General features: G+C 67.3%; 58 protein-coding genes (2 of these 58 only partly in view). 34 read left to right on the forward strand and 24 right to left on the reverse strand.

The window, feature by feature from the left end; translation table 11 throughout:
* Together mreC and CDO46_RS12480 are read right to left on the reverse strand one after the other, a co-directional pair.
* A protein-coding gene (mreC, locus tag CDO46_RS12475; protein ID WP_087838796.1) for a rod shape-determining protein MreC crosses the window boundary here: on the reverse strand, positions 1-754 show its 5' portion. The gene continues 182 nt to the left of window position 1, outside the view; 754 of the gene's 936 nt are visible here — the first part of the coding sequence; its start codon is at positions 752-754; the stop codon falls past the left edge of the window.
* A 111-nt stretch (positions 755-865) separates the two neighbouring features.
* Positions 866-1,909 carry a rod shape-determining protein gene (locus tag CDO46_RS12480; RefSeq protein ID WP_087778192.1) on the reverse strand — a complete coding sequence of 348 codons (1,044 nt, stop codon included), beginning with the start codon at positions 1,907-1,909 and terminating at the stop codon, positions 866-868.
* 213 nt (positions 1,910-2,122) lie between these two features.
* Here CDO46_RS12480 and gatC point away from each other — a divergent pair, with 213 nt between their 5' ends.
* The 3 genes from gatC to gatB are packed head-to-tail and all read left to right on the forward strand — an operon-like array spanning position 2,123 to position 5,441.
* Entirely contained in the window at positions 2,123-2,431 is a 309-nt protein-coding gene (gene gatC / locus CDO46_RS12485) for an Asp-tRNA(Asn)/Glu-tRNA(Gln) amidotransferase subunit GatC (protein ID WP_087838797.1), read from the forward strand.
* 4 nt (positions 2,432-2,435) lie between these two features.
* Positions 2,436-3,965: an Asp-tRNA(Asn)/Glu-tRNA(Gln) amidotransferase subunit GatA gene (gatA, locus tag CDO46_RS12490; RefSeq protein WP_087838798.1), complete on the forward strand. Its 1,530-nt coding sequence runs from the start codon at positions 2,436-2,438 to the stop codon at positions 3,963-3,965.
* Between the two features lie 21 nt (positions 3,966-3,986).
* On the forward strand, positions 3,987-5,441 hold the full coding sequence (gatB, locus tag CDO46_RS12495) for an Asp-tRNA(Asn)/Glu-tRNA(Gln) amidotransferase subunit GatB (RefSeq protein WP_087838799.1): 1,455 nt from the start codon (positions 3,987-3,989) through the stop codon (positions 5,439-5,441).
* 22 nt (positions 5,442-5,463) lie between these two features.
* Here the strand turns inward: gatB and CDO46_RS12500 are convergent, their stop codons facing one another.
* Positions 5,464-5,859, reverse strand: coding sequence for a 4-oxalocrotonate tautomerase family protein (locus tag CDO46_RS12500; protein ID WP_087838800.1), 396 nt, complete (start codon positions 5,857-5,859; stop codon positions 5,464-5,466).
* A gap of 103 nt (positions 5,860-5,962) precedes the next feature.
* Here CDO46_RS12500 and CDO46_RS12505 point away from each other — a divergent pair, with 103 nt between their 5' ends.
* From CDO46_RS12505 to CDO46_RS12540, 8 genes are all read left to right on the forward strand, one after another.
* Positions 5,963-6,883 (forward strand): LysR family transcriptional regulator, encoded by a 921-nt coding sequence (locus CDO46_RS12505; protein ID WP_087838801.1) that lies wholly within the window; start codon positions 5,963-5,965, stop codon positions 6,881-6,883.
* Positions 6,880-7,482, forward strand: a complete 603-nt coding sequence (locus tag CDO46_RS12510) for a histidine phosphatase family protein (protein WP_087838802.1) — start codon at positions 6,880-6,882, stop codon at positions 7,480-7,482. The genes CDO46_RS12505 and CDO46_RS12510 overlap by 4 nt, the downstream gene beginning before the upstream one ends.
* Before the next feature lie 38 nt (positions 7,483-7,520).
* Complete coding sequence (locus CDO46_RS12515) at positions 7,521-7,910, forward strand: PIN domain-containing protein (protein WP_132979727.1); 390 nt, start codon at positions 7,521-7,523, stop codon at positions 7,908-7,910.
* Between the two features lie 137 nt (positions 7,911-8,047).
* Positions 8,048-8,821, forward strand: a complete 774-nt coding sequence (locus tag CDO46_RS12520) for an SDR family oxidoreductase (RefSeq protein WP_087838804.1) — start codon at positions 8,048-8,050, stop codon at positions 8,819-8,821.
* A gap of 25 nt (positions 8,822-8,846) precedes the next feature.
* Complete coding sequence (locus CDO46_RS12525) at positions 8,847-9,755, forward strand: LysR family transcriptional regulator (protein WP_087838805.1); 909 nt, start codon at positions 8,847-8,849, stop codon at positions 9,753-9,755.
* 104 nt (positions 9,756-9,859) lie between these two features.
* Positions 9,860-10,213: a RidA family protein gene (locus tag CDO46_RS12530; protein ID WP_087838806.1), complete on the forward strand. Its 354-nt coding sequence runs from the start codon at positions 9,860-9,862 to the stop codon at positions 10,211-10,213.
* Positions 10,214-10,315: 102 nt separating this feature from the next.
* Positions 10,316-10,969, forward strand: coding sequence for a tripartite tricarboxylate transporter substrate-binding protein (locus CDO46_RS12535; protein ID WP_087838807.1), 654 nt, complete (start codon positions 10,316-10,318; stop codon positions 10,967-10,969).
* A gap of 142 nt (positions 10,970-11,111) precedes the next feature.
* Positions 11,112-12,023: a fumarylacetoacetate hydrolase family protein gene (locus tag CDO46_RS12540; protein WP_087838808.1), complete on the forward strand. Its 912-nt coding sequence runs from the start codon at positions 11,112-11,114 to the stop codon at positions 12,021-12,023.
* Here CDO46_RS12540 and CDO46_RS12545 read toward each other — a convergent pair.
* Together CDO46_RS12545 and CDO46_RS12550 are read right to left on the reverse strand one after the other, a co-directional pair.
* Positions 11,962-13,038 (reverse strand): LysR family transcriptional regulator, encoded by a 1,077-nt coding sequence (locus CDO46_RS12545; RefSeq protein ID WP_176400729.1) that lies wholly within the window; start codon positions 13,036-13,038, stop codon positions 11,962-11,964. The genes CDO46_RS12540 and CDO46_RS12545 overlap by 62 nt on opposite strands.
* Positions 13,035-13,745, reverse strand: a complete 711-nt coding sequence (locus tag CDO46_RS12550; protein WP_087838810.1) for an IclR family transcriptional regulator — start codon at positions 13,743-13,745, stop codon at positions 13,035-13,037. The genes CDO46_RS12545 and CDO46_RS12550 overlap by 4 nt, the downstream gene beginning before the upstream one ends.
* Positions 13,746-13,871: 126 nt before the next feature.
* Between CDO46_RS12550 and CDO46_RS12555 the strand changes: the two genes are divergently transcribed.
* From CDO46_RS12555 to CDO46_RS12600, 10 genes are all read left to right on the forward strand, one after another.
* Positions 13,872-14,504 carry an RraA family protein gene (locus tag CDO46_RS12555; RefSeq protein ID WP_087838811.1) on the forward strand — a complete coding sequence of 211 codons (633 nt, stop codon included), beginning with the start codon at positions 13,872-13,874 and terminating at the stop codon, positions 14,502-14,504.
* A 44-nt stretch (positions 14,505-14,548) separates the two neighbouring features.
* A complete protein-coding gene (locus CDO46_RS12560; protein ID WP_087838812.1) occupies positions 14,549-15,517 on the forward strand; it encodes a tripartite tricarboxylate transporter substrate binding protein in 969 nt (322 codons plus the stop codon).
* A 174-nt stretch (positions 15,518-15,691) separates the two neighbouring features.
* Positions 15,692-17,743, forward strand: coding sequence for a TonB-dependent siderophore receptor (locus CDO46_RS12565; protein ID WP_254914596.1), 2,052 nt, complete (start codon positions 15,692-15,694; stop codon positions 17,741-17,743).
* A gap of 23 nt (positions 17,744-17,766) precedes the next feature.
* The gene (locus tag CDO46_RS12570) at positions 17,767-19,089 is read left to right on the forward strand and encodes an HmuY family protein (RefSeq protein WP_087838813.1); all 1,323 of its coding nucleotides are present in this window, start codon (positions 17,767-17,769) and stop codon (positions 19,087-19,089) included.
* Between the two features lie 248 nt (positions 19,090-19,337).
* Positions 19,338-19,634: a type II toxin-antitoxin system MqsR family toxin gene (locus CDO46_RS12575; protein WP_087838814.1), complete on the forward strand. Its 297-nt coding sequence runs from the start codon at positions 19,338-19,340 to the stop codon at positions 19,632-19,634.
* Positions 19,635-19,636: 2 nt separating this feature from the next.
* Positions 19,637-20,038 carry a type II toxin-antitoxin system MqsA family antitoxin gene (locus CDO46_RS12580; protein WP_087838815.1) on the forward strand — a complete coding sequence of 134 codons (402 nt, stop codon included), beginning with the start codon at positions 19,637-19,639 and terminating at the stop codon, positions 20,036-20,038.
* Between the two features lie 96 nt (positions 20,039-20,134).
* The gene (locus CDO46_RS12585; protein ID WP_087838816.1) at positions 20,135-20,875 is read left to right on the forward strand and encodes a transporter substrate-binding domain-containing protein; all 741 of its coding nucleotides are present in this window, start codon (positions 20,135-20,137) and stop codon (positions 20,873-20,875) included.
* 144 nt (positions 20,876-21,019) lie between these two features.
* Entirely contained in the window at positions 21,020-21,673 is a 654-nt protein-coding gene (locus CDO46_RS12590) for an amino acid ABC transporter permease (protein ID WP_087838817.1), read from the forward strand.
* Positions 21,674-21,682: 9 nt separating this feature from the next.
* A complete protein-coding gene (locus tag CDO46_RS12595; protein ID WP_087838818.1) occupies positions 21,683-22,402 on the forward strand; it encodes an amino acid ABC transporter ATP-binding protein in 720 nt (239 codons plus the stop codon).
* Positions 22,403-23,077, forward strand: a complete 675-nt coding sequence (locus CDO46_RS12600) for an amino acid ABC transporter permease (RefSeq protein ID WP_087838819.1) — start codon at positions 22,403-22,405, stop codon at positions 23,075-23,077. It abuts the gene before it with no gap.
* A gap of 12 nt (positions 23,078-23,089) precedes the next feature.
* On the opposite strand, the gene CDO46_RS12605 is transcribed toward CDO46_RS12600, so the two are convergent.
* Positions 23,090-24,016: a LysR family transcriptional regulator gene (locus CDO46_RS12605; protein ID WP_165404462.1), complete on the reverse strand. Its 927-nt coding sequence runs from the start codon at positions 24,014-24,016 to the stop codon at positions 23,090-23,092.
* A 106-nt stretch (positions 24,017-24,122) separates the two neighbouring features.
* Between CDO46_RS12605 and CDO46_RS12610 the strand changes: the two genes are divergently transcribed.
* The 4 genes from CDO46_RS12610 to CDO46_RS12625 all read left to right on the forward strand — a co-directional run bounded on the left by CDO46_RS12610 (position 24,123) and on the right by CDO46_RS12625 (position 27,717).
* Positions 24,123-25,316: an NAD(P)/FAD-dependent oxidoreductase gene (locus CDO46_RS12610; RefSeq protein ID WP_087838821.1), complete on the forward strand. Its 1,194-nt coding sequence runs from the start codon at positions 24,123-24,125 to the stop codon at positions 25,314-25,316.
* 17 nt (positions 25,317-25,333) lie between these two features.
* Complete coding sequence (locus CDO46_RS12615) at positions 25,334-26,074, forward strand: arylmalonate decarboxylase (protein WP_087838822.1); 741 nt, start codon at positions 25,334-25,336, stop codon at positions 26,072-26,074.
* A 65-nt stretch (positions 26,075-26,139) separates the two neighbouring features.
* Entirely contained in the window at positions 26,140-27,078 is a 939-nt protein-coding gene (locus tag CDO46_RS12620; RefSeq protein WP_176400730.1) for a tripartite tricarboxylate transporter substrate binding protein, read from the forward strand.
* Positions 27,079-27,084: 6 nt separating this feature from the next.
* The gene (locus tag CDO46_RS12625; RefSeq protein WP_087838824.1) at positions 27,085-27,717 is read left to right on the forward strand and encodes an isochorismatase family protein; all 633 of its coding nucleotides are present in this window, start codon (positions 27,085-27,087) and stop codon (positions 27,715-27,717) included.
* Here the strand turns inward: CDO46_RS12625 and pyrE are convergent.
* The 6 genes from pyrE to CDO46_RS12655 all read right to left on the reverse strand — a co-directional run bounded on the left by pyrE (position 27,702) and on the right by CDO46_RS12655 (position 34,012).
* A complete protein-coding gene (gene pyrE, locus CDO46_RS12630; protein ID WP_087839095.1) occupies positions 27,702-28,373 on the reverse strand; it encodes an orotate phosphoribosyltransferase in 672 nt (223 codons plus the stop codon). The genes CDO46_RS12625 and pyrE overlap by 16 nt on opposite strands.
* Before the next feature lie 150 nt (positions 28,374-28,523).
* Positions 28,524-29,342, reverse strand: coding sequence for a CoxG family protein (locus tag CDO46_RS12635; protein WP_087838825.1), 819 nt, complete (start codon positions 29,340-29,342; stop codon positions 28,524-28,526).
* Positions 29,332-29,808: a (2Fe-2S)-binding protein gene (locus CDO46_RS12640; protein ID WP_087838826.1), complete on the reverse strand. Its 477-nt coding sequence runs from the start codon at positions 29,806-29,808 to the stop codon at positions 29,332-29,334. The genes CDO46_RS12635 and CDO46_RS12640 overlap by 11 nt, the downstream gene beginning before the upstream one ends.
* A gap of 9 nt (positions 29,809-29,817) precedes the next feature.
* Positions 29,818-30,684, reverse strand: a complete 867-nt coding sequence (locus CDO46_RS12645) for a xanthine dehydrogenase family protein subunit M (protein ID WP_087838827.1) — start codon at positions 30,682-30,684, stop codon at positions 29,818-29,820.
* Entirely contained in the window at positions 30,677-32,989 is a 2,313-nt protein-coding gene (locus CDO46_RS12650) for a xanthine dehydrogenase family protein molybdopterin-binding subunit (RefSeq protein ID WP_087838828.1), read from the reverse strand. The genes CDO46_RS12645 and CDO46_RS12650 overlap by 8 nt, the downstream gene beginning before the upstream one ends.
* Before the next feature lie 36 nt (positions 32,990-33,025).
* Positions 33,026-34,012: a tripartite tricarboxylate transporter substrate binding protein gene (locus CDO46_RS12655; protein ID WP_087838829.1), complete on the reverse strand. Its 987-nt coding sequence runs from the start codon at positions 34,010-34,012 to the stop codon at positions 33,026-33,028.
* A gap of 250 nt (positions 34,013-34,262) precedes the next feature.
* On the opposite strand from CDO46_RS12655, the gene CDO46_RS12660 reads away from it, so the two are divergent.
* Positions 34,263-34,799 (forward strand): MarR family winged helix-turn-helix transcriptional regulator, encoded by a 537-nt coding sequence (locus tag CDO46_RS12660; protein WP_087838830.1) that lies wholly within the window; start codon positions 34,263-34,265, stop codon positions 34,797-34,799.
* A 66-nt stretch (positions 34,800-34,865) separates the two neighbouring features.
* On the forward strand, positions 34,866-35,663 hold the full coding sequence (locus tag CDO46_RS12665) for an exodeoxyribonuclease III (protein WP_087838831.1): 798 nt from the start codon (positions 34,866-34,868) through the stop codon (positions 35,661-35,663).
* A 3-nt stretch (positions 35,664-35,666) separates the two neighbouring features.
* On the opposite strand, the gene CDO46_RS12670 is transcribed toward CDO46_RS12665, so the two are convergent.
* Together CDO46_RS12670 and CDO46_RS12675 are read right to left on the reverse strand one after the other, a co-directional pair.
* Positions 35,667-36,635 carry a tripartite tricarboxylate transporter substrate binding protein gene (locus CDO46_RS12670; protein ID WP_165963141.1) on the reverse strand — a complete coding sequence of 323 codons (969 nt, stop codon included), beginning with the start codon at positions 36,633-36,635 and terminating at the stop codon, positions 35,667-35,669.
* 44 nt (positions 36,636-36,679) lie between these two features.
* A complete protein-coding gene (locus CDO46_RS12675; protein WP_176400731.1) occupies positions 36,680-38,701 on the reverse strand; it encodes a metallophosphoesterase in 2,022 nt (673 codons plus the stop codon).
* 93 nt (positions 38,702-38,794) lie between these two features.
* Between CDO46_RS12675 and CDO46_RS12680 the strand changes: the two genes are divergently transcribed.
* The gene (locus tag CDO46_RS12680) at positions 38,795-39,700 is read left to right on the forward strand and encodes a LysR family transcriptional regulator (RefSeq protein WP_087838834.1); all 906 of its coding nucleotides are present in this window, start codon (positions 38,795-38,797) and stop codon (positions 39,698-39,700) included.
* 5 nt (positions 39,701-39,705) lie between these two features.
* Here CDO46_RS12680 and CDO46_RS12685 read toward each other — a convergent pair whose 3' ends face one another.
* The 4 genes from CDO46_RS12685 to CDO46_RS12700 all read right to left on the reverse strand — a co-directional run bounded on the left by CDO46_RS12685 (position 39,706) and on the right by CDO46_RS12700 (position 44,144).
* A complete protein-coding gene (locus CDO46_RS12685) occupies positions 39,706-40,968 on the reverse strand; it encodes a hydantoinase/carbamoylase family amidase (protein WP_087838835.1) in 1,263 nt (420 codons plus the stop codon).
* Positions 40,969-40,993: 25 nt separating this feature from the next.
* Complete coding sequence (locus CDO46_RS12690; protein WP_087838836.1) at positions 40,994-41,929, reverse strand: dihydroorotate dehydrogenase; 936 nt, start codon at positions 41,927-41,929, stop codon at positions 40,994-40,996.
* Positions 41,929-42,696 (reverse strand): dihydroorotate dehydrogenase electron transfer subunit, encoded by a 768-nt coding sequence (locus CDO46_RS12695; RefSeq protein ID WP_207958626.1) that lies wholly within the window; start codon positions 42,694-42,696, stop codon positions 41,929-41,931. Before CDO46_RS12695 ends, CDO46_RS12690 begins: the two co-directional genes overlap by 1 nt.
* Positions 42,697-42,893: 197 nt before the next feature.
* Positions 42,894-44,144, reverse strand: coding sequence for an MFS transporter (locus CDO46_RS12700; RefSeq protein ID WP_087838838.1), 1,251 nt, complete (start codon positions 44,142-44,144; stop codon positions 42,894-42,896).
* A 357-nt stretch (positions 44,145-44,501) separates the two neighbouring features.
* Between CDO46_RS12700 and CDO46_RS12705 the strand changes: the two genes are divergently transcribed.
* Genes CDO46_RS12705 through CDO46_RS12720 form a run of 4 tightly spaced genes read left to right on the forward strand, consistent with a single transcriptional unit; the run spans position 44,502 to position 47,704 of the window.
* A complete protein-coding gene (locus CDO46_RS12705; RefSeq protein WP_087838839.1) occupies positions 44,502-45,383 on the forward strand; it encodes a helix-turn-helix domain-containing protein in 882 nt (293 codons plus the stop codon).
* Positions 45,384-45,421: 38 nt separating this feature from the next.
* Positions 45,422-46,096, forward strand: coding sequence for an orotate phosphoribosyltransferase (locus tag CDO46_RS12710; RefSeq protein ID WP_087838840.1), 675 nt, complete (start codon positions 45,422-45,424; stop codon positions 46,094-46,096).
* Between the two features lie 22 nt (positions 46,097-46,118).
* Positions 46,119-46,448, forward strand: coding sequence for a hypothetical protein (locus CDO46_RS12715; protein WP_087838841.1), 330 nt, complete (start codon positions 46,119-46,121; stop codon positions 46,446-46,448).
* Entirely contained in the window at positions 46,445-47,704 is a 1,260-nt protein-coding gene (locus CDO46_RS12720) for a muropeptide transporter (RefSeq protein ID WP_243724507.1), read from the forward strand. The genes CDO46_RS12715 and CDO46_RS12720 overlap by 4 nt, the downstream gene beginning before the upstream one ends.
* 19 nt (positions 47,705-47,723) lie before the next feature.
* Here CDO46_RS12720 and CDO46_RS12725 read toward each other — a convergent pair whose 3' ends face one another.
* Positions 47,724-48,467, reverse strand: a complete 744-nt coding sequence (locus CDO46_RS12725) for a DUF2076 domain-containing protein (protein WP_087839097.1) — start codon at positions 48,465-48,467, stop codon at positions 47,724-47,726.
* Between the two features lie 75 nt (positions 48,468-48,542).
* Positions 48,543-48,983: a multidrug/biocide efflux PACE transporter gene (locus tag CDO46_RS12730; RefSeq protein ID WP_087838842.1), complete on the reverse strand. Its 441-nt coding sequence runs from the start codon at positions 48,981-48,983 to the stop codon at positions 48,543-48,545.
* 99 nt (positions 48,984-49,082) lie between these two features.
* Between CDO46_RS12730 and CDO46_RS12735 the strand changes: the two genes are divergently transcribed.
* Positions 49,083-49,943: a LysR family transcriptional regulator gene (locus CDO46_RS12735; RefSeq protein WP_087838843.1), complete on the forward strand. Its 861-nt coding sequence runs from the start codon at positions 49,083-49,085 to the stop codon at positions 49,941-49,943.
* Here the strand turns inward: CDO46_RS12735 and CDO46_RS12740 are convergent.
* Positions 49,933-51,621, reverse strand: coding sequence for a SulP family inorganic anion transporter (locus CDO46_RS12740; protein WP_087838844.1), 1,689 nt, complete (start codon positions 51,619-51,621; stop codon positions 49,933-49,935). The two genes, CDO46_RS12735 and CDO46_RS12740, sit on opposite strands and share 11 nt — an antisense overlap.
* 28 nt (positions 51,622-51,649) lie before the next feature.
* A complete protein-coding gene (locus CDO46_RS12745) occupies positions 51,650-52,402 on the reverse strand; it encodes an SDR family oxidoreductase (RefSeq protein ID WP_087838845.1) in 753 nt (250 codons plus the stop codon).
* A 172-nt stretch (positions 52,403-52,574) separates the two neighbouring features.
* Here CDO46_RS12745 and CDO46_RS12750 point away from each other — a divergent pair, with 172 nt between their 5' ends.
* Positions 52,575-54,014: an FAD-binding oxidoreductase gene (locus CDO46_RS12750; protein ID WP_087838846.1), complete on the forward strand. Its 1,440-nt coding sequence runs from the start codon at positions 52,575-52,577 to the stop codon at positions 54,012-54,014.
* A gap of 131 nt (positions 54,015-54,145) precedes the next feature.
* Here CDO46_RS12750 and CDO46_RS12755 read toward each other — a convergent pair whose 3' ends face one another.
* Both CDO46_RS12755 and CDO46_RS12760 read right to left on the reverse strand, forming a co-directional pair.
* The gene (locus CDO46_RS12755) at positions 54,146-54,805 is read right to left on the reverse strand and encodes a thiol:disulfide interchange protein DsbA/DsbL (RefSeq protein ID WP_254914597.1); all 660 of its coding nucleotides are present in this window, start codon (positions 54,803-54,805) and stop codon (positions 54,146-54,148) included.
* Between the two features lie 91 nt (positions 54,806-54,896).
* Positions 54,897-55,015 carry the 3' end of an SPOR domain-containing protein gene (locus tag CDO46_RS12760; RefSeq protein ID WP_243724519.1) on the reverse strand. It continues 487 nt past the right edge of the window, so only the last 119 of its 606 coding nucleotides appear in the window; its start codon lies beyond the right edge, outside the window — the gene reads right to left on this strand; it ends in the stop codon at positions 54,897-54,899.

Genomic DNA, 55,015 nt, shown 5'->3' on the forward strand with positions numbered 1-55,015 from the left:
CGGAACTGGCGTCGCGCTCGACCGATTCGACCGTGGCCACCGGCAGGCCCTCGGGATAGATGCCATCCAGCCCGCTCGTGACCAGGGTGTCGCCCACCTGGATGTCGGCGTCGGACGCCATGAACCGCAGGCCCAGCCGGCCCGGGATCTCGCCGCCGGAGGTGATGCCGCGCAGGCCGTTGCGCAGCACCTGGATGGGAATGGACTGCACCCGGTCGGTCAGCAGCGCGACCTCGGAGGTCATGGGCGAGGTGCGCACCACCTGCCCCACCACGCCGCCGTCGTCGATGACCGGCATGCCGGCGATGATGCCGTAGTGGCTGCCCTTGTCGATGATGAGGCGGCGCGAGAAGGCGTCGCGCGACTCGTACAGCACCTGCACCAGGACGGCGGGCGCCGGAACGCGCTCGCTGGCGCCCAGCAACCGGCGCAGCTGGGCGTTCTCGGAAGCCAGTTGCGCGGCCTGGGCGGTGGACTGCGCCATCTCGATGCGCTGGCGGCGCATCAGCTCGATTTCCTGCTGGACGCTGCTGTTGACCTCGAAGAAATCGGCCACGTAGCGCACGCCGTCGCGAGGCAGCAGCATCACGCGCTGGAACGGATACAGGACGACGCTGACCGCTTCACGCAAGGCATCGAGCGCCCGCATGCGGGTATCGACCACCAGCATGACCAGGGACAGGAACACGAAGAACGCCAGCCGGACCAAGGCCGGCGGCCCTTGCTTGAAAAACGACGGTGGACTGTATTGCATGGAAGTATGTCCAGCGTCCGGCGATGCCGGGACAGGTCCCGAGGAAAAAAGACCGGGGCGAACCGCTTGTCAGCCGCTTCGCCCCGTCGCGATGACAACCACGAGAAAAGATTACTCGTTCGTGAAGATGGCGCCCAGTTTGTCCATGCGCTCGAGCGCCTGGCCGCAGCCGCGCACCACGCAGGTCAGCGGATCCTCGGCCACGATGACGGGTAGGCCGGTTTCTTCCTGCAGCAGGCGGTCCAGGTCGCGCAGCAGCGCGCCGCCGCCAGTCAGCATGATGCCCTTCTCGGTGATGTCGGCGCCCAGCTCGGGCGGGGTCTGCTCCAGCGCGATCTTCACGGCCGAGACGATCTGGTTCAGCGGATCGGTCAGCGCCTCGAGGATTTCGTTGGAGGAAACGGTGAAGCTGCGGGGGATGCCTTCGGACAGGTTGCGGCCCTTGACTTCCATTTCCTTGACCTCGGAGCCGGGGAACGCCGATCCGATGGCCTTCTTGATGAGTTCGGCCGTGGGTTCGCCGATCAGCATGCCGTAGTTGCGGCGGATGTAGTTGACGATGGCCTCGTCGAACTTGTCGCCGCCCACGCGCACCGAGCCCTTGTAGACCATGCCGCCCAGCGAGATCACGGCGACCTCGGTGGTGCCGCCGCCGATGTCCACCACCATCGAGCCGCTGGCGTCGGAAACCGACAGGCCGGCGCCGATGGCCGCGGCCATGGGTTCCTCGATCAGGAACACCTGGCTGGCGCCGGCGCCCAGCGCCGATTCCCGGATCGCCCGGCGCTCGACCTGCGTGGAGCCGCAGGGAACGCAGATGATGATGCGGGGGCTGGGGGCGAACAGGCCCTTGGGGTGGACCATGCGGATGAACTGCTTGAGCATCTGCTCGGTCACGGTGAAGTCGGCGATCACGCCGTCCTTCATGGGGCGGATGGCTTCGATGTTGCCGGGCACGCGGCCCAGCATCTGCTTGGCTTCCTTGCCCACCGCCTGGATCGTTTTCTTGCCGCTGGGCCCGCCTTCCTGGCGGATGGCCACCACCGAGGGTTCGTTCAGCACGATGCCCTTGCTGCGGACGTAGATCAGCGTGTTGGCGGTGCCAAGGTCGATCGCCAGATCATTGGAAAAATAACTGCGCAGGAAACTGAACATCGGGAATCTTTTATGAAGAACGGATGCGGGGTGGGCGGGTCCGGTAAACGCGAAATGATAACTTATAATCCTGCTTCAATACCCTGAAACTGCATCAAAGTTCTGCATTATTCTCGATTCTGCGGTCTTCGAAGCAGTGCTACGACCCACCCGGCCCCGAAGCGCGCCAAAGCCCCGTCCGACGCCGTTTCGCAGCCTTTCCATCACACTGCCATGGCGCTTACCGAAACCGACGTCACGCGCATCGCGCGGCTGGCCCGTCTCGAACTTGCGGGCGACACCCAGGCCCGCGTCCTGAAGGACCTGAACGGCATCTTCGGCCTGATCGAGCAACTGCAGGCGGTCGACACCCAGGGCGTGGAACCGCTCACCCATCCCATCTCGGCCATCGAGGACGTGGCGCTGCGCCTGCGCGAGGACGCCGCCACCGAGCCGGCCACCGCCGAATCGCGCGACGCCCTGCTGGCCAACGCCCCGGCCGTCCAGGACGGCCTGTTCCTGGTGCCCAAGGTCATCGAGTAAGCCCATGCCCCAACCCCTGCACACCGAATTCTCCGGCATCACCGAGCTGCGCAAGGCCCTGGACGAGCGCCGCGTCTCGGCCGTCGAGCTGGCGCAAAGCGCGCTCGAGGCCATCGCCGCCCGCCACGAACTCAATGCCTTCCTGCACGTCGACCCCGAACTGACGCTGGCCCAGGCCCGCGCCGCCGACGCCGCGCTGGCGAACGGCCAGGCCGGTCCGCTGGCCGGCATCCCCATCGCCCACAAGGACGTCTTCGTCACCCGCGGCTGGCGCACCACGGCGGCCAGCGCCATGCTGAAGGACTACGTCAGCCCGTTCGACGCCACCGTGGTCGAACGACTGGCCGCGGCGGGCGCGGTCACCCTGGGCAAGCTCAATTGCGACGAGTTCGCGATGGGTTCGTCCAACGAGAACTCGGCCTACGGCCCGGTCCTCAACCCCTGGGACACCGCGGCCGTGCCCGGCGGTTCGTCCGGCGGCTCGGCCGCCGTGGTCGCCGCGGGCCTGGCCGTGGGCGCCACGGCCACCGACACCGGCGGGTCGATCCGGCAGCCGGCCTCGCTGTGCGGCGTCAGCGGCATCAAGCCCACCTACGGCACCGTGTCCCGCTACGGCATGATCGCCTACGGCTCCAGCCTGGACCAGGGCGGCCCAATCGCCCGCCACGCGCGCGACCTGCTGGAACTGCTGGACCCCATCACCGGCTTCGACGAACGGGACTCCACCAGCCTGGAACGCTGCGGCGCCGAGCCCAACGCCCCCGGCCGCGTGCGCGCGGCGTTCGACGCGTTCGCGGCGCGGGCCCAGGGCGACAAGCCGCTGGCCGGCCTGCGCATCGGCATCCCGCGCGAATTCTTCGGCGCCGGGCTGGCCGACGACGTGCGCATGGCCATCGAGACCGCGCTGCAGCAATTCGAGGCGCTGGGCGCCCGGCGGGTGGACATCTCGCTGCCGCGCACGGAACTGTCCATCCCGGCCTACTACGTCATCGCCCCGGCCGAGGCCTCGAGCAACCTCTCGCGCTACGACGGCGTGCGCTACGGCCACCGCGCGGCCCAATACCGCGACCTGGCCGACATGACCAGCCGCTCGCGCGCCGAGGGCTTCGGCCTGGAAGTGCAGCGCCGTATCCTGACGGGTACCTACGTGCTGTCGCACGGCTACTACGACGCCTACTACCTGCAGGCGCAGAAGGTGCGCCGGCTGGTGGCCGACGATTTCCAGAAGGCGCTGCGGGACCAGTGCGACGTGATCGTCGGCCCCGTGTCCCCCACCGTGGCCTGGAACCTGGGCGAGAAGACCGACGATCCGGTGGCCATGTACCTGGCCGACATCTACACGCTCAGCCTGAACCTGGCGGGCCTGCCCGGGGTGTCCATCCCCTGCGGCTTCGGCCTGGGTCCGGTGCACGGCCAGCGCCCCGTCGGCCTGCAGATCATCGGCAATTATTTCGACGAGGGCCGGTTGCTCGGCATCGCCGACATCTTCCAACAAGCCACCGATTGGCATGATCGCCGCCCGGGCAGCCTGTGATCCTTCAAGCGGAATGAACGTATGAACTGGGAAGTCGTCATCGGTCTCGAAACGCACGTGCAACTGTCCACGGCGTCCAAGATCTTCTCGGGCAGCAGCACCCGCTTCGGGGCCCCGGCCAACATGCAAGCCAATGCCGTGGACCTGGCGCTGCCGGGCACGCTGCCGGTCATGAACCGGGGCGCGGTCGAACGCGCCATCAAGCTGGGCCTGGCGCTGGGCTCGCACATCGCGCCGCGCTCGATCTTCGCGCGCAAGAACTACTTCTATCCCGACCTGCCCAAGAACTACCAGATCAGCCAGTACGAGATCCCGGTCGTGCAGGGCGGCTCGCTCACCTTCTTCGTGGGCGAGCGGGAAATGACCATCAACCTGACCCGGGCCCACCTGGAAGAAGACGCGGGCAAGTCGCTGCACGACGACTTCGCCGGCCCCCACGGCGAAAAGTCCACCGGCATCGACCTGAACCGCGCCGGCACCCCGCTGTTGGAAGTCGTGTCCGAGCCCGAGATGCGTTCTGCCGAGGAAGCCGTGGCCTACGCCAAGGCGCTGCACGCGCTGGTGGTCTGGCTGGGCATCTGCGACGGCAACATGCAGGAAGGCTCGTTCCGCATCGACGCCAACGTGTCCGTGCGCCCCGTGGGCCAGAAGGAATTCGGCACCCGCACCGAGACCAAGAACGTCAACTCGTTCCGCTTCCTCGAACGCGCCATCCAATACGAAGTGCGGCGCCAGATCGAACTGATCGAGGACGGTGGCAAGGTGGTGCAGGAAACCCGCCTGTACGACCCCGACCGCGACGAGACCCGCAGCATGCGGTCCAAGGAAGACGCGCACGACTACCGCTATTTCCCGGATCCCGACCTGCCGCCGCTGGTCATCGCGCCGGACTGGATCGAGCGCGTGCGCGCCGACATGCCCGAGCTGCCCGCCGCCAAGCGCGCCCGCTTCGAAGCCGACTACGGCCTGCCCGCCTACGACGCCGCCCAGCTCACCGGCAGCCGCGATACCGCCGACTTCTTCGAGGCCACCGCCAAGGCGCTGCCCGCCGGCCAGGCCAAGCTGGCCGCCAACTGGATCATGGGCGAGCTGGCCGCCGCCCTGAACCGCGAGGAAATGGACATCGCCCGGAGCCCCGTCTCCAGCGCCCAGCTGGGCAAGCTGCTGGCGCGCATCGCCGACGGCACGATCTCGAACAAGATCGCCCGCGACGTGTTCGCCGCCATCTGGCAGGGCGAGAACGGCGGCGACGCCGATGCCATCATCGAAGCGCGCGGCCTCAAGCAGATCAGCGATACCGGCGCCATCGGCAAGATGATCGACGACGTGCTGGCCGCCAACCCCGCGATCGTGGCCGAATACCGCGCCGGCAAGGAAAAGGCCTTCAACTCGCTGGTCGGCCAGGTGATGAAGGCCGCCAAGGGCAAGGCCAACCCGCAGCAGGTCAACGAACTGCTGAAACAGAAGCTGGCCTAGGACCCGTCCTCCGCCCGGCGCGTCACCCGGCGCGCTGGTGCCGGTACTCCTGCGTCGCGCCGCCGTAGCCGTAGGCGGCGGCGCGCGCATCGATCACGTGTACGTACGAGCATTCGTGCACGCCTCCCAACAGCTCCTTGAATGCCGCGTAGACCTCGCGGATGAAGCGCGCCTTCTCGGCCTTGGTATTGGTCTCGTCGGTCACGCTGATGTCCAGGTGAAAGGCATTGGCCCCTTGCTCCTCCAGCGATCGGCCGCCGATGAACCACTGGTCCTTCGGGACGTACTGGACCGCGACGGCGATGACCCGCTCTTCCTTGCCCAGGATGGATTGGGTCAGCCGGGTGGCCGCCTGGACGGCTTCCCGGGTCAGGGCCGCCTCGGGCTGGCCGGAAAGATGGATGACGATGTGTGGCATGACAGACTCCTCGTGCAATGGACGAGGCCAGTCTAGGGCGGCCTTTGACATTTGAAAAACGGGATTTTAGGATCTTATCCATCAAACTTTCCGATGGATAGGCATGGACGGCTTCGAGTTCGACCAATTGCGCACCCTGGCCGCCGTGGCCGACGCCGGCAGCCTGACGGCAGCCGCGCCGCGCCTCTTCCTGTCGCAATCGGCCGTCAGCGAACAGATTCGCAAGCTCGAGGACAAGGCCGGCCAGCGCCTGCTGGTGCGCGCCAAGCGCGGCGTCACCCTGACCCCCGCCGGCGACCGCCTGTTGGCCCATGCCCGGCGCCTGCTGGCCTTGAACGAAGAAGCCTACCGCGACCTGCGCGGCGTACCCCTGCTGGGCGAACTGCGCCTGGCCGTCACCGATTACTTCCGCCCGGGAGACATCGCGCCCCTGCTGCGCCGGCTGGGCCAGAACCATCCCGGGGTGCGCCTGCACGTGGCCATCCTGAAAAGCGGCGTCATCGAACAGGCCTATGCGCGCGGCGAGTTCGACGTGGCGATCTCGATGCGCATCGAATCCCGGGGCGCAGGTGGCCGCCGCCCGCCCGCCGGGCTGCGCCTGCGGCGCGAACCGCTGTGCTGGACGGCGGCCGACGGCGCACCGCCGGCGTTCAGCCGTACCGCCCCGCTGCCGCTGGTGGCCCTGCCGGACACCTGCGCCCTGCACCAATACACCGTCGGCCTGCTGGATCGCGCCAAGGTACCCTACCTGCTCGCGCACGTGGCATCGGGCGTGGCCGGCATGCAGCAGGCCGTGGCGGCGGGACTGGGCATCGCCTGCCTGAACGCCTCGTCGCTGGGGCCCGGCATGGCGCGGCTGGCTCCCGGCCGGCGGTTGCCCGCGCTGCCCGACGCCACCTTCCACCTGCTGCCTCCACGCCAGGGCGAGAGCGCCTTCGTCGCCCAGGCTCGCGAGGCCCTGGGCGCGCAATTCTCGCAACCGGTGTACAACAAGACCCTTTCCTTCCCGCTTGCCGCTCCATGACATTGCGCGAACTCTGGCTGATCCGCCACGGACAAAGCACGGCCAACGCCGGGGCGGCCACTTCCGAGGTAGGCTCCAGCCCGCTGACGGCGCTGGGCCGCGAACAGGCCCTGCTTGCCGCCCGCCAGGTCGACCGGCGCCCCGATCTGCTGATCGTCTCGCCCTTCCTGCGGGCGCAGGAAACCGCCGCGCCCATCCTGGAAAAATGGCCCGCCACCCCGATGGAGATCTGGCCCATCCAGGAATTCACCTACCTGTCGGCCCTCAAGTGCGCGGGGCTGAACGTGCACGAGCGCCGGCCCCTGGCCGACGCCTACTGGCGGCGCGCCGACCCCGACTATCGCGACGGCGACGACGCCGAATCGTTTTCCGAGTTCGCAGGCCGCCTGCGCGCCTTCGACGAGCGCGTGCGCACGCTGCGCGGCTTCGTCGTCGCGGTCGGCCACGGCCAGTTCTTCCACGCCTACCAGCTCGCGCTCGCGCTGGGGCTGGAAACCACGCCGCCCTGGATGCGGCGCTTCCGCGAGACGGACCTGGCGTCGCCCATCGAGAATGGGCAGGTCGTGCGGGTGGACCTCGCCAGATTGATATCAAAATGATGAAATGATTTCAAATCCATCATTTTGAGGATTTGAAAATGCGTTCCATCACTGTCCGAAATATTCCCGAGGAGGTTCATCGCGCCATTCGGGTTCGCGCAGCGATGCATGGCCACAGCACAGCAGCCGAAGTCCGCGGCATTCTGGAGCAAGCCGCCAGGCCCGAAGGCAAACGGCGCACCATCTATCTCGATCGTCAGGAGCACGAGGTCCTGCCAGCATTCTCGGGCCGCATTCTGCCCTTTGACCTGGATGCATCTCGCGCGTACTCCGACCTGATGACCGGGGCGCGAAAGGCCGGCAAGGCCATCGGCAAGGCGGATGGCTACATCGCTGCTTCGGCTCTCGCGCGGGGCTTCGCGGTCACCACCCGCGACACCAGTCCCTTAGAAGCCGCGGGACTGACCGTCATCAATCCTTGGAAGTAGCGCCACCATGGCGGCCGAGATCGGGTGTACCGCGATTGGCCGGATTTCCTGGATAGTCCATCCAGTCCCCGGGGGCTGATCGGATCGGCCCACGCTCCTAAGCTGGAACCCTCGTTTCCATCGCACAGGAGTTTTCCATGGCAGACCATTCGATACGCGGCAAGGTCGCGCTGATCGCCGGCGGCGCGAAGAATCTCGGCGGACTGATCGCGCGCGACCTGGCCGCGCAGGGCGCCAAGGCCGTCATCGTCCACTACAACAGCCCGGCGTCCAAGGCGGACGCGGACGCCACCGTGGCCGCGGTCCGCGCCGCGGGCGCCGAGTCGGCGGCCCTGCAGGCCGACCTGACGACGGCCGGTGCGGTGGAAAAACTGTTCGCCGATGCCATCGCCGTGGCCGGACGGCCGGACATCGCCATCAACACCGTAGGCAAGGTGCTGAAGAAGCCCATCGTCGACATCAGCGAAGCCGAATACGACGAGATGTCGGCGGTCAACGCCAAGTCGGCGTTCTTCTTCCTGAAGGAAGCTGGCCGCCATGTGAACGACAACGGCAAGATCGTGACGCTGGTGACCTCGCTGCTGGGCGCGTTCACGCCGTTCTACGCGGCCTACGAAGGCACCAAGGCGCCGGTGGAGCACTTCACCCGCGCGGCGGCCAAGGAGTTCGGCCAGCGCGGCATCTCGGTGACCGCGGTCGGCCCGGGCCCGATGGACACGCCCTTCTTCTATCCCGCCGAGCAGGCCGAGGCGGTGGCCTACCACAAGACCGCGGCGGCCCTGTCGCCATTCTCGAAGACCGGGCTGACCGACATCCAGGACGTGGTCCCGTTCATCCGCCACCTTGTCAGCGACGGCTGGTGGATCACGGGCCAGACCATCCTCATCAACGGCGGCTACACCACCAAATAGCGGCATCCTGCTCTATGCTTGGGGCATGGATCGCTTCGACCAGTATCGCGTTTTCGTCCAGGTAGCGGAGATGGGCAGCTTCATCAAGGCGGCCCACGCGCTGGAGCTGCCGCGCGCCTCGGTGTCGGCGGCCGTCCAGCAATTGGAGGCACAGGTCGGCGCGCGCCTGCTCCATCGCACGACCCGGCGCGTGTCGCTGACCGCCGACGGCCAGCAGTTGATCGAACGCATACGGCCGCTGCTGGCCGAGGTCGAGGACATCGACCAGTTGTTCCACGCGCGCGAAAAACAGGTGGCCGGGCGGCTGACCGTGGACGTGCCCAGCCGCATCGCGCGCCGCCTGGTCGTGCCCGCGCTGCCCGGCCTGCTGCAGCGCCATCCCCGCCTGCAACTGCTGCTGCGCTCGGGCGACCGCGCCATCGACCTCGTGCGCGAAGGCGTGGACTGCGCGGTGCGCATCGGCGCCCTGCACGACAGCAGCCTGGTCGTTCGTCCGCTGGGCGACATCGCGCTGATCAATTGCGCCAGCCCCGCATACCTGCGCCAGCACGGCGAACCCCGCCATCCCGACGAACTGGCCGATGGCCATTGGGCCGTGGGCTATGCCTCGGCCACCACGGGCCGCGAAACGGCGTGGGAATACCTGGACGCCGCCGGCGAACCGCGGAGCCGGGACGTGCCCAGCCAGGTGGTGGTGAACAATGCCGAGAACTACATCGCCTGCTGCCGGATGGGCCTGGGGCTGATCCAGATCCCTCGTTTCGACGTGCGGCATCTGCTCGATGCCGGCGAACTGGTCGAGGTCATGCCCGGCCTGCGCCCCGCGCCCATGCCGGTCTCCCTGCTGTATCCCCACCGCCGGCAGCGGTCGCGCCGGCTGGCCATGTTCGTGGAATGGTTCGAGGCCCTGATGCGGCCGCACCTGGACGCCTGAGGCCGCCGGAGATTCTTCCCGGTTCTCGGGAGATAAGTTTCTTTCATTATGGCGGCGGCGCGCATCGCGCCCACAATGTGCCGGCACACACCAAGGAGCCGCGCATGACCATCGAACGCCTGAACGAAAACGCCCACATGAGCAAGATCGTGATCCACGACAACCTCGTCTACATGTCGGGGCAGGTCGCGGACGATCCCTCGCAGGACTTCGACGGCCAGTTGCGCCAGATCCTGGCCAAGCTCGACGCCCAGCTCGAAGGCATAGGCCTGGACCGCAAGCACATCCTGAGCGCCATGGTCTGGATCGACGACTACAAGAAATGGCCCAGGCTCAACGAGATCTGGGACCAGTGGGTGATTCCCGGCCACAAGCCGGTGCGCTCCTGCGTCGAGGCCAAGCTGGCCTTTCCCGAATACGAGGTCGAGATCGCCGTGACCGCGGCGCGCAAGCCGTAGGCCAACGCCCATCCGGGCACACGAGGCGCATCATGATCCCGACCCTTATCCGGCGAGCCTGGCTCGCTCTTCTGTTCGCGGTGGCGGCTACGGTTCAAGCAGCTGGGCTATGACCCGTTCACCGACCTCGCGCCGGTGGCCAAGCTGCCGACCTGGGAACTGGGGCTGGCCGTGCCGGCCTCGTCCCCGGTGCGCAGCCTGCAGGACTTCCTGGCCTGGGCCAAGGCCCATCCCACGGCGGCCTTCTACGGCACGCCGTCGGCCGGCAGCATCCAGCATTTCCTGGGCGTCTCGCTGTCGCAGACCACCGGCGTGCGGATGGAACACATCGGATACAAGGGCGCCGCCGAGGTCATCACCGCGCTGGTCGGCGCGCAGATCCCGGCGGCGATCCTGAACATCGGCGAGATGCTGAACCTGCAGCAGGCCGGCAAGGTCCGCATCCTGGCCACCTTCGGCTCGCAGCGGGCGGCCGAGCTGCCAGACGTGCCCACCGCGGCGGAACTGGGCCTGCGGATGGATACGGCCCAGGGCTGGGGCGGCATCTATGCGCCGGCGCGCACGCCGGATGCCCGCATCGCCCGGCTCAACGCGGCCATCGTCCGCGCCTTGAAAGAGCCCGACGTGCGCGCGAAGCTGGCCCAGATGGGCATGACCCCGGTGGACAGCACGCCCCGCCAACTGGACGAACAAGGCCGCCGCGAGCTCGAACAATGGCGCCAGGCAGTCCAGGCCTCGGGCTTCAGTGCTGATTAGAGGTTCCCCCCTACGCGCTTCGCGCGCCCCCCAGGGGGCGATGCGGGTGGACCGGCGGAGCCGGATCCACCGCATCCTGGGTTGAGTAGCGTCTGCCGCATGCGACGGATCGCTCATGGATGGATGGAATGAGGAAGCAACGATGTTTTCTTTGACTACCCGCTTGGTGCATGGCGCGCCGACCGGCTGTTTGCAGACCGCCCGGGGCTGCTATCCGATCGCGGCATCGGCCCGGGCGCTTGGGATGGACGCGATGCCGGACAGCATCATCGGCCTGTTCCGCGACTGGGCCGCCCACCAGCCGGGGCTGGCGCGCATCGCAGGCGCCGAAGGCGAGCTGCGCGCGCTGGCCGTGCCGGCCGACGCCCCCGAGCTGGCGCCGCTGCAATATCCCGGCAAGGTCCTGTGCGCCGGCGCCAACTACTACGACCACCTGGCCGAGATGAAGGTACCGGACGCGCACGACAAATCCGCGCAGCGGCTGTTCTTTTTCTTCAAGCCGGCGCGGCAGGCGGTGGTGGGTCCCGGCGCCACCGTGCGCATTCCGCGCGGCTGCCGGTCCTTCGACTGGGAGATCGAACTGGCGCTGGTGATCGGCCGCGAGGCCCGCGCGATCGCCGCCGGGGACTGGCGCGAGCACGTCGCGGCCTATTGCGTGGCGATCGATTTTTCCGCCCGCGACCTGAACCGCGCGCCCGAGACCTTCTACAAATTCGACTGGGTCGCGGGCAAGGCGCACGACACCAGTTGCCCGCTCGGCCCGCTGGTGCCGGCCGCCTTCGTTGCCGACCCGCACGACCTGGCCATGCGCCTGGACGTCAACGGCGACGTCCGGCAGGATGCGCGCACCTCGGGCATGATCTTCGACATCGGCGAGCAACTGGCGACGCTGTCGCGCATCATGACGCTGGAACCCGGCGACGTGGTGCTGACCGGCACCCCGGCGGGCGTGGGCGCCGCGCGCCGCAGCTTTCTTGCCGCGGGCGACGTGGTCAGCGCCCGGATCGAGTCCCTCGGCGCCCTGCGGGTGGAGATCCAGCCGCCGCCTGCCTGACGGGACGCTGGCGGGCCGCGGCTTCCCGCGCCCGCGCCTCCAGCCCCGCGATCTCGTGCACCACGTCCAGGAAATGGCCGACCGCCGGCGAGACCGGACGATGGGCATGGGTGATGACGCCCACGGGCGGAATCGTCAACGGCAGCGCGAAGGGCAGGATGGCGAACAGCCCCTGGTCGCGGTAGTGGGCCGCCACGCGCCCCGGCACGACGGCCAGCATGGCCGACTTCTGGATCACGGCCTGGCTGAGCAGCAGCGACGCGGTCTCCACGCGCGGCCGGGGCACGGGCACGCCGGCCTTCACGAACATCTGCTCGAACTGGGGCCGCATGGGCGCGAACTCGGTGGGCAGTATCCACTGCGACGCGGCCAGCTCGGACAGGTCCAGGCGCCGTCGGCGCGCCCAGGGATGGCCGCTGCGCACGACCACGCAGACGGGCTCGTCATACAACAGCTCGCTTCGGAACGCCGGATCCTGGGTGGCCGCGGTCAGGCGGCCCAGCACCACGTCCAGTTCCTGGCGCGCCAGCGCCGGCAGCAGCACTTCGTTGCTGCCTTCGGTGGCCAGCACCACCACGTCCGGCCAGCGCTCGTGCAGCCGGTCCAGCGCCGTGCCCAGCAGCACCGACACCGCCGCCGGAAACACGCCCACCCGCACGCGGCCATGCGCGCCTTCGCGTATCAGCTGGACCTCGGTCAAGGAATCGCCCACGCTGCGCAGGATGCTGCGGGCCCACCGTATGGCCGCGTCACCACCCGGCGTGGGCCGCAACCCGCTGGACGAACGGGTGAACAACTGCGTGCCGTAGATGTCCTCGGCATCGCGCAGCAGCTTGCTGGCGGCGGGCTGCGTCATGCTGAGCCGCGCCGCGGCCTTGTGGATGCTGCCCGTGTTGTCCAGCACATCGAGCAGTTCCAGGTGCCGCAGCCGCAGCCGGCCCCGCACGCGGTTGTCCAGCCGGATGTCCATGTTGCTCCCCTTGTCCCCCGCTCGCGGATCGGCGGGCGCGGTCATGACTCTTCCCCGTACACGGTGTCGCACCATGACTCCGACGCGCCCAGCGCCGCCGACAGCATCCGGCCATGCTCCATCAGCAGGGCCCGGTGGCCCGCCCCGTTCGGCTCCACCCGCTGCGCCAGGCCGGACAGCGTCAGCGCCCCCGCGAACGCGTCCTGGTCGCCGAACACCGGCACCGACCAGGACGTGACGAACTGGTGGTAGAGGCCGCTCGAATGCGTGGGCAGGTCCTCGGGCAGCGCGATCCGCCGGTCGCCCACGACCCAGACATGGAAGACCTGGCCGGTCGCGCTGTCGTCGAAAGGCAGCAGGCTGCCGGCCGTGAGCTGGTCATGCATGCCCTCGTTCGGCTGGATGCGGAACAGGCACAGGCGCTGGCCTTCGCTGGCCACGTAGTAAGACGCGGTTTCCCCGCTTGCCCGCGACAACTCGCGCAACTGCGGCACGACGATGTCGGCCAGGCGGAAACTGCGCTCGCACACCCTGCCCAGGTACAGCACCCGCGGGCCCAGCGAATAGCGGCCGTCGGCATGGCGCACCACGTAGCGCGTGCGCACCAGCGAATTCAGCAGACGATAGATGGTGGTCTTGTGCAGCGGCAGGCGCGCGGCGAAATCGGCCAGGCTGAGACGGTCGGCGTCCAGCCGGAAACAGTCCAGGACGGCCATGGCCCGCTCCACGGCGGTCACGCCTTCGTTGCTCATGCGGCTTTCCTTGATGCAGGTCCGGCATCGTACCGACCAATCGTTGTATAGCGTACAACGAAATTGTATGGATTAAAGTCCCATCGAGCGGCCCGGCCCGTGCCGCAGTTCTTCCCAGGAGTTCGCATGACATCCGCCTTCGACCATCCCGACTGGCTGGCCTCCTCCCTGCTGGCCGACGTCGGCGCCTACGCGCTGTCCGCGCGCATCAAGCCGCTGGATCCGGCCTGGCGGCTCTGGGGTCCGGCCCTGCCGGTGTCCGTCCCTCCCGGCGACAACCTTGCCATCCACCATGCGCTGACCCTCTGCCGGGCCGGCGAGGTGCTGGTGATCGATGCCCAGGCCTATCTGGAACGCGCCGTCATGGGCGGCATCATGACCACCCAGTCCAAGGCCGCCGGCCTGGCCGGCGTGGTCATCGACGGCGCGATCCGCGACAGCCTGGAGCTGGTCGGGCTGGGCCTGCCGGTCTTCGCGGCGGGAACGCACCCGGCCGGCCCCTCGAAGAAGGGCGACGGCAGCGTGCTGCATCCCATCGTCTGCGCGGGCGCCCCCGTGCGCGCGGGCGACTGGATCCACGGCGACTGCGACGGCGTGGTGGTCGTGCCGCTGGAACGCAGGGACGAACTGCTGGCCGCCGCGCACGCGAAGTACCTGCGCGAGCGGGAACGCATGGCCGCCATCGCCCGGGGCGAGCTCAAGCCCGCCTGGCTGGACGCGGACCTGGCCCGCGCCGCCATCGCCGTGGGCGCCCGTTAGCGCGCATGCCGCGCGCCTATCCCATAACGAACCGGAGACGACTCATGTATCGACGCCCCTTCCTGGCCGGCGCCCTGGCGAGCCTGGCCTTGTGCGCAGCGCCCACCGCCGGCGCGCAATCCTATCCCGCCAAGCCCCTGCGCTTCGTCGTGCCGTTCGCCGCGGGCGGCCCGGCCGACGTGGTGGCGCGCGAGGTCGCCACCCGGCTGGGCCAGCAACTGGGCCAGACCATCGTGGTGGAAAACATGGGCGGCGGCCACGGCGTCCCGGCCATGAACGCCGTCGGCCGCGCGGCTCCCGACGGCTACACGCTGCTGATGGCGGCGTCGGGCAACGTCACCATCCAGCCGCTGACCATGCGCAGCAGCGCCGAGGCGATGAAGCGCCTGGTGCCGGTCGGCATGGTGTCCAGCAGTCCCCACGTGCTGGTGGTGACGACGAAGATTCCCGTCACCAGCGTGCAAGAGCTGATCGACTACGCCCGCCAGCACCCGGGCAAGGTGAACTTCGGCTCGGCCGGCACCGGCGGCGTGGCGCACCTGGGCATGGAGCTGTTCAAGGCCCTGAGCCGCACCCAGATCGAGCACATCCCCTACAAGGGCACCTCGCAGGTCATGGTGGACCTGGCCTCGGGCGAGGTCCAGGCCCTGTTCAGCAGCATGCCGTCGCTGAAGGCCCTGATCGACAAGGGCTCGATCCGGGCGCTGGGGCTGACGGCTCCCAGCAAGGCGTCGGACACCGCCAGCCTGCCGCTGATCTCGGCCACGCTGCCCGGCATGGAATACACCACCTGGTACGGCCTGTACGCGCCCACAGGCACGCCGCGGCCCGTCATCGACAAGCTCAACGCCGAGCTGCGCAAGACGCTGACCGACCCGGCGCTGGTCGCCCGCATGCGCGAGCAAAGCGTGGACCTGATCGCCAGTACACCCGCCGAACTGGATGCCCGCACGAAGCAGGACACCGAGAAATGGGGCCGGCTGATCAAGGAAGAGAACCTGAAGATCGACTGACCGCTTCCCCGGCTCCATCCGACGCCCGCGACCGGTTTGCCCGGTCGCGGGCGTTTTTTGGCTCTTTTCAAGAATCAAAATATAAATGATAGTGAGAATTAATCTTGATTAAAATCAATATTTGCTCAAGAATCTCGGCTTCGTTCGTCCATGCCTCGCGGCCCGGTTGGTTCCATGTCCCGTTCGTCCTCCTTCCTCTCCACGCCGTCCCGCCTGCGCCGGGCGCTCCATGTCGCCCTGAGCGCGCCCCTGGCCACCGCCGCCGTGGCCATGGCGCAGGAGACCCACACGCTCGCGCCCGTCGTCGTCACCGGCACCCGCACCGAGAAGGCACTGGACGACACCCCCATCCGCACCGAAGTCGTCACCCGCGAGGAAATCGAGCGCACCCATGCCCGCACCCTGACCCAGGCGCTGGAGAACATCCCCGGCCTGCAGCTGCGGGAAATCCACGGCAAGTCGGGCTATGAGCTGTCCCTGCAGGGCCTGAGCAGCGACCAGGTGCTGGTGCTGATCGACGGCCTGCCGATCTCGGCCAGCACCGGCTCCACGGTGGACCTGAGCCAGTACCTGCTGACGGACGTCGACCACATCGAAGTGGTCAAGGGCGCCACCTCGGCGCAATACGGCAGCTCGGCCATGGGCGGCGTCATCAACGTCATCACCCGCCCCGCGCAGCCGGGACTGTCGGGCACGGCCACCCTGGATGCCGGCAGCTACGGCAGCCAGAACAGCAAGGGCGGTTCGCGGCGGCCGGCCAACCGGCACGGCCAGTTCTCCATCCAGGGCGGCAACGAACAACTGCGCGGCCGCATCGCGGCCGACGTGCTGGACGACGATGGCTTCGGCGTCAACCCCGATGCCTGGAGCCGCCAGGGCGACGAGATCCGCCGCCAGCAGTATTCGGCACGCGTGGACTGGCTGCCCGGCGCCCGCCAGCGCTACTTCGTGGACGGCAGCATCTACCGCGAGGACGATACCCAGCGCTACACCACCTTCGTGCCGCCCAACCTGCTGCCGCAGCGCAAGACCGAGACCATCGAGCGCAAGCGCATCACCGGCGGCGGCCAGTGGGAACTCGGCAACGGCACCAGGCTGCAACTGAAGGGCGTGGGCGAGCGCTACGACAGCACCTCTCAGGCCTACTCCAACGACTTCCCGACCACGCGCCGCAATGCCAAGCAGGAAATGGGGCACCTGACCGCGCAGGTGGACCTGCCGGCCTGGCGCAACCAGCTGTGGCAATTCGGCGCCGACTACCACTACGAAGACCTGAAGCAGGACAACAACGGCGTCTCCGAATTCGTGCGCAGCGGTTCGGTCGATCGTTCCAGCAAGGAAGTCTTCGCCCAGAACGACATCATCTTCAACGACACCTGGGAACTGCTGCTGGGCGCCCGCTACCAGGACGACTCCGACTTCGGCGGCCACTTCGCGCCCAAGGCCAGCCTGCGCGGCAAGCTGCTCAACACCCAGGACTGGAACGGCGTGCTGCGGGCAAGCTTCGGCCAGGGCTATCGCGTGCCCAACCTCAAGGAACGCTACTACCTGTTCGACCACCGCGCCCTGGGCTACATGGTGCTGGGCAATCCCGACCTGAAGCCCGAGGCCTCCAACAGCTTCCAGCTGGGCGGCACCCTGACCTTCCGCCAGGACGTCACGTTCGAGATCAATGCCTTCATGAACCGGGTGAAGGACCTGATCCAGACGGACATGAGCAATACCACCATCATCGATGGCGTCACGGCCTACACCTACCGCAACATCGCGCGCGCCCGCACCCAGGGCATCGAGACCGGCCTGCGCTGGCAGGCCACGCCGGCCCTCGCGCTGAACGCCGGCTACACCTTCACCGACGCCAAGAACCTGGACACCGGCGGCGAACTGACCCGGCGGCCGCGCCACATCGGCCGCATCGGCGCCGACTGGCGCGCCCTGCCCGACACCACGGTATCCGTGCGCACCCGCATCCAGAGCAGCGAGCTGATCTCGTCCGACGACGTCGCCCAGTCCAACGGCGGCTCGGGCGGCGGCGGCCGCTCGCCGGGCTGGACCACGCTGGACCTGACGGTGAACCAGAAGATCGGCCGCCAGCTCACGGTGTTCGCCGGCATCAACAACCTGTTCGACCGCCAGCGCGACTTCTCCAATCCAACCGATTTCGGCCCGCTCCGAGGCCGCTTCGTCTACGTCGGGGCGCGCTACGCCTTCGGCTCGACCCAATGACCTTTCCTAGGGGGGAACCCATCATGCAATCCAGATCCTTGTTCACGCTCGGCGCCCTGTGCGCCGCCCTGGCGCTCGCGGGCTGCGGCGGTGGCGGCGATGGGGGCGGCAGCAGCGGAGGCGGCAACAATGGCGGCGGGAACGGCGGCGGCACGACGCCTACGCCCACCAACAAGTTCACGCAAAGCGGCGAATGGACATTCACCCTGCCTGCGGCCGGTGCCTCGATCTGCTATGACTTCGATACCAAGGCGGCCATGGCGAACTGCTCCGGCAATACCTGGGACCTGAAGCTGACCAGCAGCGGCCTGACCGGTACGCTGTGGACCAACAGCGGCACCAGCGGAACCGGATCGGGCGGTGCCTTCGGCGGACCGTTCGAGCACACCTGGACCGAACTGAAGACCTACCAGAACGCCACGACGGATCCGACCAGCGGCGCGGCCCTCCCCGCCACCGTCTACGCCGCCGATGCCGCGGCCAGCGTGTTCACCGGCACCAACGACATCCGCGCCGCCGCGTTCGAGTATGGCGTGACGGGCAGCACCACCGACCACAGCCTCTACCCCAACTTCCGCGTCTTCCTGATCACCGCCAACAGCGCAGCGGTGGTCGGATCGACCACCACGCCGGTCACCACCGGCGACGGCGTGTTCGCCCTGCAGATCACCGGCTACTACGGCGGCCCGGGCGGCACGACCTCCGGCCACATCTCGTTCCGCTGGGTTACCCGGACGACCGCTCCCGTCATCCAGACCGCCACGGTCGACGCCACCAGCGGCTGGGTCTACTACGACCTGGTCAACAAGCGCACCGTGGACGAGAGCGGCGCATGGCACATCGCCTTCAACCGCTACAACGTCAAGCTGAACGGCGGATCCTCGGGTACCGGTACCGTCGCCGGCTTCCTCGGCAAGACCCCGGCCGGCTTCTACGACTCCACCGGCAAGCCCATTGCCGCCAAGTTCACCAGCACGACCAGCATCTCGGACACCGAAGCCGAATTGACCGCCGCCGACCTGGCCACGCCGGCCCGGACCTCCGCGTGGGTCAAGGACAGCAACGCCTCGGCGCTGAACCCCGCCGTGCAAGGCTCCTACCCCAATCCGCTGAGCTATGGCTGGTACACCTACTACCCCACCGCGGCCGCCGCCAAGAACGCCGGGCTGCCCGAAGTCGCCCACATCATCAGCGCCAACCCGGCCAACGGCACCCTGATCCGCAACGGCGAAGGCAGCAGCTACACGCGCCTGCACCTGACGGGCATCAGCTACGCCGATCCCCAGGACGCCAACAGTACCCAGACGTGGACCTTCGCCTACGATCTCCAGCCAGCCGCTGACTGATTAATTTTGGAGCGGTTGTACCTTCACCGCTGCTCTTCGGAGCAGCGGTTTTTTTTCGTCGCGAAAGCGCCATGCACGTGAAATTCAACATGACATTCTTGGCATAGGAAGAACGAGTCCAGCCGTCAAGATACCTTTCTCTTTTCCGTAGAGACCGCAAAGCCTATCGAGCCACGCCAGCGCCTCGAAGCGGCAAAGCCCGGCGCTCACCCCGGCCTCCATCGATAACCTTTTAGGTTAAAATCCTTGTGGAAAAGAGAACCCCTCATTGCAAGCTGTCTTGGGTCAGAGCGCTAATCCAAGCAGGACAGGTTCGGGCAACAGCCTCGGCACTCGCGGGGGGTGCCTCGCTGGGCCTGGACTTCGATGGAATGATCAACGTAATCACGGCACTGACGCCCCAGGATTTCCATAAAAGCATGACTACACATGCCAACCATCGCATCTGGCAAGACGTTTACCGGCCCAAGACGGCGGTTGGTCAGGTCTACCTGAAATTGACGATCATTCAGGACGTTCTCATTGTGTCCTTCAAGGAACTGTGATCATGCGATGCCCCATTTGCGCAGCGGCCAAGCTGGTACATGACACCCGCGACCTTTCATACAGCTACAAGGGAGAAACCACTTCCATCCCGGCTGTAAGTGGCGACTATTGTCCAGCCTGCGGGGAGAGCGTGCTTGATACCGTCGAATCGGAACGCGTGAGCGCAGCCATGCTGACGTTCAATCGCCAGGTCAATGCAAAGTGGGTTGATCCCGATTTCATAGCCAACGTGCGCAAGAAGCTGGCGCTTGACCAACGCGAAGCAGCCGAGATTTTCGGCGGCGGCGTCAACGCTTTCTCGCGCTACGAGACCGGCAAGACCAAACCTCCGCTGGCGCTGATCAAACTGCTCAAGGTACTGAACCGCCATCCCGAGTTGCTGGACGAGGTCAGGGCCGTTTAGGAAGCCGAATAGCCCCCCAGCCGACCGCCCGTCTGATAATATTTCCCGCGCCGTCGCAAGCCTCTCCCCACCCTCCCACCCACCGGAGAAACCCTCATGCGTAAGCTCATCGGCCTGTTGAGCCTCGTCCTGCTGTTGGCTGCATGTTCCGAAAAAAGCGGCGACAAGGAGATCAAGGTAGCGGTATCGCCAGCCTCCCCGCCCAACCTGTTCGAGGAGAACGGCACCACCAAGGGCCTGGACCTCGATATCTTCGAGAGCTACTGCAAGGCCCGGGGCTGCAAGCTCAAGATCACGGCCTACGACTGGCAGGGCATGCTGGGCGCGGTGGTCAGCAAGCAGGCCGACGTGGCGTTCTCCGGCATCTCCATCACCAAGCAGCGCGAAGAGGTCATGGATTTCTCCAAGCCCTACATGGAGAACACCTGGAACCTGGTCAGCCTGAAGAGCCGCAACATCAAGTTCGACGACCTGGCCGAGATGAAGAAGTACAGCGTCGGCTATCCGCGCGGCATGGCCTACAGCGACTTCATCAAGAACGACCTGACGCCCAAGGGGGTCTACACGCTCGACAAGGTCAAGATGTACCCGTCCTATAACGAGGTGCTGTCCGACCTGCAGAACGGCAACCTGGACCTCGCCTTCCTGGACGGCACCGTGGCTTCGGTCTACCGCAAGAAGCTGCCCATCCAGGACAGCTACGTCTTCACCGGCTTCGACCGCTTCGGCTTCGCCTTCCCCAAAGGCTCCAAGCTGCGCGAGGACTTCGACAACTACATGGCGAACGAACTGAAGCCCGAAGGCGTGCAGGCCATCATCAACAAATGGATGCAATAGTCGTCCCCCCCGTACGCCCTTCGGGCGCCCCCCAGGGGGCGATGCGGGTGGACCGGCGGAGCCGGATCCACCGCATCCTGGGTCTAGTGCCGCTGTCTTGGGTTGGTGCGGTGGAGCTTTGCCCCATAGGTACGGTATAGCGCGATGGATATCGCGCGGATATTCGGGCTGCTGGGGACGGGGGTTGGATATACGGTCCTGGTGACGCTGGCTTGCAGCGCCACCGGCGTGATCGTCGGGCTGGCGATCGCGATCCTGGGTAGGCTGGGGTGGCGGTGGCTGGATATCCTGCTTGGGGTATTCACCTACGTCTTCCGCGGCATTCCGGTGCTGGTGCTGCTGTTCATCGTGTTCTTCGGGCTGCCCACCATCGGCGTCGGCGTGCCGCCGCTGGTGTCGATGATGCTGAGCCTGGGGCTGATCACCGGCGCCTATCTGGGCGAGGTGTTCCGTGGCGCGCTGGATTCGGTCGAGGCCAGCGAGGTGCTGGCGGCCGAGGCGATGGGCATGAGCCGGGTGCAGATCTTCGCCTACATCGAGCTGCCGCAGATGCTGCGGTTCTCGGTGCCGGGCATGGTCAACGAATTCACCACCGTGCTGAAGTACTCGCCCTTCGGCTACACGGTGGGCATCCCCGAAGTCATGAAGCAGGCCATGGCGCTGTCGGCCGCCACGCTGCGCGGCGTGGAGATCTATTTCGCCGTGGGTCTGGTGTACTTCGCGATCTACAAGATACTGGTGACGGCGATCTGGGCGCTGGAGAAGCGCTGCCGCGTGCCGGGCCTGACGGAGCATTGAGAAACGGCCATGGCGCTACTGACAGTCCGTGATCTGAAGATGGCCTACGACGGCCGGACGGTGCTCAACGGCATCGACCTGGACCTGGAGGAGGGCGAACTCAAGGTGGTGATGGGCCCCTCGGGCTGCGGCAAGTCGACCCTGCTGCGCTGCCTGAACCGGCTGGTCACGCCCACTTCCGGACAGATCATCTTCCGGGGCGAGGACGTCACGCGGCCGGATACCGACGTGCGGGCCCTGCGCCAGCGCATCGGCTTCGTGTTCCAGAACTTCGCCCTGTACCGCCACCTGACCGCGCTCGAGAACGTGACGCTGGGCCTGCGCAAGCTGCGCGGCATGGCGACCGCCGCCGCCAACGAACGGGCCATGCACGAGCTGGGCCGCATGAACCTGGCCGAGCACGCGCAGAAATACCCGGCCCAGCTCTCGGGCGGGCAGAAGCAGCGGGTGGCCATCGCGCGGGCGCTGGCGATGGACCCGGCGGTGCTGTTCTTCGACGAGCCCACTTCGGCGCTGGATCCGGTCATGTCGCGCGAGATCATCAACGTCATCAACCAGTTGCGCCGGGACAAGGTGTCGATGCTGTGCGTGACCCACGACCTGGCGCTGGCGCGTGCGGTCCAGGGGCGCGTGCTGTTCCTGGACCAGGGCCAGATCCTGGCCGAGGGCGAAGCGTCGGAACTTTTCGGCGACCATGCCGACCCCCGCATCCGCGCGTTCTTCAACTGAATGGACGGCCTGCTGACCTTCCTCGGGCAAGTCGCGGAGTTCGGGCCGCAGATCCTGCTCGGCCTGGAACACACGCTGTTGCTGGCCGGCATCATCACGGTGACCGGCCTGCTGGGCGGCATCCTGGTGTTCTACCTGACGCTGAGCCCCAGCCGCCTGTGCCGCCGCCTGACCGAAGGCTACATCTCGTTCTTCATCGGCACGCCGCTGATCGCCCTGCTCTTCCTGATGTACTACGGCCTGCCGCAATGGGGGCTGCGCCCCTCGCCGCTAACCGTGGCGATCATCGGCTTCACGATGAACGTGGCGGCCTACAACGCGCGCTATCTGGCCACGGCGTATCGCGGGCTGGACCGGGACGAACTGGAAGCGGCGCGGGCGCAGGGATTCTCGGCGCCGCAGATCTTCCGCCTGATCACGTTGCCGCAGGTGCTGCGGCTGTCGATTCCCGCGCTGTCCAACCAGGTGATCCTGAACCTGAAGGACAGCTCGGTGGCCTTCCTGATCCAGTACACCGAGTTCTTCGCCCAGATCCAGGACATGGCGATCCGCAACTTCCAGTTCTTCAAGGCCTATGTGCTGGCCGGACTGGTCTACCTGGCGCTGGTATCGGTGATCGTGCTGGCCGCGCGCCAGTTGGAGCGGCGGCTGATCCTGCCGGGGACGCGGCGCTGACCCTCCGGACTATCACAGGCCGTATTGCTTGCCCGGATAGTCCTTCTGTCCCATATCGCGGGCGAGGTCCACGAACGCCCGCATGTATTCGGTCTGTTCGGCCTCGCCATGCCAGTGGACCGCGGCCCAGGACTGAAGGCGCTCCCTCTTGTAGTGGACGGGGATGATCCTGGCATCGCTCCGACGCAGGGTCACCACGGACGACACCAGGGCGATTCCGTGCCCCGCGATGGCCATCTCCACCAGACTGCTGTACGAGCCGCTTTCGAACCGGACATCGGTCAAGCGGTAGCCCCCCCGGCGGCATGCCTGATCGATCAACACCCGGCTTCCGATTCCTCTGATCATCAGCAACAGAGGCTTGTCCTGCAGCTCGGCCAGCTCCAGCGAACGGCGGCGCGCCAAAGGATGGCGGCGATCGACGATGGCGATCAGGTGCATGGGAAACAGCCGCTCTCCCTGCACGCTGTCGGTGGTGGCATAGCGGGTCAAGCCCACGTCCAGTTCGCGCGTCTCCACCTGCGCGATCACGCTTGCCGAATCGACCTCGAAGATCTTCAGCCGAACCTGCGGCCAGCGTTGCGAGTATTCGCGCAACAGGTTGGGCATCATCGTGTCGAACAACATAGGCGTGGCGCCCACCCTCAGCAGCCCCACCGCGCCGTGGGCCATGTCGCGCGCCCGCTCGCTGAACGCCTCGACGTCGCCGAGGATGGCACGCGCCCGGGCGAACAGATCGTGCCCTGCCGGTGTCAACGCAAGGCTGCGGCCCTTGCGGAAAAACAGGGCCACCCCGAGCTCCAGCTCCATGTCGGCGACCTGCCGCGATACCGCGGGCTGGGTCCTGAATAGCCGATTGGCGGCCTGCGTGAAGCTCAGGCATTCCGCCACTTCCGAGAAGACCCGTAGCGACTGAAGGCTGATCTTGGTGTTTTTCATAACATCCATGTTATGCGAAATCGCATTTTTTCTCATTTGACCGGCATATCACGCGGACAACATACTCGCCCCATCAATACCCGCCACATCATCGAGAAGGAGAATCATGGCCGCGTCCACGGTATTCATTGTCGGAGCAGGCCCGGTCGGACTTGCCAGCGCCCTACTGCTCGCCGACGCAGGCATCCCGGTCCATGTTCTGGAACGCAGTCCGGAACAACCCAGGGACATGAGGGCGTCAACCTTTCATCCGCCGACGCTCGACATGCTGACCCGCCTGGGCGTGACCGAGGAGTTGGTCGGCGCCGGTCTGGTGGCGGCCCACACTCAGCAGTGGGACAGGCAAGAGGGTTTGATCGCCGACTTCGATCTCTCGCTGCTCGCCGGCGAAACGCGCCACCCCTTTCGCCTTCAGTGCGAGCAGTGGAAACTGACCGACATGCTTGCGCAGAGACTGTCGGGACATCCTCTGGCCACGATCAGCCTCGGGACGGAAGTCACCGATGTCGACCAGGACGAGGACGGCGTCACGCTGCGTGGCCGCTGCGGCGGCGAAACCGTTTCCCACCGCGGCAGCTATGTCGTGGGCGCCGACGGCGCATGGAGCACCGTACGTCAAAGCGCCGGTATCGCCTTCGAGGGATACACCTATCCCGAACGGTTTCTGTTCATCTCCACCGACTTCGAATATGCGGAGCGGTTCACGGGCATCTCGTATGTCAATTACTTTTCCGACCCCGACGAATGGTGCGTCCTGCTGCGTGTTCCCAGCATGTGGCGGGTACTGTTCCCCGTCGCAACCGACATCGACGACAAGGCGCTGCTGGCCGACGACTCGATAGAAAGCCATCTGCAGCGGCTGGCGACAAGGCCCGCGCCCTACCGGACGATCCACCGGACCATCTATCGCGTCCATCAACGGGTGGCCGCACGGTTCCGGCACGGCCGGATACTGCTGGCGGGAGATGCCGCGCACATCAACAATCCGCTCGGCGGAATGGGGATGAACGGTGGCTTGCACGACGCGTTCAACCTGAGCGACAAGCTCATCGAGGTTCTGCGCGGCGGCGATCCAGCCCTGCTCGACCGCTACGAGCGCCAGCGCCGCTCCATTGCCATCGAATACATCAATGCCGGCACGGCGCAGAACAAGAAACACCTGGAAGAGCGCGACCCCGCCGCACGCCGGCAGCATCTGGACCAATTGCGCAGGACCGCCGCGGATCCCGGCCTGGCCCGGACCTATCTGCGGCAGAGCTCCATGCTCGACGCTTTGCGGCAGGCGGCGGAAATCCACTGAATACAAGGAGGGGAGACATGGACCACCTCGGCTATCGCCTGAAGATGGGCTCGATAGGGCCGTCGACCAACACCATCGTGCAGCCCGACTTCGACGGCATGCGCCCTGCGGGCGTCACCAACCATTACAGCAGGATACGCATTCCCAACGACCCCGTCGCCAGCGACGACGATTTCGTCGCCATGGTCCGCAACATCGAACAAGGAACGCTGGACGCCATCGACGCCCTGAAGAGCTGCGACATGCAATACCTCGCCATGGGGATGTCGGTCGCCACATTCTGGGGCGGCCGATCGGCCGCCGCCGACTATCTTTCCCGGATGACGGCGCATGCCGGCGTGGGTGTCTCCTGCGGCTCCTTCGCCACCGAAGCCGCGCTCAACCGATACGGCGCCAGGAGAATCGCGTTCCTGTCACCGTACTTCCCCGTTGCCAATGAGCACGTGCGTCGTTTCTACCATGACTGCGGCTTCCAGGTCGTGCGCGACATCTGCCTGCGCTGCCCCGGCCCGGTACGGATCGCCCACACCACCGATGCGCAATGCCGCCAAGCCATCCAGGAACTCGACGGAGACGACGTCGATGCAATCGTCCAGGTCGGCACGAACCTGTCCATGGTGAAACTGGCCGGCGCCGCCGAGATCTTTCTCGGCAAGCCCGTCATCGCCATCAATACCGCGACCTACTGGCATGCGCTTCGAGCGGCCGGTATCCAGGACAAGGTCGCCGGCTTCGGCAGTTTGTTGATGGAGCACTGAGTTCCGACACTCAAGGAAATGTCATGACCCCATACAAATTCCGCCGACTTGTCGCCGGACTCACCTTGCTGGCCACCCCCGCCTTCGCGCAATCCAGCGACGACTATCCCTCCAGGCCGATACACATCATCGTTCCGACCGCCGCCGCCGGCAGCATAGATATGCTGGCACGTGCTCTGGGCAAGCACCTGCCTCAGACGCTGGGGCGCCCCGTCATCGTCGAGAATCGCCCCGGGGCCGCCACCAACATCGGCAGCGATCATGTCGCCAAGGCCCCACCGGATGGCTATACGCTGCTGATCAACGGGGCGCCGCTGGCGGCCAATCCCTGGCTGTTCAAGAAATTCCCGTTCAAGCCGACATCGGATCTGGCTCCCGTCATCGAAGTCGGAGAAATCGCGAACGTGATCACCGTCCACCCGCAGGTGCCGGCGAAATCGCTGCCCGAACTCATCGAACTGGTCAGATCGCGGCCGGGCGACTTCAACTACGGTACGACCGGGCTGGGCAGTTCGGGGCATCTTGCCGCCGAACTGCTTGGACAGAAAACCGGCATCCGCCTCACCCATGTCACCTATCGCGGCAATGCCCAGGCGGCGACCGACCATATCGCGGGCATCCTGCAAGTCGGATTCGTCAATCTTCCGGTGGCCCTGCCTTTCATCAAGGACCAGCGCATACGCGCGCTGGCGGTGACATCGTCGAAACGGTCTAAGATGCTGCCGGACGTTCCCACCGTGGCCGAGGCATTGCAGCTGCCGGACTACGAATCGCTCGGATGGTTCGGGCTGTTCGCTCCGACGGGTACGCCGGAAGCCATCGTTGAACGTCTGCACGATGCCGCGCAAAAGGCGCTCGACGACGCGGCGGTATCCTCGTCCATCCGTCAGGCAGGCGCCGAGCCGCTGGGGGGCAGCCGCCAGCAATTGGCGGACCGCCTCGAACGGGAAACGCGAATCGCGAAACAATTAATCGAGTTCGCCGGCGCGGCGAACAGTCAGTAGGCCGGCATGGACGACATCTACACCCGGCAGGGTTTCGGCGCGACCCTCGACGTCCAGCCCCCCATCGGGCTGCTGGTGGTCGACTTCGTCAACGCCTTCGCCGATCCAGCCCTGTTCGGCAGCCTCGCTATCCAACAGGCGATAGCACGCGCTGTCCTGCTGCTACGCGAAGCCCGAATCAGGCGGTGGCCGGTCGCCTACAGCCGCGTCGTGTACGCGAACGACGGCGCGGATGCCAACCTGTTCAGCCAGAAGGTTCCGGGGCTGCTGCGGCTGACCGAACACGCGCCCGAAAGCGCCGTGGTCGACGCACTGGCCCCCATCGCGGGAGAACTGGTGCTGCGCAAGACGACGCCATCCGCTTTCCACTCCACGAACCTGGCGCCCTGGCTGGCGCAGCGTGGCGTCCGGACGTTGCTCGTGACCGGAGCGACGACAAGCGGCTGCGTCCGCGCCAGCGCCCTCGACGCCATGTGCGCGGGTTTCGTCCCGGTTGTCGTTTCGGATTGTGTCGGAGACCGCGCCTGGGGGCCTCATCAGGCAAGCCTGTTCGACCTGCGGCAGAAATACGCCGAAGTCATGTCTCTAGCCGAGCTGATGACCGCGCCAGCGGTGGATCAGGTTCAGATCACCCCGTAGCGCGCTCGGTACGCCAGCACCGCCTCGCGGTGCTGTTCGAATTCCCCGCCCCCGCCGCCCTGCTGGATCATGTCCAGGATGTCGTCCAGCGAGGCGATGCTGACCACCGGGCAGCCGTTGGTGCGCACCACGTCCTGCACCGCCGAGTGCTCGGACAGGGCGTCGTCGGGACCGACCCGCTCCATGCGGTCCAGCGCGATCAGCACGGCGGCCGGCTTGGCCTTGGCGGCCTGGATCAGGCGCACCGATTCGCGCACCGAGGTGCCGGCCGAGATCACGTCGTCGATGATGACCACGCGGCCTTCCAGCGGCGCACCCACCAGCGAGCCGCCTTCGCCGTGGTCCTTGGCTTCCTTGCGGTTGAACGCGAAGGGCACGTCGCGGCCGCGGGCGGCCAGCGCGACCGCGGTGGCGGTGACCAGCGGGATGCCCTTGTAGGCCGGGCCGTACAGCATGTCGAACTCGACGTCCGAGGCCAGCAGCGCCTGGGCGTAGAACTCGGCCAGCCGTCCCACGGCCGCGCCGCTGTTGAACAGCCCGGCGTTGAAGAAGTAGGGACTCAGCCGGCCCGCCTTGGTGGTGAACGCGCCGAATCGCAGCACGCCCAGCTCGGTGGCGAAGCGGACGAAATCGGTACGGAAACGGCTCTCGTCGATCGAGGGCTCGGTGTCGGCGGGACGGGGGGCGGTAGCGGTCTGGGGCACGGCGGTCACGGTACGAAGTCACAACGGCACGGGGGAAGGCCTTCCCCCGGCGGCGCGATGGGCCAGCGTGATTGTAAAACGGCTCGGGGCCCCCGGGCGAATCTACTTCAAAACGTCCCGCAGCCAGGCGGCGCACTTGCCCGCCTCCTCCACCGGCCAGTCCACGGTCAGGGCGGTATCGCCACGGCGCAGCTCGATGTGGATACTGCGCCCGGAGCCGCCGCGGCCCCCCAGCAGGCGCGACCACCAGCCGCCATCGGAGACCGAGGCGCGGCTGGCTTCCTGGCCGTTGACCCGTGCGGCCGGGGCGGCAAAGGCCGGCTCCGGGGCGGCCACGGGGGCGGCCGGACTGGCCGCGGCGGCCGCACGGACGGGGGCGCGGGCGGGCGCCGCCTGCGCGGCCGCCTCAGCCGGGCCTCCCGGCGCCTGGGGCTCCTTGCGCGTAATGGTTACCTGGTCCGCGCCGGAAATCTCGCCGCCGGCCAGGCGGGCCGCCAGGTTCTGGCTGAATTCTTCCCACATCCGGTCGGCCTTGGTCTTCATGACGCTCAGGCCGAAGGTGCCCAGCCGGCCCACGACGTCGACCGTGACCTTGGTGCGCAGCTCGGTCTGTCCGTCGGGCAGCGCCGTCAGGAAGATCTCGCTCTGCTGTTTCAGCGAACTGGCCACCGAGGAGTCCTCGCCGGTGCCTTCGGCGCGCAGGTATTCGGGGGCGCGCTGCTCGACGATGCGCGTCCTGAGCTTGAACTTGGCGCTGATGAAGCTGATCTTGACGTGGATGACGGCGTTGTACTCGACGTCGCTGACCACCTCGATGGACTTCATCCCGGGCACGCAGCTGGCCATCACCGTGGGATCCAGGAGCATGTCCCAGACCTTGGCGGCCGGGGCCGCCACCGTTAAGACTTTTTCAATTTCCACGCATTTTCTCCGAAGCGTCGAGGATGGACTCGACGATCTGGGCATAGCCCGTGCAGCGGCACAGGTTGCCGTTCAGTCCTTCGCGGACCTCGTCGGCCGTGGGCCGGGGGTTGCGCTCGAGCAGATGGCAGGCCGTCATCAGCATGCCCGGCGTGCAGTAGCCGCATTGCAGGCCGCCGCATTCCATGAAGCTCTGCTGCAGGGGATGCAGTTCGCCGCCCTTGGCCAGGCCCTCCACCGTCGTGATGCTGCGCCCGTTGGCCTGGACCGCCAGCGACAGGCAGGACTTGACCACCTCGCCGTCCACCAGCACCGAGCAGGCGCCGCAGATGCCGGTCTCGCAGCCGCGCTTGGTGCCGGTCAGGTTCAGGTCGTCCCGCAGGAAATCCGACAGCATGCGGCGCGCGGGGACTTCGGCACTGTGCTTTTCACCGTTGACGGTGACTTCGATCAGGTGCTTGCTCATGATTCTTCCTCAGTCCGTGGCCAGCCCATACAGCGCGGCGATGGTGCGCCTGGCGACCACCCGCACCATGTCGCGGCGGAATTCGTCCGAACCCCGCGCGTCGGAAACGGGCTGGATGTCGGCCGCGACGATGTCCGCGGCTTCGGCGGCCACTTCGGGCGTGATGGTCTTGCCGGCCAGGAAATGCTCGGCGCGCGGCACGCGGCAGGGGATGGGCGTGGACGCGCCCACCGTCAGGACGGCCTCGCGGCAGGTGCCGCCGCTGCGGCGCGTGGCCAGCGACAGGCCGATCAGCGGCCGGTGCTCGGCGGCGGTGCGCAGGAAGCGGGTGTACCGGCCGGAGAAGTCGGCCGGCGGCGCCGGCACGCGGATCTCGACCACGATCTCGTCGGGTTCGATGGCGGTCACGTAGTAGTCCACCAGGAATTCCTCGATGGACAGCTCCCGCTGGCCGCGCGCGCTGCCCAGGACAACGCGCGCACCCAGCGACATCAGGCAGGTGGGCGGATCGGTGGACGGATCGGCATAGCAGAGGTTGCCGCCCAGCGTGCCCTGGTTGCGCACCTGGGGATTGGCGACCTGGGCCGCCATGGCCGCCAGCATGGGATAGTGCTGCTTCACGACGGCCGAATCGGCCACGTCCGTGTGGCGCACCAGCGCGCCTATGCGCAGGCCATCCACGGGATCGAAGCGGATCCCGCGCAAGGCCTCGATGCGCGCGACCGAGACGATGTGCGAGGGCACCAGCATGCGCTGGCGCATGGCCAGCATCAGCGCCGTGCCCCCGGCCATGACCCGGCAGTCCTCGCCCAGGTCCGCCAGCATGCGGCTGGCCTCGGCCACCGATGCCGGCTCGAGGAAATCGAAATCACGCATGGCGGGAGCCTCCTTGTTCCTGTTCGCGCGCCTGGCGCAGGGCGCGCAGGCCCGCCAGCACCTTCTCGGGCGTGATCGGCAGGTCCGTGATGCGCACGCCGATGGCGTCGTAGACCGCGTTGGCGATGGCCGGCGCGCCCGGCAGGATGGCCGTCTCGCTCGCGCCCTTGGCCCCGTAGGGTCCGTTGGGATCGTTGGACTCCACGATGCCCGAGCGCAGCAGCGGGATGGAATCGGCGGTGGGCATGTTGTAGTCGGCGAAATTGCCGTTGGCCAGCCGGCCGTTCTCCAGCTGCAATTGCTCGTACAGCGCCCAGCCCATGGCCTGCGCCGCCGCGCCGTTGCTCTGGCCGTGGACGGCCAGCGGGTTGAAGGCCTTGCCGCAGTCGTCCGACACATAGGAATCCAGCACCGTGACCCGGCCGGTCTCGGTGTCGACCTCAACCTCGACGGCCTGCGCCGCGTACGAATGCGCCGGCGCGATGTTGCCGTGGACGTCGCCGTGCATGACGGTCTTGGCATCCCAGGTGGCGCTGACCTGCAGGCCTTCGCCGTCGTGGCGCCAGATGTGCAGCCTGGCGATTTCGGCGATGGAGGCGCGCTTGCCGGGCGCGTTCCGGGAAAGGATGAAGCCGTCCGCGATCTCCAGGTCGTCGGCCGGGACCTCCAGCTTCGTGGCGGCAAGCCCGATCAGCGCCTCGCGTGCCTTGCGTGCGGCCAGAATGGCCGCATTGCCCGCCGCGATCGTCACGCGCGAGGCCAGCGAGCCGATGGCGTACGGCGAAATGTCGGTATCCGGCGCGACCACGTGCACGTGGTCCAGGGGGATGTTCAACTCATGGGCGACGACCTGGCTCAGCATGGTCATGGCGCCCTGCCCCATGTCGCATTCGCCGCTGTGGATCACCGCGCGGCCGTCCTCGTTGATCTTGACGATCACCGTCGAGCCGTCCCAGTTGCCGATGGTGCGGTTTCCGCTGACGTGCATCGCGGCGGCCATGCCGACGCCGCGAGGCCTGGAGCCCCTGGCCTGATTACCCTTGCCGGCGCGCTTGGCCTTCCACTGGATGGCGTCGATGCACTGGTCTATGCATTCTCGCAAACCAGTGCTGCCTATCTTCCAGCCATGTATCGAGGTGTCCCCCGCCTCGTGCGCGTTGAGCTTGTGGATCTCCACCGGATCCAGTCCCAGTTGCTCAGCCATCATATGGATGTGGCTGTTGAGCGCGAACTGCATCTGCGCGCCGCCGAAGCCTCGGAACGCGCCATGCGGCGGGTTGTTGGTATAGACCAGCGTCGCATGCGATCGCACGTTCTCCAGGCGATGCATATTGTCGCTTCGCATGGCCGTCACGTGCATCACCTCGGCCGACAGGCCGCTGTATGCGCCGCATTCGGCAACGATGCGCACGTCCTTGGCGACGATGCGGCCGTCCCTGGCCATGCCCAGCTTCAACGTGATGCGCTCGGGCACGCTGGAACAGCAGGCCAGGAAGTCCTCCAGGCGGTTATTCACCACCCGCACGGGCCGGCCGGTCTTGACCGCCAGCAGGCCGGCGATCAGATTGTTGGCATCCTCAACCATCTTCCCGCCGAAGCCGCCCCCGGTCGTGGCCTGCATGACACGGATGTCCGAGACGGGCATCTCGAGCGCCGCCGCCAGGCGCATCCGCGCCTGGAATATGGATTGCGTGGAGGTCCATACCTGGAGGCGTCCATCCGGATCGATGGTCGCCACCGTCGCCATGGGTTCGAGATACCCGGGGTACTGGGCATGGCAGTCGTATGTCGCCTCGTAGACGAGATCCGCCTTGGCGAACCCCGCATCCACGTCGCCAAGATGAAACTTGATCTCGTGCGAAACATTGTTGCGGCCGGGATGCACGCCGGGCGCTTCTTCATCCAACGCCTCCTCGGGCGTCAGGATGGCCGGCAGTTCCTCGTACTCGACCAAGATCAGGTCAAGGGCATCGCGCGCGATCTCCTCGGTCGTGGCCGCGACCGCGGCCACTTCTTCCCCGGCGAAGCGCACGACGCCCTCGGCCAGGATGCGCCGCTCCTTGTGATGCACCCCCCACATGGCGCGCGGCGCATCCGCGCCCGTCAGCACCGCCTTGACGCCCGGCAGCGCAAGCGCCGCCGAAGTGTCGATGCGAACGATGCGCGCATGCGGATAGGGACTGCGCAGCACCTTGCCATGCAGCATCCCGGCGACCTTCACATCGCCGGCATATTGCGCGCGCCCCAACACCTTGGAACGCGCATTGACCTGGGGAATGGCCTTGCCCAGCGTGGATGCGTTCATCCTGAACTCCTGTTGCTCGGTCCCTGCATGGCGGGCTTACTGCGCCTTGATGCCCAGGGACTTGATGATGCCGCCCACCACTTCATACTCGCGTGCATTGGTGCGGCCGAGTTCGGCGGGTTCGCCGCCGTGCGGAAATGCGCCGTAGGTGGCCAGCTTCTGGATCACGTCCTGCTGCTTCAGGATCTCGTTCAGGTGGCCGTTCAGCAGCTTGACGGCATCGGCGGGCGTGCCCTTGGGCGCGAAGAAACCGTTCCACGATCCCACCACGATGTCCTTGTAGCCGGACTCGACCAGGGTCGGGATATTGGGCGCGAGCGGCGACCGCTTGGCATCGCCGATGGCCAGCGGCACCAGGCGGCCGGTGGCGAAGTACTGCGAGACCGGGCCCAGCGTGACCCAGGCGGTATCGACATGGCCGGCGACGACGTCGGTCACCGACGGTCCCACGCCGCGGTACGGCACGTGCTGGATGGATACCTTGGCCTCGCGGTTGAGCCATTCGGCGATCACGTGCATGGGCGAGCCCGCGCCCGGGGTGGCGTAGGACACCGTCTTGCCGGATTTCGCGGCATCGATCATGTCCTTCACCGTCTTGAAGCCGGTCTTGGGATTGGCCACCAGCACCAGCGGCTGCACGGCGGTCTGGTTGATGGGCTCGAAGCCGTTCAGCACGTCGTAGCTCTGGGCGGGCGACAGGCCCAGCACCATGGGCGCGGTGGTGAACGGATTGGGCGTGAACAGCAGCGTGTAGCCGTCGGGCGCGGCACGTCCGACATAGCCGTTGCCCACCGTGCCGCCGGCGCCGCCCTTGTTCTCGACGATGACCGACTGCTTCAGGCGCTCGCCCAGCTTTTCGGCGAACAGGCGCGCGATGGCGTCGGTGTCGCCGCCCGGCGGATACGACACGATGACGGTGATCGGCTTGGCGGGATAGCCGGCCGCCTGGGCGACGCCCAGGCCGGCACAGCAGGTGGTGATCGCCATGGCGGCGGCAAGCATCTGGCGGCGATAGAGATTCATCACTGGCTCCGAAAGGGACGATCGGGTACGGATAGATACAAACACCGATTCACTAGTGAAACATCTGTTCACCCAGGAAACGCGATCATCCACTTTTCTTGTTGATGCATCAACACTAAGATTGTACCGATTGACAAGCCGGAACAAAATTCCCTTGGATTTCGAAATATTCATTCAGACATAACGTCCAGGGCACTATGAAATAATCCTCCGTCCCACGCCGGCCCCCCTCTCGCCAACCAGCTCATCCATGCCCCCGAAAAAAAAGTCCCCCCCGCGTACCCCGTCCACCGGCGGCGACCCCTGGACGGACATCGACGAACAGGGCACCGGCCTGTCCGTGGACGACTTCATCACCACGCTGGTGGTCCGCACCGGCAACTCGCTGCGCCGGGTCGTGACCCTGCCCTATTCCGACCAGTTCGGATTGACCATGGCCGAATGGCGCATGCTGTCGGTGGTGGCCGAGGCGCAATGCCTGCCCTTCTCGGAACTGGTCACACGGTCGGAAACCGACAAATCGCTGGTCAGCCGCGCCATGCGCCTGCTGGAGACGCGCGGCCTCGTCATCCTCGAACCGGTGGCCGGCTCGCCGCGCCGGGGGCTGACCTGCCGGCTTTCGGCCGATGGCCAGGCGCTGTACAACCGCGCCATGCCGGTCGCCCAGCGCGCCCAGGCCGCCATGATCCGCGTGCTCGACAACGAAGAACGGCAGGTGCTGTACCGGACGCTGCACAAGCTGCGGCGCGCCTGCCATGACGAGGAAGGCCCGCCCGACCAGGACTGACCCCGGCGGCGCCCGGACACACCGCGTAGAATTCGGCCGGTCATCCGTTTTTTCCAGGAGCCGGTCTTGCTGCGCATCGTTTCCATCAACCTCAACGGTATCCGTTCGGCTTCCCGCAAGGGCTTCTTCCCCTGGCTCGGCGCAACCGGCGCCGACGTCGTCTGCCTGCAGGAACTGAAGGCCCAGGACGCCGACCTGACCGACGACATGCGCCACCCGCCGGGCTACGAAGGGCATTTCTTCCCGGCCCAGAAAAAGGGCTACAGCGGCGTGGGCGCCTACGTGAAACGCGCCTGCGAATCGGTCATCAGCGGCTTCGACAAGGAAGAATTCGACGCCGAAGGCCGCATCCTGCGCATCGACTGGCCCGGCCTGTCCGTGGTCAGCGCCTACCTGCCCTCGGGCAGCAGCGGCGACGAGCGCCAGCAGGCCAAATACCGCTTCCTGGACCGCTTCGCGCCCTGGCTCTCGGGCCTGATGGCCGAACACCGCGACACCGGCCGCGAGTTCGTCATCTGCGGCGACTGGAACATCGCGCACCAGGAAATCGACCTGAAGAACTGGAAAAGCAACCAGAAGAACAGCGGTTTCCTGCCCGAGGAACGCGCCTGGCTGACCAAGGTGTTCGACGAGATCGGCTGGGTGGACGTGTACCGCCGGCTGCATCCGGAGACCACCGGCGAGGCCTATACCTGGTGGAGCAACCGGGGCCAGGCCTGGGCCAAGAACGTGGGGTGGCGCATCGACTACCAGATCGCCACGCCGGGCATCGCCGGCACGGCGAAGGCGGCGGCCATCTACAAGGAAGAGCGGTTCTCCGACCACGCGCCGCTGACGGTCGACTACGACTGGAAGCTGGCCTGAGCCTCAGTCTATGGTCGCCCCGGACAACTTGACCGCCTCGGCCCACATCGCCCGCTCCTGCTTGACCTTGGCGGCGAAGGCCTGGGGGCCCAGGAACTCGGGCTCGACGCCCAGTTGCCGCAGCTTGCCGGCAACCTCGGGCCGCGCCAGGGCCTTCTCGGCCTCCGCCGCCAGGCGCTCGGCGATGCCCGCGGGTACGCCGGCGGGCAGGTAGAAGCCCAGGTAGGACGACGGCAGGGCGACGTTCACGCCGGCTTCCGCGAAGGTAGGTACATCGGGCAGGGCCGCCAGCCGTTTCGAGGCCGTCACCGCCACGGGGACGACGCGCTCGCCCTGTACGAAAGGCAGCGTGGGGCCCGCGGCGTCTATGCCCAGTTTCAGCTGGTCGCCCGCGACCGCGGATATCGCCGCCGGGCTGCCCTTGAACGGCACGTGCTGCACGGCCAGGTTCTGGCGCGCCCTGAGCAGCTCCATCGTGAGGTGGACGGTCGTGCCGCTGCCGGGCGATGCGTAGGCGTACTTGCCGGGATGGCGCTTGAGTTCTTCCAGCACGCCGGGCAGCGTCCTGGCCGGGAAGGAAGGGTGGACATAGATCAGGTTGGCGGCGTTGCCGAACTGGGCCAGCGGCGCCAGGTCCTTGTCCACGCTGTAGTCGAGCTTCGTATACATGACGGGGCTGACGGCGGTGTTCACCGCCGCGCCCAGCAGCAGGGTGTAGCCGTCGGCCGGCGCGCGGGCGACCTGCTGCGTGCCGATGTTGCCCGAGGCGCCGGGCTTGTTCTCGACCACGACGGGCTGGCCCAGCGAGGCAGCCATGCCTTCCAGCACCAGCCGCGCGGCCACGTCGATGGCACCGCCCGCGGGAAAGGGGACCACGGCCTTCAGGGGCCGCGCGGGATAGGACTGGGCCGCCGCCGGCTGAAGGGCAGACAGCAGGGCGATGGCGGTCAGACAGGACAATCGGAACATCATGGCATTCTCCCTCGTGAATCGAGACATTCTGGGTGGCGATGCGTTCAGGGCGCCGGGTGCAGGACCCACAAGGCCGGCTCGCCGGCCTCGCAACGGATGGGACGGCCGGTGTCCCCTTCCACCGCGGTCTGAGCGCCGGTGCCAAGGTCCACGCGATAGCCCCGGTAGTGGTCCGGCAGGCTCGGCATCGGTCCCTGCCAGGCCCGGTCGGACGTTTCCGGCAGGGGCAGCAGCAATACCGCGTCGCCCGCGCGGGCCTCGCCCAGCAGGCCATCGGCGGTCTCGTGCCAGTCCAGCACCCGCAGCGGCGGCAGCTCCGACAAGGCGCCGTTCAGGTTGCGCAGCGTCCGGCCGGGCAGGCGCGGATTGCCCCGGCGGTCGATCAGTCCGGCCCTTGGAAAGTAGCCGCGGTCCACGTCACCCAGGGTGTCCAGAAAAACGCGATGGTCGCGGTGGAAGTGGCTGCATAGCGCCGTCTCCAGCACGCGGCAGGTATTGCGCCATTCGTCGTACTGCGCTTGCGCGGGGCTGTCGTCGGCCAGCCGCACGTGCACCTGGGCGCGCAGGCCCCTGCCCTCGGCCGCGGCGGCCGCGCGCGCGATGCCCTCGCGCGCGCAGGTATCGCGGGCGATGCGAAAGACCAGGCCGTCCACCTGCGCGGTGGCGGGCAGGTCGTCGTCGACCGTGAAGCCATGGTCCACCAGCAGCTTGATCTGCTTGCCGTCGCGCGACTCGCCCGAAGCGTTCCAGAAGCGCGACAGGACGAGCGGCACGCCCGCGCGCTCCCGTGCCGCCGCAAGCCGCGCCTCCAGGTCGGGCGCGGGCGGCCATCTCAGGACCAGCTCCAGCCCGTCCAACAGGTGGCGATGCCGGCTCACGACGTCCAGCGCGGCCTCGTCCGGCCAGCCGAAATGGAACACCGCGAAGCGGCAGCCCTGCTCGGCCACCGCTTCCACGCGTGCGCGCGAGCCCGCGTCGAGCAAATCGTCCAGCGGCACGCGCAGCCGGCGCACGCCCATCTCCCACAGCGCCAGGATGGGGTAGTCGTTGCGCGCCCGCTTGCGCCGGAACTCGTCCAGCATGCTGCTGTACGGAATGTCGTACAGCACGGTCCAGCCATGGCGCAGTTCCACGCCCGGCGCGGGCAGTTCGCCGGCCGAGGGAGGCAGGCGCGGCCAGTCGCGCTGCGCGGCCGACCGATCCGATCCGCCGCCGAAGCTGCGGAGAAACTGCGTCACGATCCGCTCTTCATGGACGTCGACCACCATGACCCCCAGCTTGGCGACGTCGTTACGGCCGTTCTCGTTCTCGGGCGGCTGGCCCACGTGCAGCGTTTCCGAATAATCGGCGCGCACGAAGGCGGTGGACGGCATCAGGTAGAAATTCGTGTCCGCGTGGCGGTTCAGGAAGAAGTTGTGGACGTGGCCCGTGAACGCCGCCGCCACCTTGTGGCGCTCGACGACGTCCAGCAGCCAGCTTCGTCCCGGTTCGTCGATGTTGTCGTAATGCCCATGCTCGTCGCGGGTGGCGACGAAGGGCGGATAGTGCATGAACAGAAAGATGCGCTGCCCCGCGTGCGCCGCCAGGTCTGCCTCCAGCCACGCCGCCTGCTCGCGCTCCTGCGGCAGCCCCGAGTTGATGAGCGAGGTGTTGATGACGGCGAAGTGGCAGCCCTGCCGGTCGAAGCCGTAGAAATGTTCCCCGAAATGCCGGCTGTACAGCTCCACGTACTCGGGACGGATGGCGCCCGCCGGCACGTAGTCGGCCTGCTTGTCGCCCACGTCGTGGTTGCCGGGCACCAGATGGACCGGACAGGCCAGCGCCGCCATGGTGGCGCGGAACTGCCGCACGGCCTGCGGATAGGAGACGGCCTCGGGCACCGGATGGATCATGTCCCCCACGTGCACGACGAAGGCCGGCGCCAGCGCGTTGAGCATGGCCACGGTATGCCGCAGCCGCTCATTGGTCAGCCGATGCGACTCGAACGGCGAGATGTTGTCCTGCTCCGAAGGATTGACGTGGCTGTCGGCGATGACGGCGAAGCGGAAGAGAAGGGAAGAAGCCATGTTGCGGGTCGGCCATGAAAGCGAAGGGCCAGTATCCAGCAAGCCCATGAATTAATAAAATTCATTTTTCTAATCCATGGATTCATAAAAATCATGGTCACACTCCGTCAGCTCCATGCGCTCGCGACCCTGGCCAACACCGGCAGCTTCACCGCGACGGCCGATGCGCTGGCGCTGACCCAGTCCGCCGTCAGCGTGATGATCAAGGAACTCGAACAGCAGGTGGGCGTGATGCTGGTGGAGCGGGGGCGGACGGTGCGCCTGACGGCCGCGGGCAAGACCCTGTGTGAAACCGCCAACCGCGTGCTGGCCGACATCCATCGCACGGTGGCCGGACTGCGCAGCGTCGGCGAACTTCAGGGCGGCCGCATCCGCGTGGCCGTGGGGCCGTTGACCGCGGCCACCTTCTTCCCGCGCGCGCTCGCCCTGTTCCGCGCGCGGCATCCCCTGGTGGCGGTCGAGGTGCTGGACGTGCCGGTGGAACAGGCTTCGCAGCGGCTGGCGGCGGACGAAGTGGACGTCGCCATCGGCTCCCCCGGCACCAGCCCCGCCCTGGCCACCATGCTGCGCACCGAACCGCTGGTGCGCGACCGCATGCACGCGGTGTACGCGCGCGGCAAGGCCCCCCCGGCCCCGGCGGGCGGGCGCAGGATGAAATGGCGGGCCTTGCAGCACGCCGAGGTGATCCTGACGGACCGGGTCAGCGGCCAATGGCGCGAGGTGTTTCTACAGCTGTCGCGCGCGGGCGTGGCGCTGAACGCGGTGCAGGAGGTCAGGCTCTATTCGACGGCGCTGGAAATGGTCCGGTGCGGCCTGGGCATGACGCTGCTGCCCGCGTTCGCCGCCCGCCATCTGGATGCGGCGCATTACGACGTGCGCGCCATCGAACACGGCGACACGCGCTGGGAGGTGCATTGGATGATGCGCGCCGCGGCGGCGCCCACGGCGGCCTCGGAGGCCCTGCGGGAGGCCGTCATCGAAGCCCTGGGTTCGCGCTAGGGGACTCAGGTCACTTTGGGCAGCGACCGGTACAGCACGTCCACGCCCGCCATGAAGTCGTCGATCTCCATGGCCTCGGCCGGATTGTGCGAGCCGTTCTCGTTGCGGATGAAGATCATGCCCGAGGGGATGCCGGCGTTGGCGAACAGGGCGGCGTCGTGCCCCGCGCCGCTGGGAATCTTCTCGGCCGGCAAGCCCAGGTCCGCCGAGGTATCCAGCAGCAGTTGCACCAGTTGCGCATCCATGGTGGCCGGGGCCGATTCGATGCGCCGGTCGAACTCGAAGCGCACGCCGCGCTGGCGCGCCACCTCGTCGCATTCGCCCCGCATCACGCGGTAGAACTCCTCCAGCGTCTCGGTGCTTTCGCTGCGCACCTCGAAACTGAAATCGACGCGGCCGGGAATGCGCGAGACGGCATGCTCGGCCGGGTCGGTGCCCATCACGCCCGAGGTCACGACCAGGTCATTGCCCCGTTCCAGCAGCACGCGCCAGTGCTCGTCCAGCCGCATCAGCAGGTCGGACACCGCGAACACCGCGTCGTTGCGCAGCCAGCGCGGCACGGCGCCGGAATGGCCGGGCTCGCCTATGCACCGCACCAGGTTGTGGCGGATGTTGCCGCGTATGCCCGAGACGATGGCCGTGGGCCATTTGCGGGCCACCATCAGCGGCCCCTGCTCGATGTGCAGTTCCAGATAGGCGCGCACGCCCGACACCCAGGGCACCGGCTTGCCGGCGGCGATGCTGTCCACGTCGGCGCCCACGCCGGCCATGGCCTCGGCCAGCGTGCGGCCGCTGCGCTTGTTGCGCAGCGCCAGGTCGTCCGCCTTGAGCTTGCCCAGGATGGCGCTGGACCCCATGTAGGCCTTGCCGAACCACGCGCTTTCCTCGCCCCGCATGCCGGCGACCCACAAGGGATGCGCGAGCCGCACGCCCTCGTCCTTGAGCCGCTTCAGGCACAGCAGGCCGGCGATGACGCCGGCCAGGCCGTCATAGTTGCCGCCCTGGGGCACCGAATCCACGTGCGACCCGCACACGATGGGCGCCTGGTCGCCCGCCTGCGCCAGCGAGAACACCACGTTGGCGGCGGGATCGGTCCGCGCGGCGATGCCATGCCTGCCCGCCCACTCGACCAGCGCGTCCAGCGCGGCCGTCTCGGTGGGGCCGTAGCTCTCGCGCGAGACGCCGACGCCATCGAAGCTGAGCAGGCGGATCCGCTCGAACAGATCGATCGCGTCCTGCCGCCCGGGAACGGCCTTGGCACCGGCCATCGTGGTTGCTGCTGTCATGTCGCCCTCAAGCCATCGCCTCGAAAGGCACGAAGCCGGTGTCCTCCACCGCCCCCACCAGTCCTTGCAGGCTGGGCAGGCCATTGCGCCGGCAGTACTGCACCAGGCCGTCGATCACGTCGATCATGGCCGTGGGATGGATGAAGGTGGCGGTTCCCACCTGCACGGCCTTCGCGCCGGCCAGCATGTATTCGATCGCGTCCTCGGCCGTGGAGATGCCGCCGCAGCCGATGATGGGAATCGAGACCGCGCGGTGGCACTGGTACACCATGCGGACGACGATGGGCTTGATCGCCGGACCCGACATGCCGCCCATGACGTTGCCCAGCTTGGGCCGGCGCGTGTCGATGTCGATCGCCATGCCCAGGATGGTGTTGGCGGCCACGATGGCGTCGGCGCCCTCTTCCTGCGCCGCGCGCGCCACGTTGGCGATCTCGCCGGTATTGGGCGTGAGCTTGACCCACAGCGGCAGCGAGGTCGAGGCGCGCAGGGCCTTCACCACCGCTGCGGTGGAGCGGGCATGCATCGCGAAAGCCTTGCCGTCCTCTTCGATGTTGGGACACGAGATGTTGGCCTCGATGGCGGCCACGCCCTCGACTTGCGACAGTTCGGCCGCCAGCCGCGCGAAGCCGTCGTTCGACGGCGCCGAGATGCTGACCACCAGCGGCGGCGAGAACTTCCGGTAGAACGGGATGCTTTCGCGGATGAAATAGTCGGAACCCTTGCTGGGGATGCCGATGGCATTGAGCATGCCGCTGTGCACCTCCGCCACGCGCGGGACCGGATTGCCGGTACGCTTCTCGTGCGTGATGGTCTTGGTGACGAACGCGCCCAGGCGGTTGAAATCGATGGTGTTGGCCAGGCCATCGGCGAACGTGCCCGAGGCCGGCATCACGGGATTGGAGAGGCGCAGTCCGCCTACATCCACGGACAGGTCTATCATCACGCCACCTCCGCCAGGGGAAACACGGGACCGTCCCAGCAGACGCGCTTGCTGACCAGCTTGTCGCCTTCGCGGAAGGCGCGCACGCAGCAATAGCACATGCCGATGCCGCAGGCCATCTGCTGCTCCATCGCCACTTCGCCCGGCACGGACAACTCGGCGCCCAGGCGCTGCATCAGCAGGGTCAGGCGCGACGAACCACAGGTATAGAACGCATCGGCGCGGCCGGCGGCATGCAGCTCGCGCAGCAGGCGCTCGACGTTCTCGACCGAGCTGGTGCCGGCTTCGTCGGTGACTTCGACGATGGTCGCCCCGATGGCCGCGAAGCGGTCCTGCGACATCAGGCTGGCCGCATCGCGCGCACTGAGGATGGCCGTCACGCCCACGCCCGCGACAGCCGCCAGCTCGGCCAGGGGCGCCAGTGTCGCGAGCCCGACGCCGCGGCCCAGCACGACGATGCTGCGGGCGCCCTCGGGCAGCGTGAACCCCACGCCCAGCGGCCCCAGCATCGGCAGCTTGTCGCCCGCCTCGAGCGTGGCCAGCCCGCGCGTGCCCGCGCCGGTGACCTTGTACAGGAACTCCACCCGCCCCGTGGCCGGATCGGCCCGGTAGGTGCTCATGGGCCGGCGAAAGAACGGCGAATCCTGCTCGGTGGAAGGACACAGCAGATGAAAGAACTGCCCCGCCTTCGCCCCGGCCGCCGGCAACCCGGCATCCAGCACCAGGTGTTTGTAGTCCCGGTTGATCCATGCATTGCTGATCACCACGCCCTGCGTATCCGGCGCGGCAGGTCCGGCGCAACACCCGACATGCGATTCGGACGACAAAACTTCCATTCTGATTCCTCTGCGCTGCAAACTCCCCAGCGCTCGATAACTACCAACCTTGGGCACCGCGGATCCGGCTCCGCCGGTCCGCTGGTGCCGCCCCCTGGGGGGCGCGCGTCAGCGCGTAGGGGGGGGCTTTACTCCAGTGCAGCGCCCTTGCGTTCCGGGATCAGGAACAGCGTGGCGATGATGTCCAGCACATAGATCGACGCCAACAGCGCGATCGCATGGCTGAACGAGTACTTCGCGGCCACCGCGCCCACGGCCAGCGGCCCGAAGCCGCCCACCGCACGGCCGATGTTGAACAGCACGTTCTGTGCCGTCGCCCGCGCCTGCGTCGGATACAGCTCCGAGATCAGGGCGCCGTAGCCACCTAGCATGCCATTGACGAACATGCCCATGATGGCGCCGCCGATCAGCAGGGCATACTGCGACTCGAGCTGCGAATAGGCCAGTACCGACAAGACCGCGCCCACCTGGTAGAGCAGGAAGATGGGGCGGCGGCCGATGCGGTCGGCAAGCTGGCCGAACAGCCAGATGCCGAAGGCCATGCCGATGATGGTGATGGCCGTCCAGCCCGCCGACTTGGTCAGCGAGTAGCCGAACTGCTTGCTGAGGTACGACGGCATCCAGATCATCACGCCGTAGTACCCGAAGTTCTGCACCGAGGTCAGGATGACCACGCCCAGGCTGGCCCGCGTGGTCTTGGCATCCGCCACGAGCAGCTTGAACGAGTTCTCCTTCGGCGCCGTGGATTTCTGGCTCTCGATGAAGATCTTCGGTTCGCCGATGAAGTGGCGGATGACGAAGGCCACGACCGCCGGCAGCACGCCGATGGCGAACATGCCGCGCCAGCCGACGAGGGGCAGCAGGATGGGCGTGACCAGCGCCGCGGCCAGCACGCCCGCCTGCCAGCCCAGGCCGACGTAGGAGCTCATGCGGGCGCGCTGCTCGGGACGGCAGGCCTCGGCGGCCAGCGCCATGCCGATGCCGAATTCACCGCCCAGGCCCAGGCCGGCGATGGTGCGGTACGCCAGCAGGTCCCAGTAGCCCTGGGCCAGCGCGCACAGGCCGGTGAAGACCGCGAACAGCAGGATGGTCCAGTTCAGCACGCGCACGCGGCCGTACTTGTCGCTGAGCCAGCCGAACACGATGCCGCCGACCACGGCACCCACCAGCGTCCAGGTCACCAGGGACCCCGCCTGGGTGCTGGTCAGCCCCAGGTCGGACGAGATCGCCGCCAGGATGAAGCCCAGGATGAGAAGGTCGAATCCGTCGAGGGCATAGCCCACCGTCGACGCGATGACGGCCTTGCGGGCGTAGTCTTCGCCCTCGTTCGCCTTGCCTGCGGGGATATCCCCGGGGCTCGCGGCGTATTTGTCTGCCATTTCCTATCTCCGAAAGGAAGAGGTATCAATCGATCAAAAAGTGCTGCCAGGCGGCGACGCTGCCTCCCGCCGACGCCGCCCCCTGGAGGAGACGGCCCGTGTCGGACATGCTTGTGGCATGGAGCAGGCAAAAACCATTTACGCCGAAAGTCTTTTTTTTTAGACTAAGACACTTTTTCTTACCTTTCAAGCGAAATTTCACTAAGCTGATAAGGTAAATCCCGATGTTGCCCGGCGCGCACGATATTAGTGCAAACCCGCACTGATACTGGGCATCGGAGGGTGTACCGCTCGATTTCGGGGCGGAGCTCAAGCGTGGTTCGACATTCAGGATTCTCATTTTTTAGACTTGCTTCGATGAACACTACTTCCAGAACGCGCGCCGTCGATTTCCACGCCATCGGGGAAAGGCTGCGCGCCTACCGGATAGGCGCCTCCCTGCGGGCCGAGGACATCGCGGCCCAGCTGGGGGTGTCGCGGGCGGCGGTGTACCGCATGGAGAAGGGCGAGATCGTCAAGATCGAGACGCTGGAGCGGCTGGCCCACATCCTGGACACGTCGCTGGCGTCGCTGCTGGGCGTGGGGGCGGAGTACTACACCTCCCCGGTGGCGTACATCGAACGCATGCGCCAGCTCGAGACCGACGCCACGCGCATCATGGCCCATTTCGAGCCCATCTCCTTCCTGCTGACCTCCGACGAATACGGCGGCTACCTGGAACAGATGCTGCACGAGGCCCATCCCGGCATCGAATCCGAGCGCATGCAGGCCCTGATGAAGATCCTGGGCGAGCGCAAACGGGCCTACGCCCGGCGCCGCCCCCCCATCATCAGCCTGATCGGGCTGCGCGAGATCGAACGCTTCGTCCACTTCGGGCTGGTGGGGCGCATCGACCTTCCGCCCTCGGTGCGCATGGAGCGCTCGCTGGCGGCGCGGCGCGAGGTCGAGCGGATCATCGGCCTCCTGCGCGCGCATCCCATGGACATGCAGATCGGCATCGTCGACGACAGCATGCCCAACGCCACCTTCCAGGTGTTCGAGAGGCCCAGCGCCTCGTTCGTGGCGGTCAGCCCGTTCCGCTTCGGCGAACTGCCCAACGTCGCGACCGGCATCGCGCAGGTCACCTCCGCGCCCGAGGCCGTCGAGCTTTATACGAAAATGGTGGAAAACCTCTGGGAGAGGGCCTACAAAGGGCAACAGGCGGCGGAACTTCTCAGTAGCATGTTGAAGGTGGTCTGACCCCGGGTCGTTTGCTCCCCCCTAAATGGAACAGTGAAATGGAAGAAACCTCTATCGGCTCGACGGTGGCGCAGTTGCTGCTGGAATCGGGGGCGGTGCACGTCAGCTCGGGCAAGCCGTTCATCCTGCGCTCGGGCTGGGCCAGTCCGGTGTACGTGGACGTGCGGCGGCTGATCTCCTCGGTGGCCGGGCGCAAGGTGCTGGTGGACGCGGCGCAGGCGGTGGTACGGCACCGCATTGGCGTGCAGGACATCGATGCCATCGCCGGCGCCGAAACGGCCGGCGTGCCGTATGCCGCATGGCTGGCCGACCGGCTGTCGCTGCCGCTGCTGATCGTGCGCAAGAAGCCGCTGGGCTTCGGCCGCAACGCGCAGATCGAGGGCATGGCGCAAGCCGGCGCGCGGGTACTGCTGGTGGATGACCTGACCACCGACGGCCAGAGCAAGCGCAACTTCTGCAAGGCGGTGCGCGATTCGGGCCTGGAGCTGGCCCACGTCCTGAGCATCTTCTATTACGATACGTTTGTCGAAAGCCGGCGTACCATGGAAGAAATCGGTGTCACGATGCATGCGCTGGCCACCTGGCAGGACATCATCGCGCAGGCCAGGACGGGCACGGTCCTGACCGCCGCCGACATCGAAAAAGTAGAAGGATTCCTGCTCCATACTTCCGAATGGTCCAAGGCCCACGGCGGCATCTCCCGCCTTCCGTGACTTTTATCGCTAACCTCGTGTTATGAACTTCACCGATCTGATCCAACGTTTCGCCGCCCAGGCCCCCGGTACCGACAGTTTCCTCAAGGTCAAGGAAGGTTCGCTGGCGCTGGTCTCCAGCGATTCCGAACACGCCGCCGCCTACTTCCTGATCTACGGTTTCGCCCGCTCCTACGTGCTGCTGTATGAAGACCAGGGCATCGCGCCCGCCTTCGCCGAAACCGCGAAGACCCAGCTCCTTTCCTACATGAACCGGCTCGACGAAGCGTTCAGGTCCGGCACGGCGCAGGATCTCGTCGCCGCCCTGAACTGGATCGTTCTGGACTACGGCCGCAGCGGAAAGATATTTTGAGCGCCCGCCCGGAGGCGCCCGCGGCCGCCTCGTCGCTGTACACGAACCGGCGCGTCGCGCCGCTGCTGGCCCTGGGGTTCGCCAGCGGCCTGCCCCTGGCCCTGACCAGCGGCACGCTACAAGCCTGGGCCACCGTGGATGGCGTGTCGCTGCAGGCCATCGGCTTCCTGACCCTGGTCGGCTCGGCCTACACGCTGAAGTTCCTGTGGGCGCCGCTGATGGACCGCTATACGCCGCCGCTGCTGGGCCGCCGGCGCGGCTGGATGGTGGTCACGCAATTGCTGCTGGCGCTCGCCATCATGGCCATGGGCCTGCTCTCGCCCAGCGAAGCCCTGCTGCCGCTGGCGCTGATCGCCGTGTTCGTCGCCTTCTGCTCGTCCTCGCAGGACATCGCCTTCGACGCCTACCGGACCGACGTGCTGCGCAAGGAAGAACGCGGCGCCGGCGCCGCGGTGTCGGTGCTGGGCTACCGGCTGGCCATGCTGGTGTCGGGCGGCCTCGCCCTCGTCATCGCCGACAGCTGGCTGGGCTGGGGCAACATGTACGTGCTGATGGGCGGCTTGATGGGGCTGGCCGTCCTGGCCACGCTGTGGGCACCCGAACCCGAAACGCCCGCGGCCGCGCCCCGCACGCTGGCCGAGGCCGTGACCGGGCCGCTGGTCGAATTCTTCCGCCGCCCCGGCGCCATCGTGCTGCTGGTGCTGATCGTGCTCTACAAGCTGGGCGATGCCTTCGCCGGCAGCCTGTCCACCGCCTTCCTGATCCGCGGCGCGGGCTTCTCCGCCACCGAGGTCGGCACCATCAACAAGGTGCTCGGCCTGGGCGCCACCATCATCGGCGCGCTGGCGGGCGGTTCGCTGCTGGCGAAGCTGGGATTGTTCCGGTCGCTGATGCTGTTTGGCCTGCTGCAGGCCGTCTCCAACCTGGGATTCTGGCTGCTCGCCGTCAGCCCCAAGAGCATCCTGCTGATGGCCGCCGCCGTCGGCATCGAAAACCTGTGCGGCGGCATGGGCACGGCGGCCTTCGTGGCCCTGCTCATGGGCCTGTGCGACCACCGCTTCTCGGCCACCCAGTTCGCGCTGCTGTCCGCCCTGTCGGCCGTGGGGCGCACCTACCTGGCCGGGCCGCTGGCCCCGCCCATGGTGGAAAACTACGGCTGGGCCACCTTCTTCCTGGTCACCGTGGCCATCGCCCTGCCCGGCATGGCCCTGCTGTGGTGGCGGCGGGCCGACGTGCGCGCGCTGGACCAGGCCTGAGGCGCCCTGGCGGGCGGCGTCAGACGAAGTCGTCGTCCGAGAACGTATCGTCCGAGAACGTATCGTCCGAGAACGTATCGTCGGTGAAGGAATCGTCGGCCGACGTGTCATAGGCCTGCGCGCCGCCGTCCGTATCCGGGCGGTCGTCGTTCCCGCTGCCGTAGTAGTTGTTGGTGACGTTCTGCGTGATCGTCTCCGAAGCCGGGGCGTTGCCGGCCAGATGCGCCGCCTGGCCCGCGCCGCCGCCCAACAAGTGCTCGATGCCATTGAACAGGAACATCCCGCCCGCCACGCCGGCCGCCGTGGCCGCGGCATTGCCCAGGAAGCTGCCCATGGCACCGCCAGCGGCCGGTGCGCCGGCATAGGGAGCCGCGGGCGCCGCGGGCCGGTATTCGGGGCGCTGGCCGATATCGCTGCCGATCATGGAACCGCCGGCGGGTGCCGGGCGCGCCGGCGCCTTGCCCCATCCATCGCCGCCCAGCAGCCCGCCCAGAAAACTGCGCGCGGGCCGGGCTTCCTGCTGCTGCCGCGAGGCGGCCTGGAGTTCACCCACCTGCTGCTCCAGGGCGGCGATGCGCGCCTGCGCGCCCTCCAGCGCATGTTCCAGCAACAGCGCGCGCTGGATGCTCAGGTAGAGCGCATCCGGCTGGCCGGCGGCGCGTTGCCGGATCAAGGCATCGGCCTCGGGGTCCTTGTCCATGCCCCGGACGCCAGCCAGGCGGTCCAGGAAATTGTCGAGCAGGGCGCGTTCTTGCGGAGTCATGAGCGGTTCTCCCGGTATGCCGGCCGAAGGCCGGCGCATTGCTGCGGAGGATGACAGCCGGGGCTTAATCCTGGCTTAAGCGCCGGGACACGTTTCCCCTGCCCAATACACACGCAGCCGGTCATACGCCAGGTTATACACGTAGGTATACGGCAGGAAGAACAGCAGCAACCCGATATCCAGCACCAGCGCTTCCCACAGCGAGATGCTCAGCCACCACGCCGCCAGCGGGACCACGATCAGGATCAGGCCGGACTCGAACCCCACCGCGTGGACCATCCGCACCCGGGTGTCGCGTACCCAGCCCAGGCGGCGCTCCACGCGCTCGAACCCGGCGTTGTAGACCATGTTCCACAGCATGGCGATGAGCGAGATCACCGCCGTCAGCGCGCCCATGTGCAGCAGCGGCTTGCCCATGATCCAGGCCAGCGCGGGCGCGCACAGCGCCACCGCGATGATCTCGAAGCACAGGGCGTGCGCCAGGCGTTCACGCAGCGATTTCTTGTTCTGCAACACGTTTCAACCTCGTTCCGTTGATGTCGTATCGGCATTTTCTGCCATACTTCCGTTAAATAAAACGTAATTACCATCGGTTTTTCCGATAGGAAGCCAGCCATGGCCTATTCCCTGGAAGCGCTGGCGGCCTTCACCCAGGCAGCCGCGCTGGGTTCGTTCTCGGCCGCCGCGCGCAAGCTGGGCAAGCGGCAATCGAGCATCAGCGAAAGCATCGCCAACCTGGAAATCGACCTGGGCGTGCAGTTGTTCGACCGCTCCACCCGCCAGCCCACGCTGACACCGGCGGGCCGGGCGCTGCTGGTGGAGGCGGCCCAGGTCCTGGCCAGCGCCGAGCAACTGGGCCGCGCCGCCGGCCGTTATGCCCAGGGGCACGAGTCGCGGCTGACCCTGGCGCTGTCCGATACCTACCAGTCCGAGCGCTTCGAAGCCATCCTGGCCGCGCTCGATCGCACGTATCCCGACATCGAGTTCGAATGCATGATGTCCGAGGACTGGGACACGGTGGCCACCGTGCAGCGCGGCCGCGCCAACCTGGGGCTGGTGCGCGCGCAGGAGCAATATCCGCCCGACGTGGAGCACCGCACGCTACCCGACTTGTCGGAGATGGTGGTGGTCACCGGCAAGGACCATCCGCTGGCCAGGCTGGGCGCGGTCACCGAGGCCGACCTGCGCGCGGCTCGGGAGCTGCGCATCGCGCCCTACGAGGACGACGGCCGCCGCATCGCGCGAGGCCGCACCTGGTCGGCCCCCTATTACCTGATGCTGCTGGAGATGGCGGTGATGAACTTCGGCTGGGCCAGGATGCCGCGCTGGCTGGTGACCCATTTCGCCGCCGGCAGGCTGGTGGAATTGCAGGTGCCCGGCCAGGAACGCCTGCTGCCCGTGGACGTGGTCTGGTCCAACCAGCGGCCGCTGGGCCCCGTCGGTGCCTGGATGCTGGAGGAACTGCTCAAGGCCTGACCGGATGCGCGGTCAATTCGGCGATGGCCTCGCGCTCGGTGCGGAACACGTGATGGGGCGGCAGCATGGCCGTGACGCCGGAGGTGTCGAACACGTCTTCCACCTGCTTCTTCACGCCCGCCAGGTACAGGTCCACGCCCTGGTCGCGCAGCGTACCGATCAGGTAGATGAGCGTGTCGACCCCGGTCACGTCGATGCTGTTGATCGGCCCCGCGTAGATCAGCACCCGTTTGATGCCGGGATCGGCCCGGCAGCGCTCGATCACGAAATGCTCCAGCGGGTTGGCCGTGACGAAGCTCAGCCCCGCGTCCATGCGCACCGCCAGCAGGTCCGGCGCCAGCGGCGGCAGGCCGAAGCGCTGGCGGTCCCGCAGGGTACCGTCGGCATGGACCGCGACCTCGACGATGCGGGGGTGCGAACGCTGGTACAGGAAATAGCCCAGGGACAGGATGAAGCCCGCCAGGATGCCCCATTGCAACTGCGGCGCGGCGATCAGGGTGGCCACGGCCGTGGACGCGGCGATGACGGCCTCGGCGCGCGACGTGGCCCATAGCCGGACAAAGAAGCGCGGGGTGATCAGGTTGGAGACCGGCACGATGATGACGGCCGCCAGGAAGGCCCGCGGCAGGTGGGCGATGGCCGGGGTCAGGAACAGCAGGCTCGCCAGCACGCAGACGAAGGCGAACAGCGCGGACCAGCCCGAACGCGCACCCACGAACAGGTTCAGCGCCGAGCGCGAGAACGAGGCGCTGACCGGAAAGGCGCCGCTCAGGCCGCTGGCGATCTTGGCCAGCCCCTGGCCGATGAACTCCTGGTCCTCGTCCCAGCGCCGGCGCGTGCTGCGCGAGATGGTCTTGGCACTGGAGAGCGCTTCGACGAAGCTGACCAGCGCGATCACCGCCGCCGCAGGCAGCAGGCTGCGGTAGTCCTCCCAGTCCAGCAGCTTGGGCACGGTGAACTGCGGCAGGCCCGCCGGCAGCGTCCCGACCACGGCGCCGCCCCGCGCGCCGTAGCCGATGGCCCAACTGGCCAGGCCCGTCACCAGCGCGGCAGCCAGCACGATGGGCAGGCGCTTGCTGTGCTTCTTCAGCGCGGACAGGAAGACCAGCGTACCCACGCCAAAGGCGAACGCGGTCCAGTCCATGCTGCCCAGCAGGCCGCGCGGATCGGCCGCGGCCAGCGCGCCCCGCGCCTGGCTCCAGTCCAGCCCCAGCATGGCGGGCAGTTGCGACAGCATGATCAGCAGCGCGGCGGCCTGGGTGAACGCGCCCACGACGGACCCCGGCAGGAAATTCACCACCATGCCCAGCCGGGTCGCGCCGATCAGCATCTGTATCGCGCCGGCCATCAGCGCCAGCCAGATGGCCAGTTCGACCCAGCGCGCCGACTCGGCCGCGGCCATGCCCGACAGCGATCCCGCCACCAGCATGCTGGTCAGCGCGACGGGTCCCGCGCCCAGCAATTGGCACGATCCCCACAGTACGCTGATCACCGGCGGGATCAGCGCCGCGTACAGGCCGGTGATGGGCGGCATGCCGGCCAGCATGGCGTAGGCCACGGCCTGCGGCACCAGGATCAGGCCGAGCGTGAAACCGGCCCGAGCATCGGCGGCCAGGTCGGCGGCGTTGGGCCGAGGCCAGTTCAGGAAGGGAAGATAGCGGGCGAGCAGAGCGGACATGGAAATGCGCCGGATCGGGATCGGCGGGTCAGAGGTGGCGCGGCTTGCGCGGCGCGCGCACGGCGAAATGGTCGTAGACGGCATCGGGCAGGAGGCGCATCAGCTTGGCGACGATGCCCATCTGCCAGGGAATGACGGTGTAGCGGACGCCGCGGTCCAGGGCACGGGAGGCTTTCGCGGCGAACACGTCGGCATCCATCAGGAACGGCATCGAATAGGGGTTGCGCGCGGTCATGGGCGTGCGGATGTAGCCCGGCGCGATGGTCGTGACCCGTATGCCCTGCGGCGACAATTCGTTGCGCAGGCTTTCGCAGTAGGCGATGACCGCCGCCTTGGAAGCGCTGTACGCTCCCGCGCCGGGCAGCCCGCGTATGCCGGCCACGCTGGCGATGCCCGCCAGGTGGCCCCGGCCGGCCTGCTTCATGGCGGGAATGAAGGGCTCGAACGTCGCCACCATGGCGATCAGGTTGGTGTCGATCACGGCGCGGAAAGCGTCGAAATCCCCCATTTCCTCGGTCAACGTGCCGGTGCTGATACCGGCATTGGCGATCACCAGGCCGGTATCGCCCAAGGCCTGGAAATCCCGGGCCGCCGCATGCAGGGCATCGCGGTCACGCACGTCCAGCGCATAGCAGCGGTGCTTGCCCGGCAGCGACGCGGCCAGCGCCTGCAAGGCCTCCTGCCGCCGGCCCACCAGGCCCAGCGTGGCGCCCAGGGCCGCATAGCGGCGTGCCAGCGCCTGCCCGATGCCGCTGCTCGCGCCGGTGATGAAGACGTTCATGCTCCCCTCTCGTAACGTCATCATTATCTCCTTTAATCATGTAGTTCTTACCAAAAATCATTAAGAAACCGTCATCGCGCCGCTCCATTGTCGCGGCGGGACAGCTCCGGCCAGCCGTGGACGAATCTGCGATACTGCGAAAAGAACCGCGTCCGCGGCAACAGAGAGCAAGATGACGTCACTTCCCGTTTCCGATGTGCAAGCCGCGCTGGCCGGACTGGTCGGCCAGGCGAATGTCTATGCCGACCCCGCGGACAAGGCCCGCTACGAAACCGGCGCCCGCTACGGCGACGGCAAGGCCGCCCTGGTGGTGCGGCCGGGTTCGGCCACCGAGGTGGCGGCGGTGGTGCGCTACTGCGTGGACACCGGCACGCCGCTGATCGCGCAGGGCGCCAACACCGGCCTGGTGGCCGCCAGCACGCCTGACGCCAGCGGCACCCAGGTCGTGCTGAGCCTGGAGCGGCTGCGCGGCGAGATCGTGATCGACCGCGCCAACCGCACCGCCACCGTGGGCGCCGGCGTCACGCTGCAGGAACTGAACGACAAGCTGGCCGAACATGGCCTGTGCTTTCCCATCGACCTGGGCGCCAACCCCTCGCTGGGCGGCATGATCGCCACCAACACCGGCGGCTCGCGGCTGATCCGCTACGGCGACGTGCGCCACAACCTGCTGGGCATCGAAGTGGTGCTGGCCGATCCGCCCGGGCAGGTGCTCGACCTGATGAGCGGACTGCGCAAGAACAATACCGGCTACGACCTCAAGCAGTTCTTCGTCGGCGTGAGCGGCGCGGGCGGCATCATCACCCGCGCCGTCGTGCAGGTCCATCCCCTGCCGCGCCAGACCGCCACCGCGCTGATCGTGCCCACCAGCCAGGAAGCCGTGCTGGAACTGCTGATCGCGCTGGAAAGCGAGTTCGGCGATTTCCTGACCGCCTACGAAGGCATGTCCAGCTCCACCGTGCAGTCGGTCATCGACCACGTGCCCGGCGTCGCCAACCCCTTCGCGCCCGAACCCATCCCGGACTACTGCCTGCTGGTGGAACTGGCCGCCACCTCGTCGCGCGAAGTGCTGGGCGTGGACCTGCAATCGGCGCTGAACGACTTCCTGGAACGGCAATTCGACGTACTCGTGGCCAACGCCGTGCTGGATGGCGGCCCCGACCTCTGGAAGATCCGCCACTCCATCAGCGAATCCATCCGTCACCAGGGCAAGCTGATCGCCTTCGACATCGCCGTGCCGCGTTCCTCCATGGTCGACTTCCAGACCACCGCGCGGCGGATGCTGGAAGCCGACTTCCCCTGGCTGCGCCTGTTCGACTTCGGCCACTGGGCCGACGGCGGCACCCACTTCAACATCGTCTGGCCCCATGACGCCACGCCCGCCTACGACACGGACACCGTCGAAAAACTCCGGCTGGCGATCTACGACCTGGTCGTCCGCCAGTTCGGCGGCAGCTTCAGCGCCGAACACGGCGTCGGCCCCTACAACGAACGCTTCTACCACCGCTATGCCTCGCCCGAGGCGCAGGCGCTGTCCGGCAAGATCCAGCATGCGATCGACCCGAGTCACGCCCTAGGCCAAGTTCACTTCGGCCCCTCTCCCCAATCCTGACTTTCTCCAGAAAACCAAAAACGGCCTTGCACGGTTAAATGCAAGGCCGTTCTCGTATCCACGATCCAGACCCAGGGCACAGCGGATCCGGCTCCGCCGGTCCGCCAGTGCCGCCCCCTGGGGGGCGCGCGTCAGCGCGTAGGGGGGGTCCTTTCCCTACCGATCAGGAAGTCCGCGACCTGGAGCGCGCCGAGATTGCTGCCGGTCAGCGACGGCGAGGTCAGGTAGCGGCCGTTGATGGCCAGGGTGGGCACGCCGTCGATCTTGTAGGCCTCGGCCAGCTTGGTGGCGCGCTGCACCTTGCTCTGGACGCCGAAGGAGTTGTAGGCGGCCGTGAACTGGGCACGGTCCAGGCCCTGCTTCTCGGCCCAGTCGAAGATGCGGTTGGCCGTGTTCAGCGGCTGGCGCTGTTCATGGATGGCGGTGAAGACCATGCGATGCAACTGGTCGACCTTGCCCAGGGCTTCCAGGGTGTAGTACAGGCGCTGCTGCGGCTCCATGCCGGCATTGAAGCGCACCGGCACGCGGCGTACCACGACGTCGGGCGGCAGCTTCTTGATCCAGGCTTCCAGGCTGGGCTCCAGCGCGTTGCAGTGCGGGCAGCTATACCAGAAGAACTCGGTGACCTCGACCTTGCCCGGCGAATCGGTGGCCTGGGGCTGCTGCAGGCGGATGTATTCCGTGCCTTCGCGAGGCTGCTGCGCCTGGGCGGTGCCCGGCAGGGCGGCGACGAAACCGGCGGCCAGGGCCAGGCCGGCGAACATGTGGCGGAAAGCGTAGCGACCGATCATAGAATTCCTTTGGTAACGTGGCCCGGGCGGCAGGCCGGCCGGACGCGGTGGAAACTCGGACCGCGGCAGGCCGCGCGAAGTTCCACCGGGGTCATTTCTTCACGACGGCGGCCTCGATGCCGTTCTCGGCCAGGCGCGCGCGCGTGCGGTTCATGTCGTCGAGCCGGGTGAACGGCCCCACGCGTACGCGGTGCACCGTGCCGGCGGCCA

Source organism: Pigmentiphaga sp. NML030171 (genome assembly GCF_002188635.1).
In the GTDB taxonomy this organism is placed as follows: Bacteria; Pseudomonadota; Gammaproteobacteria; order Burkholderiales; family Burkholderiaceae_B; genus Pigmentiphaga; species Pigmentiphaga daeguensis.

Bases quoted from the DNA above. Each gene is read 5' to 3' on its own strand.
- CDO46_RS12700 (WP_087838838.1), bottom strand. From the start codon at position 44,144: ATGGCAGACAAATACGCCGCGAGCCCCGGGGATATCCCCGCAGGCAAG.
- CDO46_RS12525 (WP_087838805.1), top strand. From the start codon at position 8,847: ATGGATCGCTTCGACCAGTATCGCGTTTTCGTCCAGGTAGCGGAGATG.
- CDO46_RS12735 (WP_087838843.1), top strand. From the start codon at position 49,083: ATGGCCTATTCCCTGGAAGCGCTGGCGGCCTTCACCCAGGCAGCCGCG.
- CDO46_RS12510 (WP_087838802.1), top strand. From the start codon at position 6,880: ATGACATTGCGCGAACTCTGGCTGATCCGCCACGGACAAAGCACGGCC.
- CDO46_RS12690 (WP_087838836.1), bottom strand. From the start codon at position 41,929: ATGATAGACCTGTCCGTGGATGTAGGCGGACTGCGCCTCTCCAATCCC.
- CDO46_RS12670 (WP_165963141.1), bottom strand. From the start codon at position 36,635: ATGATGTTCCGATTGTCCTGTCTGACCGCCATCGCCCTGCTGTCTGCC.
- CDO46_RS12560 (WP_087838812.1), top strand. From the start codon at position 14,549: ATGTATCGACGCCCCTTCCTGGCCGGCGCCCTGGCGAGCCTGGCCTTG.
- CDO46_RS12680 (WP_087838834.1), top strand. From the start codon at position 38,795: ATGGTCACACTCCGTCAGCTCCATGCGCTCGCGACCCTGGCCAACACC.
- CDO46_RS12545 (WP_176400729.1), bottom strand. From the start codon at position 13,038: ATGACCGCGCCCGCCGATCCGCGAGCGGGGGACAAGGGGAGCAACATG.
- CDO46_RS12570 (WP_087838813.1), top strand. From the start codon at position 17,767: ATGCAATCCAGATCCTTGTTCACGCTCGGCGCCCTGTGCGCCGCCCTG.
- CDO46_RS12645 (WP_087838827.1), bottom strand. From the start codon at position 30,684: ATGCGTGATTTCGATTTCCTCGAGCCGGCATCGGTGGCCGAGGCCAGC.
- CDO46_RS12675 (WP_176400731.1), bottom strand. From the start codon at position 38,701: ATGGCTTCTTCCCTTCTCTTCCGCTTCGCCGTCATCGCCGACAGCCAC.
- CDO46_RS12740 (WP_087838844.1), bottom strand. From the start codon at position 51,621: ATGTCCGCTCTGCTCGCCCGCTATCTTCCCTTCCTGAACTGGCCTCGG.
- CDO46_RS12655 (WP_087838829.1), bottom strand. From the start codon at position 34,012: ATGAATCTCTATCGCCGCCAGATGCTTGCCGCCGCCATGGCGATCACC.
- CDO46_RS12555 (WP_087838811.1), top strand. From the start codon at position 13,872: ATGACATCCGCCTTCGACCATCCCGACTGGCTGGCCTCCTCCCTGCTG.
- CDO46_RS12515 (WP_132979727.1), top strand. From the start codon at position 7,521: ATGCGTTCCATCACTGTCCGAAATATTCCCGAGGAGGTTCATCGCGCC.
- CDO46_RS12660 (WP_087838830.1), top strand. From the start codon at position 34,263: ATGCCCCCGAAAAAAAAGTCCCCCCCGCGTACCCCGTCCACCGGCGGC.
- CDO46_RS12590 (WP_087838817.1), top strand. From the start codon at position 21,020: ATGGATATCGCGCGGATATTCGGGCTGCTGGGGACGGGGGTTGGATAT.
- CDO46_RS12750 (WP_087838846.1), top strand. From the start codon at position 52,575: ATGACGTCACTTCCCGTTTCCGATGTGCAAGCCGCGCTGGCCGGACTG.
- CDO46_RS12500 (WP_087838800.1), bottom strand. From the start codon at position 5,859: ATGCCACACATCGTCATCCATCTTTCCGGCCAGCCCGAGGCGGCCCTG.
- CDO46_RS12640 (WP_087838826.1), bottom strand. From the start codon at position 29,808: ATGAGCAAGCACCTGATCGAAGTCACCGTCAACGGTGAAAAGCACAGT.
- CDO46_RS12615 (WP_087838822.1), top strand. From the start codon at position 25,334: ATGGACCACCTCGGCTATCGCCTGAAGATGGGCTCGATAGGGCCGTCG.
- CDO46_RS12710 (WP_087838840.1), top strand. From the start codon at position 45,422: ATGGAAGAAACCTCTATCGGCTCGACGGTGGCGCAGTTGCTGCTGGAA.
- CDO46_RS12585 (WP_087838816.1), top strand. From the start codon at position 20,135: ATGCGTAAGCTCATCGGCCTGTTGAGCCTCGTCCTGCTGTTGGCTGCA.
- CDO46_RS12550 (WP_087838810.1), bottom strand. From the start codon at position 13,745: ATGAGCAACGAAGGCGTGACCGCCGTGGAGCGGGCCATGGCCGTCCTG.
- CDO46_RS12705 (WP_087838839.1), top strand. From the start codon at position 44,502: ATGAACACTACTTCCAGAACGCGCGCCGTCGATTTCCACGCCATCGGG.
- CDO46_RS12600 (WP_087838819.1), top strand. From the start codon at position 22,403: ATGGACGGCCTGCTGACCTTCCTCGGGCAAGTCGCGGAGTTCGGGCCG.
- CDO46_RS12725 (WP_087839097.1), bottom strand. From the start codon at position 48,467: ATGACTCCGCAAGAACGCGCCCTGCTCGACAATTTCCTGGACCGCCTG.
- gatB (WP_087838799.1), top strand. From the start codon at position 3,987: ATGAACTGGGAAGTCGTCATCGGTCTCGAAACGCACGTGCAACTGTCC.
- CDO46_RS12610 (WP_087838821.1), top strand. From the start codon at position 24,123: ATGGCCGCGTCCACGGTATTCATTGTCGGAGCAGGCCCGGTCGGACTT.
- CDO46_RS12520 (WP_087838804.1), top strand. From the start codon at position 8,048: ATGGCAGACCATTCGATACGCGGCAAGGTCGCGCTGATCGCCGGCGGC.
- CDO46_RS12755 (WP_254914597.1), bottom strand. From the start codon at position 54,805: ATGATCGGTCGCTACGCTTTCCGCCACATGTTCGCCGGCCTGGCCCTG.
- CDO46_RS12540 (WP_087838808.1), top strand. From the start codon at position 11,112: ATGTTTTCTTTGACTACCCGCTTGGTGCATGGCGCGCCGACCGGCTGT.
- CDO46_RS12745 (WP_087838845.1), bottom strand. From the start codon at position 52,402: ATGAACGTCTTCATCACCGGCGCGAGCAGCGGCATCGGGCAGGCGCTG.
- CDO46_RS12480 (WP_087778192.1), bottom strand. From the start codon at position 1,909: ATGTTCAGTTTCCTGCGCAGTTATTTTTCCAATGATCTGGCGATCGAC.
- CDO46_RS12715 (WP_087838841.1), top strand. From the start codon at position 46,119: ATGAACTTCACCGATCTGATCCAACGTTTCGCCGCCCAGGCCCCCGGT.
- CDO46_RS12565 (WP_254914596.1), top strand. From the start codon at position 15,692: ATGTCCCGTTCGTCCTCCTTCCTCTCCACGCCGTCCCGCCTGCGCCGG.
- CDO46_RS12605 (WP_165404462.1), bottom strand. From the start codon at position 24,016: ATGAAAAACACCAAGATCAGCCTTCAGTCGCTACGGGTCTTCTCGGAA.
- gatC (WP_087838797.1), top strand. From the start codon at position 2,123: ATGGCGCTTACCGAAACCGACGTCACGCGCATCGCGCGGCTGGCCCGT.
- CDO46_RS12595 (WP_087838818.1), top strand. From the start codon at position 21,683: ATGGCGCTACTGACAGTCCGTGATCTGAAGATGGCCTACGACGGCCGG.
- CDO46_RS12530 (WP_087838806.1), top strand. From the start codon at position 9,860: ATGACCATCGAACGCCTGAACGAAAACGCCCACATGAGCAAGATCGTG.
- CDO46_RS12685 (WP_087838835.1), bottom strand. From the start codon at position 40,968: ATGGCCGGTGCCAAGGCCGTTCCCGGGCGGCAGGACGCGATCGATCTG.
- CDO46_RS12580 (WP_087838815.1), top strand. From the start codon at position 19,637: ATGCGATGCCCCATTTGCGCAGCGGCCAAGCTGGTACATGACACCCGC.
- CDO46_RS12650 (WP_087838828.1), bottom strand. From the start codon at position 32,989: ATGAACGCATCCACGCTGGGCAAGGCCATTCCCCAGGTCAATGCGCGT.
- gatA (WP_087838798.1), top strand. From the start codon at position 2,436: ATGCCCCAACCCCTGCACACCGAATTCTCCGGCATCACCGAGCTGCGC.
- CDO46_RS12505 (WP_087838801.1), top strand. From the start codon at position 5,963: ATGGACGGCTTCGAGTTCGACCAATTGCGCACCCTGGCCGCCGTGGCC.
- CDO46_RS12625 (WP_087838824.1), top strand. From the start codon at position 27,085: ATGGACGACATCTACACCCGGCAGGGTTTCGGCGCGACCCTCGACGTC.